The organism is Faecalibacterium tardum (assembly GCF_040096515.1).
GTDB lineage: Bacteria > Bacillota > Clostridia > Oscillospirales > Ruminococcaceae > Faecalibacterium > Faecalibacterium tardum.
The window spans coordinates 110,837-166,466 of record NZ_JBBMEO010000003.1 but is presented as its reverse complement, the minus strand read 5'-3'; the positions used below and the strand labels follow the sequence as shown (position 1 = coordinate 166,466).

Here is a 55,630-nt window from a genome sequence, read left to right as displayed (position 1 = left end):
ACTCGCGTTCCAATCAAATCACCCCTCTTTCTGCCAGAATGTTTCTTCCGCCCATGTTAGAATCGATTTTTGGTGCCAACTCGCCAACAGTCTTTCCGCTGTCAAGCACAAGTTTCATTTTACTGATCGATTCTGCCATTCGGTCCACGCGATTGCCCAGCTGGCTAATTGCGTTTACCACATCGCTATTGTCCGACTGAGACTTCGTAAGGACTCCATTTTGATTTCCACCAATTCTCTGTGCAAGTTCATTACTGCGATACACACGTTCCGCTGTTTCAGCAGAAGGCGTATATGCCTGTGTAGCTGCCCAGCTAGTCGGAGATGCATAGTCAGAAAGATTCAGCACCGGCGTAAAAATCGGTTCAGCAGTCTCCTGTCCGGTTGCAACATCATAGAGCATCTGGGCCGCATTCGTGGCAATGTCAAGTGCAGAGCTGGTCATATCGTCCATGGAACGATTCACACCATCCTCAGTACTGGTGATGCCGTTTGCAAAGCCTTGCCCCATGTAAGCACCCAGCTCAGCCATGACAGTCGAGGGAGAATGGATACCGAAAATGCTCTTAAAGCCATTCACGATCCAACTGCCCAAGCCTTTGATACCATTCCAGATGCCGGAAGCTACACTGGTCACGCCGTTCCAAAGACCCTGACCGATGTTCTTGCCGACTTCCCAGATTTTCTTGAATACGTTACCAATGCCTTCCACCAAGTTGGACACAAAGTTTCCGATGCCCTCAGCAATATTCTGGAACAGATTCGAGATCCATTCGCCAAAATTGGCAAACCACTCTTTTACCTTATCCCAGTTTTTGATAAGCGCAAAACCAGCCACACCAATAGCAGCAATCGCCAACATAATTAGTCCGAGTTCTGGTACCGTTATACCAATAGCAGCTGCAATGGTTGTCAGAACACCCATAACGGCTTCTCCAACGCCTGCCAATGCACCGCCTTCTCCAAACAGCCCCATAACAACCTTACCGATACCTGCCAGCAAACCGCCATCCTCAAAGAGTTTACCAATGAAGGATGCAATTTTCGGCATGTATGTCGTAAAACCGTTCTTAACTGTATCCATCAGAGTCTTTCCAAAGTCAGACCCGAGGAAATTCAGTAATGCACTGATGGTCGAACTGATGGCTGTACCATAATCGCCATTCATGGCTGCTACAACAGCAGACATCGAAGCGGTAATGGTCTCCGCGGCACCGTCGCGCATATACAAACCAATGAAATTTGAGAGCTTCTGCGCAATTGCCGGATACGACTCCTGCACTTTGCCCCATGCTTTATTGAATCCGTTCGAGATGGACTTCCAGTTATCAGCAATGGCAATGCCAAGCTGCATGGTAACCTTCTTTGCATCATCGCTCATATTAAGCGCATCAGCAAAAGCTTCCGCATACCCAATAAAGCTATAACGCTCGTCCTGCAGTTCATGGAGAGCTGCCAGTCCATCATCCGTATTCTGCGTTCCGGCCTGTACATACTCGTTATACTTATCGTAAGCATTCGTGGTGCGCTTCAGCTGGTAGGACATATTTCGCAGCGCAGCACCCATGTTGATGGTAGAGGTCACAACACCGTAATCACCATCTTCAAACAGCTTCAGAAGAATGCTCTGCTGGTTGGAATACGTCTTCATCTCCAAAGCATAGCGCTCATTTTGTTTATCGAACCTGTCAAGCTCAGCATTGTTAAGGCTGTTCACCAACTGCTGATACTCGATTTGCTCTTTCAAATACCGCGCATATGCCTCTTGGGTCTTACGGCTCTTCTCACCGAACGCATCCTTGGTTTTCGTGTATTCTTCTTCTGCCGTAGTCAGTGCTTTAGCCTGAATCCCGATTTTCTTGTTGATGAGTTCGATTTGTTTGTTCGACTTTTCTGCAGCAGTTGCTGTCTTTTCGTACTTGCTGCTCCAGAAGCTGTACTCGTTTTCAGCAGCGCTACTTTCATCATCGTACCGGTCAAACAAATCGGAATATGTATCTTCGTATTGGGTTTTCTTCAGATTTTCCAGCGTAGCCTGCTCGTCCATCAGGGTGTTGTAGGCTTCGCGTGTCTTGTCGTTATTCTTGCCCACTCGTTTGAGAAGCGCGTCATATTGCTCCTGCGCAATTTTTACACGGCTGGTTTGCCGAGTGATCTTTGTGCCAATATATTCGCTTCTTTTCTGGGTAATTTGCTCATTGGTTACAATATCACCCTCGCGGGCTTCCCACAGAGAGTATTCCTTATCGGCTGCTTCCAACAAATATTTGTTGGCTTTCAGCTTCTTGGAATAGTTCTCGGCAATCTGCTCCGCCAGAGTTTTTCCGGTTTTCTTCGTCGAGCTGGTGTGGCCCGTCGTAGTGGGCTTTGTAGTCGTAGAACCAGAGCCGCCCAACGTCTTCAGAATATCCTCGGCTGTTGTAGTCGTTCCACCAAACACGCCGCTCAGGGCACCAACAATATTGGTAGCTTTATTCGTAACATCAGCCTTGGTTGTATCCATGCCACTAAGAAGGGTCGAACGGATGCCGCCATTCAATGCCAAGAGACTGTTCTGCAACCCATCTGTCTGGCTAAAACCAATGCACATGCCTGCCAGAATATTGCTGGCGTCTCCCTGTGAAACGGTACTCGGGCTATGGATACCCCAATAGTCTCTGAACTGGCTATTGATGGTGGAAGAAATATTGCCGCACGCTGCCGTAATAGCAGCCATACCAGCAGAACCTTCCATCCCCTGTGCCAGACCCATATCCAGCCAGTAACCGTTTTCCTCCATCATGGTGCTAGGGGAATTGATGCCAGCTGTTTCTCTGGTAGCATCCTCTACCGTTTTGGCCAGATTAACGCTACTTTCCCTAACATCCTTCTGGCTGTTATTCATGCCTTCTGCCAGTTTATCACCAACAGATTTGCCATACTCGGTAGCATCACGTTCGTCTGCTGCTTTGTTGGCTGCTCCGAATAGCCCATCTAGCAAGCTGCCTTCCTTGAACCAATTTGCAGGGTTAAATTTCTCGCCAATAAAGCTCGTAATATTCGCCCACAAACTGCTTAGAGCACCCTTAATGCCGCCTCCTTCGCCGCCACCGCCATCCCAGGCCCATGCAATCAAGTCGATGATGGTCTGAATCGCCACAGTACCCAGCGTGAACAAAGCCTGCCCAATGGGCTCACTGCACTGCACGATAACGTTGCAAACAGCCACGATAAGCTGAGCCAGCGCATTACCAATACTTGGTGTTGCCTGCGCAATACCATCGCAAACTGCCGTAATAATAGCCGCAATAGAAGTTGCAATGGTCCCAGCAATCGTAGCCAGTCCTTTAAAAATGCCAGCTACAAATTCAACCAGCAGCCATGCCACAGCCTTGATTCCATTCAGAAATACTTGGAAGTTCAGACTATTCAAAAGGCTCAAACTTGACGCCAGATTTCCAAAGAACTGAGACACAGACGCCAACGCCATAAGTGCACCAAGACTAATAGCCAGTGCACTCATAGCAAGAGATAGTGCCATAATGACTGGTGTCAACGGGGCTAGAATGAACGCAGCAGCTCCAACCACACCGAATGCACCAGCAATTGCCAGCAGTCCCGTTCCGATTTGTGCAAGACTCAGATTGCCAAGTCCTGTCAGAGCTGGAACCAGAAGATTGATTGCCACGGTCATGGTAGTCAGCGAAGCCGCTGAACCGAGGGTACCCTTGGTCAAATTCAAAGCAAGGACAAATTCTGCAAGAGCGCCACCAATTGCAATGAGACTCTTTTTTATGTCCTCTCCGTCCAAACCGGAAATGGATTTCATAGCTCTACTGAGAACGACCATGCTACTGGAAAGAATGAGCACGGAAGCCGAGCTGGCAAGCATTTTCTTTGAAAATCCTGCAACAATTCCAAATGCCGCAAACTCAGCCAGCGCAGCGCCGACTGCAATCAATCCATTTTGAATCTCGTTCAAATTCATGCTGCCAAACTTTGCAACTGCAGACTGAAGAATATTCAGAGCCGATGCCAGCAGAATAAGCCCGGTCCCCTTCAAAACGCCGAGCTTATCAAACTTGGATACTGCCAGAAAAGCGCCCAGTTCAATGCAAAGAACGCCGATTCCCGTAAGACCAACCTTCATCTGGTCCCAGCTCAGTCCGCTCATGGCGTTTACAGCGCTCGCCATGATCCGAATAGCTGTCGCAAAGGCAATCATGCCGGTAGCACCCTTCATGAACTTACCGCCATTTTTGGAGAGCACGACCGAAACCGCAGTAAGCCCACCCATGATAGAGCCAAGAGCAACGATGCTCGAAACCAACTTTTCACTGTCGATAGATGCCAGTTTTGCAGCAGCTCCTGCCAGAATGAGGGTACTCGATGCCATAGCAACCATTGCCACTGACATTGCACCAAGCTTAGCGCTTTTCATTTTTCCGCCAAATTTATCGAGCAGCAAAAATGCACCGACAAGTTCGCCAATTGTTGCAGTAAGTGCGCCAATCCCGCCAGCTAGTCGCTCCGGCTTGATTATGGATAGCACTGTCAAAGATGCCGCCATAATGGCAACAGCCTTTGCAATCGTCATCATTGTTTCGGCTTTCTTGGACTGCTTCCATGCATCAATTGCCTCACCAAGGGAGTTGAGCACATCTTTAATGCTTCCAATAGCATCACCTGCACTGGAAGCCAGCTCTTTGGCACTATTCAGAAATCCCTTGACACCTGCAAAAATGCCAGCAACTAAGCCGCTGTTGATGACATTTGCAAGTTCCTCAGTGTCAAGACTGTTAAAGGCTTCTTTTGCGCTTGCACCAAATCCCTTAAAGATTTTGTCCGCCGAAGAGCCAAATGCATAAAGCCCTGGTGCAATAAAGTTGATGAAGGAAGTGAACCACTCGCCAAGGGTCTTTAACGGGTCGAACACGACAGAGACGTTATTCGACACATTGGTCAATACCCCTGCAAAGGCCTGCATTCCTTCGGACACTTTCCCAATAATCCAGTGGATACCATCGAGAACGGTCTTAAATACGGTAGAATTGTTGACTGCATTGGCCATCTCGACCAAGCAATCGCCTAGTGCTGCTGTAATGCTTAAAAAGCCGCCAGCAAGTGGAGATATAGCATTGAATACTTCTCCCAGAACCTTGCCAACGGCTAAAAGTACATTTCTTCCAACATTCAGCACTGCGAAAACGCCACTGAATGTCCGCTCGATTTTATCTGCAGTTTCATCGCTGATGCTGAGCTTTGCAGTAAAGCTATCAATTGCTTCGGCAATGCTGTAAATCTGTTCGGCGTTGACAGGAGAAAACATCTTCTGCCATGCCTTCATCACAGGTTGAACAACTTTTTCGATGGCCTCAAAAATGTTCCAAATAGACTGGATCAAATGCTCTCGGCCAGAGAGTTCACCAATCTTTTTTGAATACGTATCCAGATTCAAACTGCCGTCAGCGATTTTCTGATTAACCTCTTCAAAACTCTTTGCAACGGTGTACAAAGGGAACATAATAAAAAACTTAATAATGGACTGCCAATCTTACACAAAGTACCGCCCAAACGAGACTACGGGCGGTATTTTTGTATCATGGCGGAGAAAGGAGGAACTTCCCACGGGGGCTTGACTGAAAAGTTGAGCCCCTTTTTTCATGCCAAAAAACAGGAGGTAAATGCTTATGGCAGATGATAAAACCACAAAAACGCCGGAACAGCCGGTAACGGATACCGGACCGGGCAAGGAAACGCCGCCCACTCCCCCAAAAGAGCCAGAGAAGGTTTCCGTTTCCCCGGAGCCGGAAAAAAAGACGGAACCGGAGGTAAAGAACCCACAGGTTTCTGTCTATAACTTCGCTGAAATTATGAAGGAAAAGAAGGTCGAGGAACGGGCGGCAGCTCCCAGCGGGGAAAAGCCTGCCCCGGCAAAAACGGAAAAACCGGAAAAGCAGCCGGAGGCTCCGAAGAAAGCGGAGGAAAAACCCAAAGAGCCGGAACAGCCAAAGCGCCGGGGCCGTCCCCCGAAAGCAGATAAGGACAAGGCCGCAGCCCCGAAGCCCAAAGCTCCTGCACAGAAACCGGAAAATGCGGTCAAAAAGGAACCGGAGAAAAAAACGGCTCCAACGGTACAGGCCGCTCCCGCTCCGAAGGAACCCGAGAAGCCGAAGGATGCACCACGCCGGGGCAAGGAGCAGATCGTCTATATCAAGCTGAACGAGCTTCACGCCTTCAAGAACCATCCCTTTGAGGTTCGGGATGATGAAGAAATGCGGGCTATGGTGTCCAGCGTCAAGGACAAGGGCGTGACCCAGCCCGCTATCGTCCGTCCCCGTGAGGATGGCGGCTATGAGATCGTGTCCGGCCACCGCCGCCAGAAGGCCAGCGAGCTTGCCGGATATGCGGATATGCCCTGTATTGTTCGCAATCTGACGGACGATGAAGCCATCACGCAGATGGTCGAGGACAATCTCAACCAGCGTGAAGAAATCCTCCCCAGTGAGCGGGCCAAAGCCTTGAAAATGCAGCTTGAGGCCATCAAGCACCAGGGCTCCCGCACTTCGGGCCAGATTGACCCGAAGGACGCAGGAAAACGCTCCAACGAAATTGTAGCCGAGCGCAATAAGATGGCGGTCAAGCAGGTGCAGCGGTATATCCGGCTCAATGAGCTGGTTCCCGACCTGATGAAGCTGATGGATGAAAAAAAGCTGGGCTTTACTACGGCGGTGGAGCTTTCCTATATCGGCAAGAAGAACCAGAACTATATCGCCGTCGCCATTGACAGCCAGCAGTCCTCGCCTTCACAGGCGCAGGCAAAGCGTATGCGTGAGCTGGACGAAAAGAAGCTGCTCAACGGGGATGTGATCGACGGCATTATGATGGAGGACAAAAAGGAGGTAGACAAAGTGATTTTGACAGGTGCGGAACTGAGCAAGTATTTCGGCAAGGAAACTACGCCGAGGGAAATGAAGGACCAGATCGTCAAGCTGCTGGACGACTGGAAGGGTCAGCAGAAGGAACATGAAAAGCCGGAGAAGAAAACCGAACAGGAAAAGTAAGCCCAAACTTCGGGTCAGCATGGCCCGAGGATTGCGGGGCTCTGCCCCGCGCCTCGAAGCTCTGGAGATATAAATTATTCCCCGTCGCCAGTTATTCCGTAGCATAGCCGGGAAAATCAGTCAAGGGCAGCGCCGCCGCAGGCGGTGCCAGAGGCACCCTTGACGGATTTCTCCCGGTTATGCTTTTTCCCGGTCAAGCGACGGGGATATAAATTCTCCAGAGCCGTTCCCCTTCCCGGGGGAAGGGGCGGAGGGGTTGGGCGAACTCTTGCTTTTCCCTAAACCAAAACAGAAATGGAGGCTCAACCAATGAAACGACCTTTAGCATACCTGACCGCCGCATGGAGCGGCGAGCCGGATGTTGATATGGAGCTGGCGGCCCACTACTGCCGTCTTGCTTATGAGGCGGGCTTTTCCCCGATCTGCCCGCTCTTGTATCTGCCGCTGTTTTTGAATGACAGCGTTCCCGAGGAACACAAGGCCGGGATTGATATGCGCCGGGATATGCTGCGGCGCTCCCACACCCTGATTGTCTGCGGCAGCGCTGTGGACGAGGATGTAAAAAATGATATTGCGGTTGCCGGGCGGCTGGGCATTGCGGCGACCACACTGGAAGGGGTGCTTGCCGTGAAGGGACACGGCACCCCGGGCCATGCCGGACATTAAGCTGGGAAGCCTTTTCGACGGGATTGGCGTGTTCCCTCTGGCTGCTTCTCGGTGCGGTATCCGTCCGGTATGGGCCAGTGAGATTGAAAAAGCGCCCATCTCCATAACCAAAAGGCACTTTCCCGACATGGTGCATTTGGGGGATATTACGAAGGTGGACGGCGGGAAAATCCCGCCGGTTCATGTAATTACCTTCGGTTCCCCCTGTCAGAACCTTTCTCTGATCGGCAACCGCTCCGGCCTTGCCGGGGCAAAATCAAGCCTGTTCTATCAGGCGTTTCGTATCATACAGGAAATGAGGGATGCTACTGATAACCTATATCCAGCTATCGCTGTTTGGGAAAACGTCATGGGAGCGTTTTCTACAAATGACCGGATGGACTTTAGAGCCGTCTTATCCGCCTTCTCGGACACCGAAGTTCCAATGCCTCCTTCGGGAAGATGGGGAAACGCCGGAATGGTGCGAGGGGGAACGCCTGATGTGTGCTGGCGACTCATGGACGCCCAGTATTGGGCAGGCTCCCGAAGGCTGGCACGAAGGCAGCGGATTTTCGTCGTGGCGGATTTTGGAGGCAGACGTGCCGCAGACATACTATTTAAGCCCCGTCCAATGCTCCCACTTCCTCCGCCTTGCGGAGAGGGCGGGTGGGCCGCCGCCGAAGGAGATCGAACAGCTTCTTTTGAAACAGGGCGGCAGATACCAGTCATCCACCCCTTTCAGTGCTTCCGTATGCGGGGAGCGGCAAAAAGGCAGGAAGAAACGGCCTTCCGAAACAGCTTCGGATTACCAACTGACCCTTTTCCCACTCTTTTAGCCAGTGATGTAACGCCCTTTGCCTTCTGGTATGAGGGCGACCCGGAGGGCGGCTGTATCCGTTTTCTGACGGAAACGGAAAGCGAACGGCTGATGGGGCTGCCAGAGGGCTGGACAAAGTACGGGGCGGACGGCGTGGAGATCCGGCCTCTGCAACGCTACAAGGCACTGGGAAACGCGATTGCCCTCCCTTGCGCCGATTACATTATGGCCGGGATTTATGAGGTGCTGGCTGACCGGGCCGGAAAGGAGGAATGAGCCCATGTTTGAAGCCTATATAACCAATACAGCCCTATACCCCTTAATGGGGATTGAGGTAGGGACAACGGTACATTTCCCCATGACGACACAGGAGTTGCAGGCCGCCCTTGCCAAAATCGGGATAGACGGGAAACGGTACAGCGAAGTGTTCTTTACCAGCTTTGACAGTGATGTGCTGGGGCTCTACGATTATCTCTACGAATGTGAGAACATCGACGAGCTGAACGAGCTGGGCCACGCCCTGCTGGAAGTACGGGATAAGGGCGGACTGGAAACCTTTGAAGCCGCTCTTGTCTTGGGAAACCACACAAGGAGCGTGAAGGATTTGATAAACCTGACGCAGAACCTTGACCTTTACCGCTTTTACCCGGATATTTCCGATGATGAAGGGCTGGGCCGTCTTTACGCCGACGAGCTTGGGACTATCGACATACCGGAGCACATTCAGAACTACTTCGATTATGAGGCATACGGGCGGGATGTGCGTATCAACGAGGGCGGCGTATTCGCTCCCGGTGGGTATGTGTCGGCAGTCCCGGAGGGCTTCAAGGAGTATTACCACGGGCCGCAGGACATTCCGCCGGAACACCGGATATTTGCCTATCCTGAAAAGGCCGAGCCTGTCCACTCCATTCTCGCTACACTCAAACGGTTTCAAGAAGCCCCACCCGCTCCGAAAAAGGACAAGGCGGGGCCTTCCCATGAAGAACGGTAAGACTTCGGGCCAGCATGGCCCGAAGCATAAAGGAGGTGCATACCATCAACTATTACCCTATCAATGAAGGAGCCGCCCGCCGGGCAAAAGAAATGAACAGCTTTTCCGACTACAAGGAAGGGAGCGCAACGGCGGAATACCGGGCAATGGTGGACAAGGCCGCCGCCATAGCGGAAAAGCAGAAATCCCGGGTGGACCCCATGTACCATGAGAAGATCGACCATCTGTTAGACACCTACGCCCGCAAGCTGGCCGAAAACATGAACCAAGGCTTTGCCATTGACGCGAGGGTTCCCTCTGTGCTGATCGCCGGGCCTTCCAATTTCCCGGTGGGAAAGAAGGAAAAACAGAACCGGGCGCGGGACAGCAACATGGAGGAATGGCGGCATATTCAAGGGCTGCTGGATAAGATACGCAGCACCGGCATGGGCGGGATCAGCGCCGATGACCCGGCAGCGATTGAAAAGCTCCAGAAGAAGCTGGACGGGCTGGAACGCTCCCAGCTCATTATGAAGGAGGTCAACGCCTATTACCGCAAGCATGGCAAGCTGGACGGCTGTGCGCTGCTGTCGCCGGACCAGATCGAAAAGCTGAAAGCAAGCATGGCGTCAAGTTGGCGAAGCGACCCGAGGCCCTTTGAAAGTTACCAGCTAACCAACAACAATGCGGAGATCCGCCGGGTAAAGGCCCGTATCGAACAGCTTTCCAAACAGGCACAGCAGGAATTTTCCGGCTGGGAGTTCGATGGGGGTCGTGTGGAAATGAACCGGGAGGACAACCGCTTGCAGGTGTTCTTTGACGGAAAGCCTGACGCGGACACCCGGGCCGAGCTGAAAAGCAGCGGCTTTCGTTGGGCTCCCAGCGTGGGCGCATGGCAGAGGCAGCTCACGGACAACGCCATCCGGGCGGCTGACCGTCTGGAATGTATCAAGCCGCTGTCCGGCGAAAAGCCCTCCCAACTTCAAAAGAAGCCCTCTATCTTGCAGACCATGCGGGAACAGGACGAAAAAGTCCAGACGGAGCCGGAAAAGAAAGCTCCGTCCGGCAGAGATGCCGAGCGGTAAGCCTCGGGCCACATTGGCCCGAGGTTTTCTGTTCCCCGAGATTGTACGGGGGCCTCCCGGATAGCGGGAACCCCGACGGAAAGGAGGTTTTATGCAGGAAGAAGTAAACCAAAAAACGGTTGCCCTTTCGATCAGGACAACGAAGCTCACAGGAAAAGTGCTGGCTGCCGCTCTTGGCAAGGTGGTTCGGGCGCTGCAAAAGCACCACCAGAAGGCGCTGACCCCGCAGGGACGCCAGAGCGTAAAAAAGCTGATGAACCACTATGGCGGCAAAAGTGCCATGCCCTATGTGGGAGCTCCAAAGGATTTTGACCGGATCGCGAAGGAGTTCCATGTGGACTACGCTTTCCATAAAGTGAGCCCCGGTCATTACCTGCTGTTTTTCAAAGCCAATCAGGCGGACGCTATCACGGCGGCCTTCCAGAAGTACAGCGCAAAGGTGCTGAACAAAGAGCAGGACAAGGCTTCCATCCTCGGTCAGCTTCGGAAATTCACGGAGCAAATCAGGACGCAGGCAAAGGAAAAGCAGCGGACCAGAGAGGCGGTGAAGGACGGACGTTGAGTGACAAGATCAGAAAATATGTGCTCCCAAACCTGCCGTACCTCTTTGTGTTCTGGTTTTTCTCCAAAATCGGGACGGCCTACCGGATCGCCCCCGGCACAGACTTCGGGACAAAGCTCATGGGGATGCTTGATACCTTCCCCAAAGCCTTTGAAACCTACTGGCCGGGGCTGGGAGGTATTGACCTGCTGGTGGGCCTTGCCGGTGCGGCTGGGATGTATCTGCTGATACAGTCAAAGATCAGGCAGGCGAAAAAATTCCGGCGGGATGCGGAGTACGGCACCGCCCGCTTTGGAACAAAGGAAGATATAAAGCCATTTGTTGACCCTAAATTTCAGAACAATGTCATTCTGACCGGGACGGAGTTCCTTACCATGAACACCCGTCCGAAGATACCCGCCAATGCCCGGAACCTAAACGCCTGTGTCATCGGATCGTCCGGCTCGGGAAAGACAAGGTTCTGGTTGACCCCGCAGCTCCTTCAAGCCCATTCCTCGTATGTGGTGGTAGACCCGAAGGGCGGCACTCTCGACCAGTGCGGGCAGTTTCTGCAACGGGAGAAATACAGGGTGCGGGTGTTCAACAGTATCGACTTTTCAAAATCCATGCACTACAATCCGCTGGCCTATATCAAGACAGAAAGCGATGTTTTGAAATTTGTTACCGCCCTGATTGCCAACACCAAAGGCGACGGCAAGGAGGGCGACGAGTTCTGGACAAAAGCAGAAACCCTCTTGTACTGCGCCCTTGTGTCCTACATCGTCTTTGAGGGGCCGGAGGAAGAACGCAACATGAATACGCTGGTGGAAATGATAAACAGCATGGAAGTCCGGGAGGATGACGAAACCTTCAAAAACGCGGTGGACTATATGTTTGACGGGCTGGAACGCCGCAGCCCCCAGCACTTCGCCGTGAGGCAGTATAAGAAATACAAGCTCGCCAGCGGCAAGACAGCCAAAAGCATTTTGATTTCCTGCGGTGCAAGACTGGCTCCCTTTGATATTCCCCAACTTCGGGAGATCATGTCTTATGACGAACTGGAGCTGGATAAGCTGGGGGATGAAAAATCAGCGCTGTTCTTTCTTATCAGCGACACGGACACCACCTACAACTTTTTGGTTGCCCTCGCTTTTTCGCAGATGTTCAACCTTCTGTGTGAACGGGCTGATAACACCTATGGCGGGCGTCTGCCCTACCATGTGCGGGTGCTGTGGGACGAGGCAGCCAACACCGGACAGGTGCCGGGGCTGGAAAAGATCGTGGCCGTCATCCGCTCCCGTGAGATCAGCCTGACGCTTTTTTATCAGGCAATGAGCCAGTGCAAGGCATTGTACAAAGACCATTCCGAAACCATCATGGGCAACATGGACAGTATCGTATTCCTCGGAGGCCGGGAGGCTTCCACCCTAAAGGATATTTCGGAAAACTGGCTGGGCAAGGCCACCATCTCTATGCAGACCGAGGGCCGAAGCCGTGGGCAGTCTGAAAGTTACAGCCAGAATATGCAGCGGCTTGGCCGGGAGCTGATGACCACCAGCGAGATCACCACCATGCCCGGGGATAAATGTATCTTGCAGCTTCGGGGGCTCCCGCCCTTCCTGTCTCCGAAGTATGACTTGAAAAAGCACCCGAATTACAAGTACACAGCCGAATTTGATAAAAAGAAAAACGCCTTCCGCTTGGAAAGCCTGTTCCGCCACCGGCCATTGAGACTAAAGCCGGAGGACGAATACACGGTGTACGAAGTGGACGGCTCCGACACGGACGAAGAAGCTGACCTGTTGAATTTCGATGATCTGGACAGCGACGAGTTTGTGTAACTTCGGGCCATGTTGACCCGAAGCGCCGCCGATGTGGGCGGCTTTTTTTGTACCCAAAATCATCAAACAAACAAAATGGAGGAACGTATATGGAATTTTTCAATCAGGCAATCGACATTCTCAAAATTCTGGTCATGGCTCTTGGCGCCGGTCTGGCGGTATGGGGCGTCATCAACCTTCTGGAAGGTTACGGGTCGGACAACCCTGCGGCAAAAAGCCAGGGCATTAAGCAGCTGATGGCGGGCGGCGGTGTCGTTCTGATCGGTCTTCAGCTTATCCCTCTGCTGTCCGGGCTGTTCAGCTAAATGTCACCCGTTGTCCCTTTTTCCAGAAAAGGAGCTGATGTATGGACTTTATCATCGACGCAATCGTTGAATGGCTGAAAGGTCTGCTCGTCGATGGTATCATGGGAAATCTGGACGGCCTTTTCGATAACGTCAATCAGAGCGTTGGCGAAATCGCCACACAGGTAGGCACGACCCCGGCGGACTGGAACGCCGGGGTCTTTTCCATGATACGACAGATCTCTGAAACTGCCATCCTGCCAATCGCCGGGGTCATCCTCACTTTTGTAATGACTTATGAGCTGATACAGATGCTCATAGAACGCAACAACCTCCATGAAGTTGACACATGGATGTTTTTTAAGTGGGTGTTCAAAACCTTTGTGGCTGTGATGATCCTGACGAACACCTTCAATATCGTGCTGGCGGTCTTTGATGTGAGCCAGCATGTGATACAGCAGTCAGCGGGCATTATCCAGAACGGGACAGAGATCACGCCGGATGTGCTGGACAGTTTGCGGACAGAGCTTGAGGCGATGGAGTTAGGTCCTCTGTTCGGACTCTGGCTACAATCCTTCCTGATCCAGCTTACCATGATTGCCTTAAACATCGTGATCTTCGTCATCGTATATGGCCGTATGATTGAAATTTATTTGCTCACAAGTTTAGCGCCTATCCCGTTTGCCACAGTCCCCAACAGGGAAACCGGACACATGGGGCAGAACTATTTCCGCTCCCTCTTTGCAGTAGGCTTTCAAGGCCTATTGATTTTAGTCTGTGTCGCCATCTATGCGGTGCTGATCCAGAGTATCGCCACCGACGGCGACCCCATCGGGGCAATCTGGGGCTGTGTGGGATATACGGTGCTGCTGTGTTTTACCTTATTCAAAACAGGCAGTCTTGCAAAATCCATCTTCGGCTGCCATTAAGAGACTTCGGGCCATGCTGACCCGAAGCGGAAAGGAGGCGGTATGCCCCGGCGTTACAAACAGGGTGCGGACGGACAGCCGCACCCGGCTTTCTACGGAAAGCTCCCCGAAGAATTTTCTAAAGCAGACACCATGCGCTTTATGGTGGAAACCGATCTGAAACTGTCCGGGTGCGTATCGGCGGACACGCTGGCGGCACTCCGGGCGGAAGGCTATGACTACAAGGACGGGAACCTTGTTCCCGCCGGAAAGGAGGAAACCATGCAGGAAAAGGTTGCAAACACCACCCCGGCCGCACCGTTGAAGCTGGATGTAAGCGTGCGGGTCATCGAACCTGTGAAAAATCTGATGGGCTTTGCCAGCGTGAAATTCAATGACTGCTTTGTGGTGGAAAATCTGAAAATCGTACAGGGCAGCAAGGGCCTTTTCGTGGGGATGCCCAGCCAGCCGGACGGCAAAGGCGGCTACCGGGATATGGCCTACCCTGTCACAAAGGAGTTCCGGGAACAGCTCAACACCGCTGTTCTGCAAGCCTATGAGGCAAAGCTGGAACAGATGGCGGAGCGCGGCTCTGTGGGGCGTGCGTCCATCAGCGACCAGCTCAAAGCCGGGAAAGCGGCTGCCGAACGGGCAAAGGCGGAACGGCCTCCGAAGGAAAAGCCCAGCCGTGGGGCAGAGCGTTGACCTCGGGCCATAATGGCCCGAAGCAGAAAGGAGGCGGGAATCATGCCACGCAAACGGACGGGCTATGACGCGGCCTGCTATTACGACGGAAAACTGCTGGGGCGCTGTACCAAAGCGGACAGCGACGCCTATACCCTGTTGATGAACGCCTGCGGCGGGGAGGCCGCCCGTGTCCTTCGGGAATATGCCTATTTTTCCCCGGAACTGAAAGCCATCTTGGAAAAGGCGGCGCTCATGCAGGCAGACCGGAGCCGGACGGGCGGAATGTTCCATGGGCCGAAAAGCTCCCCGTGGGGCGAGGTGCAGAGCTGTGAAACCCTCTGTCCGGGGGTGTTTTTGGTATCTACCGCCAGCCACGGCGGAACGATGGTGGCAAACGAGGTAGCCGCCGTTCTCTCCCCGGCGGCCAAAAAATGCGGCTTCAAGGACAAGGGCTATATTTGCTATGAGGAGGACGCACAGGAAAGCGTAGTGCTCCGGGAGCTGCTGGACAAAAAGCTGTGGAAAATCCCTGACCGCATTAAGGACAAAGGACAGTTTGAAGAAAAACTCAATCAGTCCATCCGGCAGTATCACCCCGAATACTGGCGGGCAAGGCAGAGCGGACGAGAGGCCGCCGAAGCTGCCCGCAGCACAGCCCCGGCCAAAGAGGCCGCAAGATAACCTCGGGCCATGCTGGCCCGAAGCAATAAAGGAGGTGTACCAAAATGGCCTATGTGCCAGTACCAAAAGACCTTTCCAAAATCAAGACAAAGCTGGCCTTCAACCTAACGAAGCGCCAGCTTGTTTGTTTTTCCAGCGCGGCGGCGGTGGGCCTCCCGGCTTACCTGTTTTCCCGTGGCAGTATCGGGAACAGTGCCGCCATGTTCCTGATGATCGGCCTCATGCTCCCGTTCTTCTTTCTGGCTATGTATGAACGAGACGGCCTGCCGCTGGAAAAAGTGCTGAAAAATATCATCCGCACCCGGTTCCTCTATCCCCGTGTGCGGCCTTACAAAACCGAAAACTTCTATGCGCTGCTTAGCGCCAGAAAGGAGGCGCAGCCGATTGCGAAACAGCAGAAGGGCCGGAAAGCCCGCAGGCAGAAAGCCTGAAAAGCAGGGCCTTACCGGCCTGTTTACAAAAGGAAAGAACATTCCCACCACCGCCCAGCAGACCCTCCCTTACCGGGAAATGTACCGGGACGGGGTGTGCCGGGTAGCGGACCGCTATTACACCAAGACCATTGAATACGAGGACATCAACTACCAGCTCGCACAGTCCGAAGATCAGGCAGCCATCTTTGATGGGTGGAGCGCCTGCCTCAACTACTTTGACAGCAGCCTTCCGTTCCAGCTTTCCTTCCTCAACCACCGAAGCCGCCCGGGCAGCCGGTACAGCGTGAACATCCCCATGCAGGATGACGATTACAACAGCGTCCGGTGTGAGTATGTGGAAATGCTGGAAAACCAGATCGCCAAAAGCAACAACGGCATTGTTCGCACAAAGCTCCTGACCTTCGGCGTGAACGTGGACGACCTTTCCACCGCCAGGGCAAGGCTGGAACGTGTAGAGGCGGACATTTGCGGGAACTTCAAAAAGCTGGGCGTCAAGTGCCGCTCCCTTTCGGGGCTGGAACGGCTGGAGCTTCTTCACGGGCAGCTTCACCCCGGCAGCGGCTCCCCCTTCCGGTTTTCATGGGATATGATCCCCAAAACCGGGCTTTCCACCAAAGACTTTATCGCCCCGGACAGTTTCGATTTTCGTTTCAGCCGTCTGTTCCGGGTGGGGACGACTTGGGGCGCTGCCTCCTACTTGCAGATTTTGGCCTCGGAGCTCTCGGACAAGCTGCTGGCGGAGCTTTTGGAAATGGACGCGGAAATGACCATCACTCTCCATATCCAAACCGTCGATCAGGCCGCCGCCGTAAAATCTATCAAGGCCAAAGTCTCCGACATTGACAAGATGAAGGTGGAGGAACAAAAGAAGGCAGCTCGGTCAGGGTACGACATGGACATACTTCCGCCCGACCTTGTAACGTACAGCAACGACGCAAAGACCCTTCTGGAAGATTTACAGAGCCGGAATGAAAGAATGTTCCTGCTGACCTTCCTTGTGGTAAACATGGCCCCGACCCGCCGGGAGCTGGACAATGACCTGTTCACGGTGTCGGGTATCGTCCAGAAATACAACTGCACCTTGAAGCGGCTGGACTTCCAGCAGGAGGACGGTTTTCTTTCCAGCCTTCCGCTGGGTCATAACGGCATTGAGATCAAGCGTGGCATGACGACCAGCTCCACGGCCATTTTCGTTCCCTTTATGACGCAGGAGCTCCGCATGGATGGCGAAGCCGTCTATTACGGGCTCAACACACTTTCCCATAACGTCATCATGGCAAACCGGAAAAAGCTCAAAAACCCCAACGGCCTGTTCCTCGGCGTGCCGGGCTCCGGCAAATCCTTTGCCGCAAAGCGGGAGCTTGTGAACGTGTTCCTTGCCACCCGTGACCGGATCATTGTGGTGGACCCGATGGGCGAATACTCGCCCCTTATCAAGCGGCTGGGCGGACAGGTCATCGAGATCGCCCCGGACAGCCCCCACCACATCAACCCGATGGACATTGACCTGAGCTTTGACGAGGAAAACCCGATGGCGCTGAAAGCCGACTTTATCCTGTCGCTGATGGAGCTGATCGTCGGCGGCAAGGATGGCTTGCAGCCGGTGGAGCGGACCGTCATTGACCGCTGTGTACGCCAGATGTACCGGGAACACTTGCAGGACCCGGAAACAAGCAAAATGCCGACCCTCCAAACCCTGTATGACCTGCTCTGTTCCCAGCCGGAGGGCGAGGCGGTACGGCTGGCAACTGCCCTTGAAATTTATGTGTCGGGTTCCCTTAACGTATTCAACCATGAAACCAATGTGGACTTGAACCGCCGTCTGGTATGCCTTGACTTAAAAAAGCTGGGGGCCGGGCTTCGGACGATTGCCATGCTCATTATGCAGGACTTGGTAAACTCGCAGGTGTCCATGAATTTCCTGCGTGGTATCGCTACATGGTGCTACTTCGACGAGTTCCATGTGCTGCTCCGCGACCGGCTGACGGCAAGCTATTGTGTGGCGATCTGGAAAATGCTGCGAAAAAAAGGGTGCGTTCCGAGTGCTTTAACGCAGAACGTAAAGGATTTTCTGGCAAGCCCGGAGATTGAGAACATCTTTGAAAACTCGGACTTCCTTGTGCTGCTCTCGCAGGCACAGGGGGACCGGCAGATTTTAGCCAAACAGCTTGGGATCAGCCCCCACCAGCTTTCCTATGTGACCCATACCAATTCCGGCGAAGGGCTGCTGTTCTTCGGGAATACCACCATCCCGTTTGTTGACCGCTTCCCGCAGAATACCGAGCTGTACGCCATTATGACCACCCGCCCGGAGGACAAAAAACAGGAAATGAACCGGGCATAACACACTTCGGGCCATGTTGGCCCGAGGTTTGGAAAGGAGGGATACGTCATCGGAAAGAAACCGGACAAACGGAATTTTCAGAGGCCGGGGCCGACGGAGGATACCGGGGGCAATCGCCCCGGACCGGCTGAACGGGAAGGGCCTTCCCCCGCACCATCCCGACGCCTGCGGTTTGAGGACGAGGATACCGGACAGGACAGCCCTTCGGGCCATGATGGCCCGAAGTCCAAAAGCGGCAAGTTTCAAGAGGACAGCCGGAAAAGCCGTCCCTCTGACCGCATGAGGAAGGAGGATGAAGCGGGCGGGCCGCAGGATACCGGCAAGGCACAGGAGCCGGAGGGCTCTGCCGAGAAGGCCGGGAGCAAAAAGGATAAGTACCAGAAAGCACAGGCAAAAGCGGAACACGCCGGGGAAAAGCTGGGAAAGGCTCGGGAGAAACTGGACAAGACCGAGGCAAAACGGGCAGCGAAGAAACCGCCGGGGCTTGCGAAGAAAGCTGTCCGGGGAGCCCGCACCGAAGCGTGGTTTTATCTCCACAACAAAATTCACGAAGTTGAGCATGAAAATGTGGGTGTGGAAGGAGCCCATAAGTCGGAACTTGTGGCCGAGGCCGGAGCCCGGAAACTGACCCGGTATGCCAAACGCCGCTGGCAGGAGCACCCGGCCCGGAAGGTGGCAAAATGGGAACGGAAGGACATAAAAGCCCGGGCCAATGTGGATTTTCAAAAGATGGCCTCCGAGCACCCGGAGCTTACCAGCAATCCGCTTTCCCGTGTGCAGCAGAAATGGAAACTGAAACGCCGGTATTCCAAAGAAGCAAAGGCGGCTGCAAAACAGGGCGCAAAGGCCGCAAAGAAAACCGCTGCCGCTTCGGGAACTGCGACCCGTCGGGCGGCGCAGTTTGTGACCCGTCATCCCGTGGCGGTGCTGGTCCTGCTCCTGCTGTTGCTGCTCTGTTTTCTTGTGTCGGCAGTAAGCTCTATCTTTCCCACGCTTGGCAGCGGCCTTGCCAATGCGTTATCCGGCACCTCCTACGCCTCGGAGGATACGGACCTGCTGGGCGTGGACGAGGACTACACGGCACTGGAAAACGAGCTGGCGCAGACGGTAGCGAACATCGAAAGCACCCATCCCGGCTATGACGAGTACCGCTATTCCGTGGACGAGATCGGCCATAACCCCTATGAGCTGGCGTCCTATTTCTCGGCAAAGTACCATGTGTATTTCCGGGAACAGGTGCAGGACGAACTGCGGGAGATCTTCGAGGCACAGTATGAGCTGACCTTGACGGAGAAAGTCGAGATACGCTACCGCACCGAAACCAGCACCGACCCGGAGACCGGGGAAACCACCACCGAGGAAGTCCCCTATGAGTATTACATTCTCAATGTGACCCTCACAAACAAGACGCTGCCCGCCGTGATCCTGCCGAGGCTTAACGAACAGCAGCGGGAAATCTACACCGTTATGCAGCAGCTCAAAGGCAACAAACCCTATCTGTGGGAAGGGATTTACAACAGCGGCGAAGATACCGGCCCCAGCTATGAGATACCCGGCGAGGCGCTGGATGACCCGGCTTTTGCGGCGCTCATGGAAGAAGCCACAAAGTACATCGGCTGGCCCTATGTGTGGGGCGGCTCCAGCCCGTCCACCTCCTTTGACTGTTCGGGCTTTGTCTGCTGGGTGTACACGGCCAGCGGCGTCCACAACCTGCCCCGTACCACGGCGCAGGGCATTTACAACCAGTGTGCTATCATTTCCCCCTCCGAGGCAAAGCCCGGCGATATTATCTTTTTCACGGGAACCTATGACAGCCCCGGCCCTGTGTCCCATGTGGGGATTTATGTGGGCGACGGGATGATGCTTCATTGTGGTTCGCCCATCCAATACGCAAACATCAATTCAAGCTACTGGCAGACACATTTCTATGCCTTCGGGCGTTTGTGAGCCAGAGGAAAGGAGTCCTTGCATGAACAAGATCGACAAGCTCGATAAGGAACTGGAAAAAGCCCGGGAGAAGGCTGCCGAGTGGCAGGCCAAAATCCGGGAGCTGGAAAAGCAGAAACAGGAGGAAGAAAACAGCCAGATCGTGCAGGCGGTGCGCTCCCTCAAACTGACGCCCGCCCAGCTTATGGCTTTTCTGAACGACCCCAAAAACAGCCTTACCGCTTCGGGCCATACTGACCCGAAGCCGGAGGCACCCGAAAAGGAGGACACAGCCCATGAAGAAAACTAAATACCGCAGGCTGGCGGCGATGGCTGCCAGCCTTTTGTGTTGCCTGATCTTTACGGTCCCGGCCTACGCCCAGAGCAGCGAGCCGCAGCCGGAGACAGCTCCCTCCCCGGCAGAAACCGAAGCAGAGCCGGAAACCCAGAACCCCTTTACCCCGGACGGGACGGGAACCGTGGTGGACAACGCCACCGACGAGGACGGTAAAGAGTTCTACACCATCACCACAGCAGACGAGAGCGTGTTTTATCTGGTGATCGACAAACAGAAAACCAGCGAGAACGTCTATTTCCTCAATACCGTTACCACAGACGACCTTCTGCCTCTTGCTGAACAGGGTAAGGAACCGCCCAAAGAAGTGACCCCTGAGCCAGAGCCAAAGCTCACCGAACCGGTGGAGGAAGTACCGGAACCCGAGCCGGAGAAAAAGGACAGCCCCCTTCTCTCTCTGCTCCTGATCGGTGCGGTGGTGCTGGCCGGCGGTGGGATTGGTTACTATTTCAAGATTTACAAGCCGAAGCATGAGGCCCCGGATTTGGAAGATGATTACTGCGAATATGAGGACGGGGAGCTGGAGGAGATCGCAGAGGAACCCGAGGACGAAGATACCCCGCCGTGGGAGGAAGATACGGAGGAATGAGAATGAATTTTACAAGCAGCCCTTTTGAACGAATGATGAAGGAAGTACCGCACCCCGGCTGGGACAATGACGATCCTTGTAAGGGATGCCGTTACTACAAGGAGTGCAAAGAAAAGAAAAAACAGTGCCGGAAGAAGTTCCGGGCGCTGATCGTGGAGCCCCGCCCTTCGGGCCATCGTGGCCCGAAGTCATAAATGAACGCCCGGGAGCTGACCCGTGACGAGAAGAAGAAAATCCGCACTCTGGTCACGGGGATGTGCGCCAACTATGACCGGGAAAGCGGCCTATGCCTTCCTCTTGACTGTGCCTGCTATATGCTGCACAAGTGCTGGACAGGGGCGTACTGCCGTTACTTCCGTGAGGCTGTCCTGCCCCTTAACCTGGAGCTTCAAGCGTCGCTGACAACGGAAGGCATCTCCCCGAAGCTGCGGGCCTGTGCGGTCTGCGGAAAGGCGTTTTTGCCCGAGGGGCGTCAAGCCTACTGTTCCGACGCCTGCAAGGCCGAAGGGAACCGCCGAAAAAGCCGGGAACGCATGAGGAAAATGCGGGAGAAAAGGCCGGGCGGCTGTTACGATTTGCCGCCTCCAAAGGCTTGACATTCTGGGCTTTTTTGAGGGTGTTTCCGGGGTGGGAATATCTTATTACATTTCTCCCCGGTCTGCCCTCTTATTTCGTAACATCCAGCACTTCGGGTCATGTTAGCCCGAGGCACAGAAAGGAGGTATCTCTTGGAGACAGTACAAGGATATGTGATTTTGAAAGCTGCCACCTTTGAAACCGGACACGGCTTTGCGCTGGGGCATAATCCGGGAGCGCCGAGCCCCTTTGTGACCTGGCAGTTTACCGAGGGGGAAAACGGCCATCGGGATTACTACTGGGGCCGCTATGGAACCAGTCAGGCGTGGGCGCAGAGGGACTTTGACCGCCGGGTGGACGACTATCAGCAGTTTTACCATGCGGCGGTCAAGCATACCGAGCTGGGACCGGAGGGCGTTTACCGCTATTATTCCACCCAGCGGCCCGTGGACATAGGAACTTACCCGAAGCCGCCGGATAACCAGCCTCTTTCCATCGTCAACTACGATGATGACAGGCGGCGTCCTGTGGCAGACGGCAGGCTGATGGCATGGGGCGAACTGACCTACGCAAAGCCGCTGACCGAAAAGCAGATGGAGGATTATGAGCTGAAACCAGCACCGGGCAATCCTGACCGGGTGCGCCCATCCATTACTGCCCGGCTCAAAGATGAAACCAGAGGGCAGGAACCCCCGAAGGAACCCGGCCAGAAGCGAAACCATAAAAACCATGAGGAACGATAAAGGAGGATCGCCATGCACGAAAAAGACAACTATCTGAAAACCGCCGAGCTCTCCACAGAGCAGAACTGCAACATGATCGACGGCGTACCCAACAACACGCCCATCCCGCCCACGCCCCCGGAGCTGGACGCAAAACCGCTGGATAAGGTAAAGGAGCCCAAAGAACGCCGGAAAGGCCGGGAGCTGGAACGCTGATGGAGAACCGCAAGCGGAATGTCCATCTGCACGTCATGGTAACGCCGGACGAGCTGGCGGCCATCCATGAGCGGATGGCCGAGGCGGGCATTTCCAACGCCGGGGCTTATGTACGGAAAATGGCTCTGAATGGGTATATCCTGCACATCGACCTTGCGCCCGTAAAAGAGCTGATCTCTCTGCAACGGCGCTGTTCTAACAATCTCAATCAGGTTGCCATACACGCACATACCTATGGCGTGTACCCGGAGGAAATCGACGGATTGAAGCGGGACTATGAAAAGCTGTGGGGCGAGGTGTCAAAGGTGTTGCGGGAGCTCTCCGAGCTGGTGGCAAAGTAAGACGAGGGCGGCAGGCTTCCGTTACGGGGCTTGCCGCCCTGCTCTTTTTTTACCACTTCGGGCCAGTATGACCCGAAGGTTTGGGACAGGATTTACTAATCTTTCGCAACATTTATGTCCCCGGGCAGGCATGATAAAATAGAGGTAGGAAGGATAGATAAAGGAGGTTTTGAAGATGAAGATACTGCTGAAAATATTGGTTGCTCCCTTTGCTTTAGCGTTGTGCCTTCTGGCGGCTCTGCTGGTGTTCCTGTTTGATATTTGTGCCGTCCTGCTGACGATTGCCTCTGTGATCCTGGCGGTGCTGGGTGTCGCTCTCTTTTTCACGCCGACGCCCATAGGCGGGATTGTATTTCTGTTTCTTGCCTTCCTTCTTTCGCCGTATGGACTGCAAGCGGCGGCGGGCTCCCTTCTTTGGGCGCTGGACGGAGGCAAATCCGCTCTGTACCGGTTTCTGGCAAGTTAAGCAGCCTCGGGCCATACTGGCCCGAAGTCGGGGCGGTCTGAATGGGCCGCCCCTTTCTCATGGAAAGGAGGAATGATTTTTGGCTACCACAACTTTGTTACAGCGCCATGCGGGCGAAGGCGAAACGATTGCTGAGGCTATCCGGGATTGTCTGGACTATGGCAAGGACCCGGAGAAAACAGAAAGCGGAAAGTATATCTCCGCTTATGAATGTGATCCGGCCACCGTGGCGGACGAGTTCCTTTTGGCAAAGGCCAGCTATGCCGCTATGACGGGCCGGGAACAGAAGAAAGAAAATAATGTGCTGTGCTATCAGATACGACAATCCTTCTATCCGGGCGAGATCACCCCGAAGGAGGCGAACCGTATCGGCTATGAGCTGGCTATGCGCTGGACAAAGGGGCGGCACGCTTTTATCGTTACCACGCACACCGATAAGCAGCACATCCATTGTCACATTTATTACAACTCCACCACCCTTGACTGCAGCCGGAAATTCCGAAATTTTTGGGGCTCCAGCTTCGCCCTTCGGCGGCTCTCTGACAGGCTGTGCCTTGAAAACGGGCTGTCCATCGTGGAGAACCCGAAGCCCCGGAGCAAGAGCAAGTATCGGAACTATGGGGAGTGGCAGAAAGACCGGAAAGGACCGCTTTCCTATCAGGACCGACTGCGCCTTGCTATTGATACTGCGCTGGCGGAACGCCCCGCTGATCTGGACGAATTTCTCAATTTGATGAAGCAGGCCGAGTATGAGGTCAAGACGGTTCGGGGCGGCGGTATCAGCTTCCGGCTGACCGGGCAGGGACAGGAACGCTTCACCCGTCTGCGTGCCTCCACGCTGGGGGACGGCTACGACTTGCAAGATGTTCTGTCCGCCATTGAGGGCAAAGAAAAACGCCCCGGGCGCTCGGAGCGGAAAATCAGTCTGGCGGTGGATATTCAAGCAAAGCTGGCTGCCGGTAAGGGGCCGGGATATGAACGCTGGGCGAAGGTATTTAACATTAAGCAGATGGCTGCTGCCCTTGCTTATATACAGGACAATGGCCTGACCGATTATGAGCAGTTGGCACAGAAAGCCACCGAGGCAGCAGACCGTTTTCATGCCATTTCCGAGCAGATCAAGCAGACGGAACAGGCCATGAAAACCAATGCCGGGCTAAAGGCCGCAACGGTTCAGTATGCCAAAACCCGTCCAGTCTTTGAGCAGTATAAGGCGACGAAGTACAGCCGGAAATTCCTCGCGGAGCATGAGGCCGACCTTGAACTGTACCGGGCTGCACAAACGGAAATGCGCTCTCTGCTGGGTGGGGCGAAGCTCCCCAAAATGGATGTGCTGAAGGAAGAAGGCCGTAAGCTCACAGCAAAGAAAAAACAGCTCTATGGAGAATATCAAAAGGCACGACGGGATATGCAGGAGATCGTCACGATCAAAGCGAACATTGACACTCTGATGGGCTACACCGAACCGGGAAGAAAGCAGGAAAAGGAGCGTTAAGGTTATGAAAACAAGGAGCAAAGCGACGCTGACACTTCGGGCCATGTTGGCCCGAAGATACGGGTTTGGGGCGAGCCCCAACAAGCCGCCTTTGTGCCACTTGTGGCCACAGAGGCATTGCTTGCCACTTAGCGGCATCCCCTAAAATGGCGCAAAAAAACAGAGGCCCTTATTCTGGAACCTCCGTTTCTCTGGCTTTCTTAATGCCCTCGGCTGTGGCTTCTATCACGACAAGCTCTTTTTCGTTCATGGAGTTTAGAAGAACATCAATGTGCTTTCTGCAAGAACTTGACCTTGCCCCTCCGTCCGCATGAATAAACTGGTCAACTGAAACGTCAAACATAGTAATGAGTTTAACAAAAAGGTCGAAGCTGGGATACTGACCTTTGTTCTCAATATTCATAATGGTACGGGAGTCACGGTCTACTAATTCCGCAACATAGGCTTGTGTCCAGCCCTTTTCTTCTCTGGCTCGTTTGAGAGCTGCCCCGAGGCCGTGAAAGTCAAATCTTCTTTCATCTTGGTTCATTCTCATATCACCCTATATCATTCTACATTTCGGGTTGAATTATGAGAATGTAATGAGATTTTACATTAAGTAGTATTTTGTTTCGCATCAATGTAGGCTCCAACTTGTATTATTCGAGATAAAGAACTATAATGTATTCTGTGGAGGTGCGAAATGGACTACATGGCATTAAAAGAGGCCGCCGAGAAATGGGGCGTGACACCTCGTAGGGTAAATTATTATTGCGCCGGAGGGCGTATCCCCGGCGCTGTAAAGATGGCTGGTGTTTGGCTGATCCTAAAGAACGCAGAAAAGCCGATTGACGGAAGGACAAAACAAGGGAAGGGGTTGCGCCATGAATAAAATCCTGATTATAGATGATGACAGAGAACTGTGCGCTTTGATTAAACGTAGCGTACAAGCAGAAAACATAGAAGCTGATTTTTGTAATACCGGAAAAGAGGGCTTACAAAAATTAAGAGAGCAGGAGTATCAGCTTGTGGTGCTGGATGTGATGATGCCTGGTATGGATGGCTTTGAAACGCTGGAAGAAATCCGCAAAGAGAACAGTCTGCCGATTTTGATGTTCACATCTAAAAATGACAGCATTTCTAAAGTACGGGGCTTACGGGCCGGCGCGGACGATTATCTGACAAAACCGTTTGATATGGATGAACTGATTGCCCGCATTGCGTCCCTCATTCGCCGCTACACCCGTTTTAATCATCAAGCCGGAGCTGTGCAAAAACTGGATTTTGATGGATTGCAGATTGACCTTGAAAATCGTTCTGTTACTACATCAAACGGCACTTTTGAACTGCCCCCAAAGGAATTTGATTTGCTCCTGTACTGTGCAAAACATCAAGGGAAAATTTTGACCAAACAGCAGATTTATGAGGAAGTATGGGGCGAAGAATATTTCTATGATGACAGTAATATTATGGCGATTATCAGCCGACTTCGTAAAAAATTAGAAGTCAATCCTTCAAGCCCAAAGTATATACAAACGGTCAAAGGGATTGGCTACCGGTTTAATAAGGAGGTGTAGTCAGTATGGAAATCATTGTATTCTTGTCCATTGTGATTGCTGTTGGGGCTGTATTGACTTCCATCGTTCTCGTTCGGCGTGTAAAAAAACAAATAGCAGAAATGACCGATGTGCTGGTTGATGTGAAAAACGGAAATGGCAACCGGCGTATTCTGTCTGCAACAAATGAACTGACAGCACCTCTTGCCTATGAAATCAATGAGATCGTTGTGGCCTATGAAAGCAGACTTTCAACTGTACGGCAGACAGAAGAAACCAACCGCCAACTTATGACGAGCCTTTCCCATGACGTGCGAACGCCCCTTACTACTCTGCTTGGGTATCTTGACGCTGCACACAAAGGACTGGTCACAGGAAAAGACCGGGATGATTATATTGAAACCGCCCGTCGGAAAGCCCATGATCTGAAAGAATACATTGATGTACTCTTTGACTGGTTCAAGTTAAATTCAAACGAGTTTGCTTTGGAGATCCAGAGCGTTGAGGTTGCAGAGCTGACAAGAAATATTCTGATCGACTGGATACCGATTTTTGAGGATAAACAGGTTGATTATGACATTGATATTCCTGAACAGCCTGTCCGGGTAAGATTGGATATGGATAGCTATATGAGGATCATCAATAACCTTATTCAAAATGTAATCGCTCACAGCCATGCGGACAAAATCAAAATTTCCCTATCGAAGAAGGAAAATAACATGGAGCTGCTGCTGGCGGATAATGGAGTGGGAATTGAGAAAGAAGATTTGAAACACATATTTGAACGGCTTTATAAGTGTGATAAAGGACGCTCTGAAAAAGGCAGCGGACTTGGTCTTTCTATTGTCCATCAGCTTGTAGAAAAGATGGGTGGAAGTATAACAGTTGAAAGTTTGCCGGGAAAAGGAACTGAATTTATGTTGCTTTTTCCTTTGGAGAGTTAAGCGGGTTCCCGTCTTTATGGCGGGAGCCTTTGTCATTTTACTGGATTTCAAATTGCAAGGTTAATGCAAGGTTGCGGCAAGGTTAATGCAAGGTTGGCATGATAGAATACCTTACAGAACAGGAGGTTTTGAATATGGATACAAATTATATCATTGAAACAAAAAATCTGACAAAGCAATACGGCTCACAAAAGAGTGTGGCTGACTTAAATATCCATGTCAAGCGTGGGAGAATTTATGGTCTGTTGGGTAGAAACGGAGCCGGAAAAACCACAACTATGAAAATGCTGTTGGGTTTAACGAAGCCTACTTCCGGTGAGGTCAAAATCTGGGGAAAGTCTTTGCAAGGAAATGAAAAGAAGTTGCTGCCCCGTATCGGAAGCCTGATTGAGTCCCCCGGTTTTTATCCCAATCTGACCGGCACAGAGAACCTGCGTATCTTTGCTACTCTGCGGGGCGTACCAAACAATCATGCCATCAAAGATGCTCTGGATCTGGTAGGACTGCCCTACAAAGATAAAAAGCTCTTTTCGCAGTATTCTCTTGGTATGAAGCAGCGGCTTGCCATCGCCCTTGCCGTTATGCACGATCCGGAGCTTTTGATTTTGGATGAGCCGATCAACGGCCTCGATCCCATCGGTATTGCAGAAGTACGCTCCTTTATTCGGGAGCTTTGCGACGCAAGAGGAAAAACTATTTTGATTTCCAGTCACATTCTTTCGGAGATTTCCTTGCTGGCTGACGATATTGGAATTATCGACCACGGCGCATTGCTGGAAGAAGAAAGCCTTGCTGAGCTGGAGCAAAAAAGCAGTAAACATATCCGATTTACGCTCTCTGATACTGCACAGGCGGCAAGAATTTTGGAACGCAATTTCCATGAAAACCATTTCTCCATACAGGACGACCACAATCTGCGCCTGCACAACCTTGATCTGCCTGTGGGGAAAATTGTAACTGCCTTTGTAGAAAACGGATTGGAGGTATCGGAGGCGCATACTTGTGAAGAAAGTCTTGAAGATTACTTCAAGCGTGTGACAGGGGGAGAAGGAATTGCTTAAACTAATCAAATGCGAATTTTTGAAATTGAAACGGAAGAAATTTATTCCGCTTATTATTCTGGCTGCTTTCCTGTTTCCAATCCCGCTGACTTATCTGATGACAACGCCCTCTATGATGGAGCGATATACAGATCGGGCAGATGCTTTTGACGGACTATTTAACATGGTGTTGGGATATGGTATCCAGTTTTTACTGCCCTGCATTATTGGAGTGATTGCCGCTATCCTGTTCTTTATGGAACGCGACAACGATACATTCAAAAATCTGCGTACAATTCCCGTAACCAGCACACAAATGGTGCTTGCAAAGATTATTGTCCTCTTTCTTTTTGGAATTGTTTTTTGCGTGGCTTCTACCATTGCAACAATTCTTTGCGGAATTGGAACATTAGAAGTTTATGGAATTGGTTATAAGCTGTTTTTGGCGGTTGAAACGGGGATCTTCATTACGGCAGGAACACTCCCGTTGATTGTCCTTGTTGTCTTTTTCAGTAAGACCTATGTTTTTTCCATTTTGTTGTGTGTCTTTTACAGCGTTCTGAACATGAGTGCTACGGCATTGTTTGACACACTGCCTAAAACTATGTTATGGCTTCTGCCCACGCCACTGACTACATTTTGGAGTGCGGGAGATATGGCGACTCATGGAATAAAAATGGACTTGGAGCAAATGACAGGGCTAATTCCCTCAACATTTCAAGTTGTATTCATTCTTGGGATCATGGCATTGGTTTCGTTCTTACTGATTGACAGATTATATAAGCAGAGGGGGGAATAAACATGGTTCGCATTGTAAAAACAGAATTTTATAAATTGAAAAGGTATCATATCCTTTGGGCGGGCGTTGCACTCATGCTCCTATCCGTCCTGCTGACCTTGTTTACCTCTATGGCGAATGATGGTTCCGTTTGGGATTTTGCCTATCTTACAGAACAGGTCATCAAAAACAATATGTCCATGATTTTTCCGATGTGTATCAGCCTAATTGCTGGATATATGATTTCTCGTGAGCAGACGGATGATACATTGAAAAATATTCTGACTGTGCCGATCTCTTTTAAGAAACTGTTGACCGGAAAATTGATTGTGTGCGGCGTATTGTCTATTATTTTCGGGCTGATATGCAGTCTGTTTACAATCATAGCAGAAATGATTGTGGGATTTCCCGGCTTTGAGATTTCCTTAGCTCTAAAAGCAGCTTTGCAGATTACTGCGGTTAATTTCTTTTTATATCTTGCGGTTCTGCCGATTATCGCTCTTACTTGTCGGAGGGCAGGCAGCTTTTTAGTCGGTGTAATCATTGCTTTTGTCTATGGATATGGAGGGATGTTTGCCGCAGGAAATATGACATTAGCAAACCTTTATCCGATTACCGCAAGTCTTGGAATGGTAGGCTACCGCAGCTATGATACCGCAGTCAACTGGAATATCGGAACCTGTTCTTGCAGTCTTGCGCTTGCTGTCGTTATTTCTGCCATCTTGATTTTGTGCATGAAAGAACGAGAAGCAACCCAAACAAAGAAAAAGGCCAAAAAGGTAGCTCCAAAGAAAGGCTGGTGATGATTTTATGAAGAAAATAGTTTTAGCTTTAACATTCGTCCTTGTGGGAAGTTTTATGCTTGCTGGCTGTTCAAAAGATGAAATTCTCAATCATTACAATAACATTGTTCAATCTGCGGGCTCCATAGAACTGACAGGGAAATCGTCACTGCAAGGGGAAAAAGAAAAAGGAATTGATGATTATACAGGGACTTATACGGCTGATTATGCGAACTTTTCAGGTACAGAGTATTTGTTCGGAGGAACTTCCATAAAGAGAGAAGCTGGTAAGGAGCTGTCCATTGATTGCACCTTGGAGATTACGGAAGGTACTGCAAAAGTATTTTGGATTTCTGGATCTGATGAAGCAGTCACGTTGATTGAAGCAACCGGGACTTATAGTGACACAATCACACTTCCTGATGGTGGAAATTATATTGGCATTGAATGTGAGAATTTCACTGGAAACATTGAATTAAATATTGAATAATACTCTGCCGGACGACGGCAAAAGAAAAAAAGCCGTCGTAGAGCAGACAATTTGACACGCCCATTTGAAACGGCGACTTTGATTTTCAGAGCCGCCGTTTCTTTGCGTTTACACAAACCTATGAGACGACTTGCAGGGACACGGTAGCCGATTGGAGGTTGATTTACCGTGTCCTTCTTTTTATTTCGCAGTATCCATGATCTGCACCAGTTAAAAAAAGCGTAGCTCCCCCTCCGGGACAGTCTGGTTATGAATGTGAAATTAGACAACACATAAATGAATATGTAACTTCATGCGTTCGTGTGGCTTCATGCCGCCCGGGCGCTTTTGTGTTCTTATGGGGCTGCTTCGGGTCATGTTGGCCCGAAGTCATTCCCCGGTGCCGCTCCCCGCCGCCTTCGTTTCGGTCACTCGTCAACCAACAACCGAAACGGAGGTCAATATGGCTATTATCAATTTGCGGGACTATTACCCATTCTATACATCGGATTGCTTCATGGAAGTATCGGAAGAAGTTGCAGAAATGTTCAAAGAGTTTGATCGTAAAGAGGCTGCCTACCGGCTGCGTACATACCGCCACAAAGCCTACTATTCCCTTGATCGGGATGACGGGCTGGAGCATGAAGCTGTCTTTGTTGCCTTATCTCCCCATGAACTGTATGAGCGGAAAGTGACCATGCAGGAACTTCACGCAGCGATTGCCAATCTGCCGGACAAACAGGCAAAACGGATTTATGCTCATTTCATTCTCGGCATGACCAAACAGGACATTGCCCAGGCAGAGGGCGTCCATGAAAAAGTGGTTCGTGTCGCAATCGAGCGAGGTCTGCGGCGCTTAGAAAAAATTTTGAAAAATTCTTTGTAAGGCGTACCGATTTAGACCGGAAAATGAAATGGTTTATGAGAGGCAAAACACTTCGGGTCACAATGACCCGAGGTTCAGACAAGCCTCATGCAGATTGAAAATTGAATAAAAAGACACCCGGATACGAAGGGGAACGCGCTGTGTGACAGACCCGCCATGACCTCGGATTTCAGAGAATACAGTCTTTGTAAAACTGAGCGAGCGAACAGGTCCATGCCATAGGTGGGGCAAGGCTGGCTCCACCGGAACAGGCGCAGGCCCCGGATACTTGCGTTTAGTCACAGTCCGAGCGTTGAAGCGGCCTTGCAAGCCGTGAGCCGTCGCAGGCAATGAGAACGCCTTGCCATCAGAATGGGGAGAGTTGAAATACTATGGGGCATAAAGCCTATGTCCGTCCGATGTGTCTGAAATGAAGTGAAAACCTATGGGGAGCCCCCGGTAATGCTGTCTGATGATAGGCCAACCGATCCGGCGTGGCTCCCCATCTTTTCAAAAAAGGAGCACTTTATGGGAAATGCGTTTGGAATGATCCCCGGCTTGGAACCGGACGAATGGAGCAATGACGCCTGCCGTGGTTATGTCATTATGGCAATGGAGGACTGCGGATTTTCAAAGAAGGATATACGGCGTGTTGTGGGGCAGCTTTATGAAGTATTCGACCTCAACAGCGTGGAGGACGCCAAAGAAAAGTACCTTTCCAGTCCTTACTGACCTCGGGCCACATTGACCCGAAGTGGAGAAAGCTCAAAGGGCGGCACCTGCTGGGTGCCGTCTTTTGACATTTCCCCACGGGACAAGTGGGAAAGGCTGGCATATACACGCACTTTCGCAAAGGAGGTTTTCAATGACGCAAGCTGTCACTTATGAACGAGAAACAAAGTCTGTCGCATTTCAAGGGAAGATCATTGTGCTGGAAAGCCTCACGCCGGTACTTCCCCCGAAGGAGAAAGAACAGCGCAAAAAAGAAATTGAGCGTTGTCTTTACGAGGTGTTCAGCAAATATGGGGACAGATTTCCCTAATCATTCGCAACATTGTTGTCCGGGGCTGCTGATGGTATAATATAGTTGTAAGGTTGGTAGCTCCATTCCAACAAGGAAAGGAGCCCAATATGGAATTTATCAGAGAAGATTGTATTTACGCAAGACAATCAGTAGACCGCAAGGACAGTATCAGCATTGAAAGTCAGGTCGACTTTTGCAAGTATGAATTGAAAGGTGGGAGCTGCCGGGTATTCAAGGACAAAGGCTATTCCGGTAAGAATACGGACAGGCCGGAGTTTCAAAAGCTGCTGGGCGAGATCCGCAAGGGAAAGGTCCGGCGGGTCATCGTGTACAAGCTGGACCGTATAAGCCGCTCTATTCTGGACTTTGCAACGATGATGGAGCTGTTTCAAGAGTATGATGTGGAGTTTGTATCATCCACAGAAAAGTTTGATACTTCGACCCCGATGGGCCGGGCCATGCTGAATATCTGCATTGTATTCGCCCAGCTTGAACGTGAGACAATTCAGAAGCGTGTCACAGACGCCTACTATTCCCGGTGTCTGAAAGGCTTCCACATGAGCGGACAGGCACCATACGGTTATCAGTTAGAGCCTACTGTGGTAGAGGGTATCCGCACAAAGAAAATGGTTGCCGACCCCATAGCCGCCGACCATGTACGGCTGATGTTTGAAATGTACGCTGAACCGGAAACCTCCTTCGGAGATATTACCCGATACTTCGAGGAACATGACATAAAAATTTATGGAAAATCCATGTTCCGTACATTTCTTTCCCAGCTTTTAAGAAACCCCGTTTACGCACAGGCCGATTTGGAGCTGTACGAATTTTTCAAGAGTCAGGGCGCAGCGATTGTCAATGACGCTTCCGACTTTGCCGGAACAAACGGCTGCTATCTCTATCAGGGGCGGGATGTGAAGGAGGACAAGGACAGGTGCTTAAAAGACCAGATACTTGTTATCGCTCCCCACGAAGCACTCATTTCCTCTGACACATGGCTTAAATGCCGGAAAAAACTTATGGCAAATACCACATTCCAGCAGGGACGGAAACCGAAAAATACTTGGCTGGCCGGAAAAGTCAAATGCGGGCATTGTGGGTATGCTCTGAAAGCCACCCATGTACCAAACAGCACCGGATATTTCCGCTGTACCAAACGGACGGAAAACAAAGGCTGTCCGGGCTGCGGGAAAATCCGCAAAGAAGAATTTGAGCAATTCATTTTCTCGGCCATGCAGGAGAAGTTCAAAGACTTTCAGATACTCCACGGCAGGAAGGAAAAAGTCAATCCGAAGCTGACCGCCTATCAAGTGGAGCTGGCACAGGTGGAGGCAGAAATTGAAAAGCTGCTGGATATGCTGACCGGAGCCAATGCGACCTTGCTTGCCTACGCCAACAAAAAAATTGAAGAACTGGACACCCGACGCCAGACCATTTCAAAGGCAATCGCCGAATTGAGCGTTGAAACCATATCTCCCCAGCAGATAAAGAAGTTATCCTATTATCTCGACAACTGGGACAGCATAGATTTTGACGACAAAAGAAAAGCCGCCGATGGTTTGATCTCTACGATCAAGGCCACCAGCGACCGTGTTCAGATAGAGTGGAAAATCTGACATTTCCGCTCTATCGCCCCTCATTTCTATTTTATCTTGTTTGTCCCCCTTGTACACCGATGTTTGCCAGAGTTTTGACCTGCGTCGGGTCAAGCCCCTTTGCCATGAGTTCCTTGTCGCTCAGTTTACTCAGTGCCTGCAACTGCTGGGTCGATTCATCCAATCCATTTTGAAGCTGCTCCGCAGAAACACCGCCCTGCTGCAAAGCCTTGGCAAAACTACCGGCATCATCGATCTGTTTTTGGCTGATAGAACCATTTGCAAGCATGACCTTTTCCAGCATCTGACTATAAAAGTCAGCACTGTCGCCCAGTGCGGTGCTCAACTGCTGCCAGCCACTGTTCAGACCGCCCTCCAGCACCGTATTACGGGCTTCGGACGACTTGTTGATCAGGTCTGAAAACACATCACTGAACTTTGTAAAAAGCTCCTTTGCCTCTTCAAAGTCACCGATAACAGTCTGCCAAGTCTGGGTCCAGCCGGACTGCAATGCCTCTGCCAAGGTATCTTTCAGCTGACTGAAAGTTTTAACCTTCGTTGCAGCATCGTTTGCAGTCTTGCCCATCTCCATGATTTTCTTGATTTGCTCATCGGTATAGCCGATGGATTTCAAGGTTTCCTCATTGAGATCGCCGGTGAATTTCTGAAGCGTCTCGGTCAGAATAGAAGAGGTCAGCCATCCCTTGGACAAGGTTTCGCGGAAGGAGCCTTCTTTTGCAATCATGCTGTCAATAGCAACACCATGCACACGAGCCGTTTCTTTCAGCGCGTCTTGGAATACCTGACCACCCATGCCTGCGTTGACCACAGAGTTCCAGTCCTGCAACTTCACAGTACCAGAAGCCAGTGCCTGAGAAAGCTGGTACATGGCCGTACTGGCCTGCTGACTTGTCGAACCGGATACAGCTGCAAGGTTTGCAATACCCTTGATAGCTGCAACTGATGTGTCCAGATCAACGCCTGCTGCTGTAAATGTACCAATATTACGGGTCATTTCCGTAAAATTGTAGATCGTCAAGTCAGCGTAGTGGTTCAGTTCGTCCAACGCAGCATTGACCTGGTCCAACGTAGTACCTTTACTCGACGTGTTCGCCAGAATCGTCTGAACTGCATTGATCTGGGTTTCATATTCCTGAAAGCCACTAATAATGGGGTCAAGTGACAGAGCCTTTACGAGTCGTTCTCCGGTCGCGATGGCTTTGTTGGTAATGTTGGTCAGTGCCGTAACGGCAATTACATTAACGGCCGAAAACTTGCTCTCGATAGATTCCAGCGCTTTGGTCATTTCCGAAAAATCGACCTTTTGGGAGGCAGAGCTAATGCGCTCAAACCCTTTTTCTACGCCTTTGAACTGAAGTGACTGCTTCAGCTTTTCTAAGGTGCCCATGGTCTGTCGGGTGCCTCTCTCGAATTGCGCATTGTCAAATTGCATTTGAACAACACGCTCATCGACTTCCCTGCTCATTCTCTCTTTACCTCCTCCCATGCTCGCTGAGCGATTTTATCGAAAATCGGCTTCATCGCCGGATTGATATAGTCTGTTCCCTGCACATACCCGCCGTTTCGGGTGCCATGTCCGTATTGCAGAATTACCGCAATGGGCACACCGTCCACAATGTTTGAGTTCGACCATGTTATGGTGATAGAGCCTGTCCCCTTATGAACGGCGTAACTCCAGCTGTTTGCAGTTGTTCCGGTGTCCTTCGGCGTTGCCGCACGCAATGCTTCCACACCTTCCTGACCATACTGATTCAGGATTACATCCAAATTCAGTCTGTTGGCTCGTTTCAAAAAATCGCTCGTTCGCCTGAAATCACCTTTTTGTCGAAACATCACCACTTTTGGCATCATTTATCCCCTCGTACCAAATTCCTTCAGGCGTTTTTCATTCAATGCACGCTGTCTGCTAAGAGCCTCGCTTTTGCTCATCTTCTTAGGCGGCTTCCGTTCCTCGTTGCAAACTCGAATCAACGTGAATAGTCGGTTAAGATGCCACTTTTCGCATTCCAAGGGAATGTGGGCGGCAAACATACGCGCATAAATTGCCTCGCTTGTTAAGGCTTTTACTTTCACCTTAATCTTAGGGCGAGGCTTACTCTTCTGCGGTATTCTGGGCTCGCACGGTTTTGGCTCACCCGGAAACCAGGTTGCCGTCATCGGTTCGTCCATATATTTGTAAATGGCTGCCATGTTCGATTCTGTCAGTCGAAGATACACGCTCGGCTCAACACCTTGCGTAACCGTCATGCACCGAACATAATCGACCATCTGTTCCCTTGTCAGTGAATCGTTACCGAAAAAAGGAACATGCCACTTCATTTCCCATTTAGACAGGGAGACAAGCGAATGCTCTAACCGGAGCGTTACAGCGTTCAGCTGCACAAATTCCTGCGTTCGTGCATCCCAATATTCCTGTTTAGGAATTGTGATTTTCAGCATTCTGCCTGCCTCCCTGTGCTGTTAAATGTTAGCCGTTAGGCAGTGCGATAGGCGCATTGCCTGCAATCTGAGGTGCGGGTTCAGCCTTCGTAGGCTTGGTATCGCACAGACCATTGATAAAGGCAATTGCCTTCTCCGTATTGGTGACAAGCGACATATAGAAATCGCTATAGGCCTGAGTAGCCTCGAAATCTGCAAAGATCTCCGGGCTCTTCTCAAAGCGACGGCCGTCCTCGCTCTTCTTGCCGTAGGAAATGCGCAGAACATCCTGGAACAGCTTAACCAACTCCAGCTGGCTCTTGGCGTTCACGATCTTCTTGATGTACGCCTCCATGCCGCCCTCCTTGGAAAGCGACAGGTTCAGCACTTCTGCCTCAGTCAGATTGAAATAGAAGTCTTCGGTACGCTCGGTACCGCCAAAGTCCACATAGGTCAGAGTTTCGGTAATCATTTTTCTTTCTCCTTTGCAAAGTCGATTCCATTTTGAATGGATCAGGTGGTCATCAGCTTGATAACCTCATCCGGCAGCGGCAGATACGGGGTGGTGTTGGCAGTGCCGTACAGAATGTTCAGCAGCTTCTCCATCTTGGCCTGAGGCACCTTGGTGCTATCCAGCTCCATATGGGCGGTGGGCTTATAGCCAGTCACCTTGACAGGAGTGGTATCGCAGTCCCAGCTGAAGATTTCAGCGTCCGGGCTGTCATTGTAGGACTCATGGCTGCGTTCAGAAGGAGATGCAGTTGCGCCCCACACCAGATGCAGGGTAAAGCCCAGCTCATCATCTTCATCGCTGCCAATGAGGGTCTGCCAGGTCAGACCAAAGGGTTTACGCTTCTGCTGGCTGATGGTCACGCCAGGAGCCACCTCCGCGCTGCCGTCGCACTCGCCGAACTCAGGCGGATAGAAGTAGGCCTCCGGGGTGAAGTTATACTTCTCGCCTGCACGGATGCTGCCGTACTTGATGTTATCGGCCCACAGGTCGGTAGCATCAGCGCCATCCGGGCTCTCCTTGATTGTGGTAATGCCGTTCCACGCCACACCCTTGGGGTAAGCGCCCTTGTCCTGCTTATACAGAGCAACATTGCTAACACCCAGCTGGTACTTGCGCTCGCCGGTCTTATCCCATTCGATTTTTGCCATTCGAGTTTCCTCCTTTTTAGAAATAGATCGTTATAACGTCGTGGTACAGATTATCAGCCTTGTACGGCCGGTCATAGTGGCACTTAGCCATTTGCATAAGTGCTTTCGTTATTTTGGAATCCGGTCGTGAATCGATGACTGTCAGCTGATAAAAAATCCGCTGCAAATAAACTCTGTTATCGGCAGCGGCATTCTGTATTTTGGATTGTTCATAGCAGATACATGGGTAACTCATTCGCAGATTTGCCGGGGGTTGGTAGTACACATTCTCTTTACCGCACGCATCTTTTACGATTTGGCGCAAAATAGCGTCAAGTTTCTGCCGGGGTTCCGCCATTGTACAGTCCTCCCAGGGTAAGTGTCAGCCGCGGATAGTCGATCTGCACTTCTGTCACTTTCCATCTAGCACCCATAATCTCTGCATATTTGATGGAGTCAAAGTGCTTGTACAACGTCGGGTCGGCCAAAATGCTCAAAGTATTTGCGATGGTTAGGTCGTCATTTACTTTGTCGGCAGTCTGGACACGCCGGGTATTCTTTAAAAGCTCGCCATAGCAATCATGCTCGGTCACTTTTTCTTCAAAGATGCTCGGCTCCGTTTCAACTGTCTGCACCAGACCGATTTTTCCAAACCACTTGCTCATAGCATTTCACTCCATTTTGAAGTTAGATTATACTAACTTGATTTGCAAAAGAAATCAGGCCGTTGCGGAAGCTGCCCATGCCTGGGTCTTCACAGTCTCGCCTGCGGTCACGGTCACAACGCCGGTGGTACCAAAGGCAACGGGCAGCAGGTAGTTTGCGCCCTCGACGATGATCAGGCGGCCCTTCTGGAACGCATCCTTGATCTCAGCCTCGGTCACGGTCTTCTTGAACGCTGCATCAGCGTACAGCTTGTGGTCTGCAGTCTTGCCGTAGGCCATGTAGTTTGCAACATGCAGGTCATTGCCCTGCTCATAGAGCTTGTTCAGCATATCGTTTTGCCTCCTTATCAGACCTTGGAAGAGTTGGCGGCATCCATCTCGATGGCCATTGCGCCATACGGAGCGGTCATTGCGCCAGAGCAGCGGGTCTCGATCAGGTAGATCAGCTGGTTGTAGTCGACGTTGAAGTCATCGAACATGTTGACCTCGCCGCCCTTATCGGCACCCACAGTATAGTCGGCCAGATTGACCACGATGCCCAGCAGGTCGCCGCCCTTGGCACCCTTGCGGCCTTCCATGCGAGGAACAGTAACGATCTCCTTCACGCGCAGCTTCCGGGCCAGAGCAGCCTCGTCAGCGTACAGCTGATGGCCGATGCCGTCCTCCAGCAGCAGCATATCAGTCAGCACATCATCGGTGGTGTAGAAGGTCGGAGAGCCGGAGCCTTTATACTCCTTACGGGCCTTGATGATGGACTTGATGGTTGCCTTGGCCTTGGCATCCTCGTTTGCATTGGTACCGGGCTGAACGACGACCTTGATGGTGTAGAAATCATCATCGTTGAAGATGGGACGGATGTTCAGCTCGTTGATCTTATCATCGCTGGCATCGTCGCGGCCGTCACCGATCAGGAAAGCCATGCCAAGCTCCTCGTTCAGCTTGCCGCGCTGCTCCTTCTTGACAAAGCCGACCACATCCATGGTGGACATATCAACAATGTCGTCACGGTCGAAGCGCTGCTTCTTGTAAACGGTGGTCGGAGTGGTGGAACGCTTCAGCAGCTTGAACACCTGCTCCTTCTTGTAGTTACCCTTGATGTAGCCCTTGGCGCGAGCCTCATCCTCGGTCAGGTCAGCAAACATGACCTTGACGCGGGCAAACGGCACATGATGGACGCTGTTCATAACCTTGTCAACCCAGGTCTGGTCACGGTCCACAATGCGGGGTACCGTATCCAGATTGTGGTCATCCGGGAACAGGTAGTCCATGTTCTCGATGCTGTGGGCCAGCTCATCGCCGGTAATGCCTGCATCCAGGAAAGCATCGCGCAGAGTGCCGTGCTTGCTGGCAGTTGCGATAATGCCGTTGATGTCATCCAGACTGTGCTTCAGCACAGTGCCGCCGTTGTCGTTCTCAAAGCAGTGGTGCATAGTATTGTCCTCCTCACCATCACCCTTGTTGTCGCTCTCACCGCCCTTGCCTTCATCCAGGGCAGAGCCGATAATAGCGTAAACCACGTTCTTCTGTTCCTCCGTCAGGGTATCAAATACCTCCTTGACGGTCTTCTCGTTGGCATCAGCCATTTTGCTTTCTCCTTTCTTATCCTTGTCGGTTTCGCTGGAATCATCCGAATGCTCCAACGTTTCGTCCTCCAGCGGGTTATCATCCGGGTCCAGCCCATGCTTCAGGCTCAGACCAGAATCGGTATAAATATAGGCCTCGGAACTGTCTGTTTCGGAGCCATCTGCAGTGTGCTTTACGACTTCATCGATCAGGGCACCGGGGTTGCATCCGGCAATTACCAAGCTCAGTTCCTTGATCATACCGTGCATCACGGTTCGGCCTGTTTTCTGAATGCCGTTTGCGTAGATGGACATTGCGTCAATGTCACCGTTATCCACGCAGGCCTTGGCAGTCTGACCGCTGGATGTGTCGTTCAGCTTGACGTATGCGTACACGCCTTCCTTGCGGTTCTGCAGCAGTGCATGGCCCAGAACACTTTCGGGTGCGCTATGGTCATGGTTCCATACCACCGGAACCACCTTACCATCGCAGTCCTTGAACGCATTCGGCGCAATGGTCAGGCCATCAAAGCACTTCACATTGGCTTTGGTCGCCCAACCGGAAAAGTCATAATCGAAATTGATTGCCATTTTGAATTTTTCACACTCCTTCCTGCTGATCTGCATAGTCGTAACCCTGCTCGTCAGCATAAGTTTCTTCGCCCTACATGGGCATCTTCTTGTCAGCCGAGGCAATATTACGGTTTGCAAGCTGGTCGGACTTCGGGTCCTTCGAGGGCTTCATGCCAATCACCTGCCGGAACTCGTTCGGGGTCATGATCTCGTTGCGGGTGAACTTATCTGCCATCTCTGCAATCATGCTCACCGGTGCCAGACGGAACGGATCACGGAAGAACATGATGCTCTGACCCTGCGTCCGGGCAGTCTTTGTCAGGAACTTCCGCTTGAACTCATCTGCAATTGCCGATATGACTGGCTCAATGATGCGATTCATGTAGTTGTTCATCGTTTTCTCGTCCGCAGTACCATTCAGGATCTCCTGTGTCACACCCAATTGACTGTATACCATGTTCGTCAGGTATTCGATGGATTTCAGAATGTTGTTTTCGAGACTGCGATTCAACTGCACGATTCGCTCTGTGCCGTCCGTATAGGCAATGCCGTACTTGGAGCCGGAAAGTTGCTTTTCGATTTCAGCCCTGCGCTGTTCGGCCTGATCTCGGCGCGCCTGGCTCTTGATGACATAGGGCAGCTGAATGATCATGTCCAGCTTTCCGCTGCCAGCCTGTTCGTCCACCACATCCAGCAAAGCCAGTTTTCGCACCAGCTGCTGCATAGTGGAGTTCGGAGCATTCATGACTGCGTAAAACGGATTTTCAATCAGAGCCACCATCTTCTTCGGGAAGGTGATTTCTTCCTTCTGTCCAGTCAGCTCGTTGAACATCCGCACACGCACATGGTTCGGGTACCACTCCACAGGCACACCAACGCGCATGGAGTAGATTTCGTAGCTGTTGCTGTAGCGCGGGTCAAAGTTCGTTTTCTCTGGCACAACCGCTGCAACACCCTCTTCCAGAAAGGTCATCACGATGTCCTGAATCAGCCCTCGGCCGGTCTGGTCGGCATTAGCTTCAGTATTCAGGCAATAATTAAGGCCTGAATCAATAATCGAATCAAACCGATTATTTTCATCGAGCTTTACGTGGTTGATCGTAATGGATGCTGCATCCAGCGCGATGCGGTTATAGATGGCATTGATGATGGTGCGCTCACTCCCACGGGAAAAGCGCATCCGATCAGGGCGATAACTGTAGCCACCCCCATAATACCTGCTTCCGGGAGGGTCCCGGTTGAGAAAGGCATTCCAGGCGTGTTTCAGCCTGGAGCCAATGTTCATCTCCATTTTGAATTTTTCCTCCTTAACTCAAATAATCGCTCATCTTGCGTTCCATGTAAGCGGAGCACTCCGAAACCGTCTTGTTGCCCAGCTTGGAAACGTAGCCGATTGTGTTTGCTCCAACTTCTTTTGCAATTCGCTCGGCATTGTAGCGCATATACAGCTTGTCCACGACCTTCGGATTGGTCTCTGTCACCGATTGCAGGCGGACAGAATCTGTATCAAACACGATCATCGGGCGCTTTGCATGATAGCTGGAATAATCCTTGTCGTTATAATCCAGCAACGCATTGTAGCCTTTCTTACTCAGCTCCGCATAGAAACGGCTCTGTGCTGCCACTTCCTGTGCGTTATGGTTTGTCAGAGAAAGGTTTAGAGCTTTATAGATAGCCACTTTTTCAGAAGCCGTCAGCGTAGTGGGGTCTTTCTTCAACGCATTCTCAGCTTGCTTAAAAAGCACCTGCTGGGTGGGTCTGCGCATCTTCTCTTTGGAATCCGCTATGGATGCTTCAAGATTCTGCTTGAACTCTTTCTCTTTCAGCAGTCTAGCCGTAATATCACTTGCGTTCTCATCAGAAGGCACCTTCAGCTTCTTGACTGTTTCCAGTTTCAGCTGATAGACCTTCATGCTGTTGGCTTTATCGCGTAAAGCGGTGGCCGTTACTAAGTCAGCTTCGCTGCCGGAAGCGTTCGCCTGCTTTTCTGCCTGTTTGGCATCGTAATTGGCTCGTGTCATCAGATTCTTTCCGAAGAGCCCCATGTACTTATCACTGTCAGCCTTCTTATAGGTGGCGTAGAACGCGAAATTCTCGAAGTCCTTGGAAGTCTGAATCCGAGAGAAAGTTGTGCCCTTCTTCAGGTATCCGTCAACATACTGCCGACCCGTCACCTGTGTGCGAGCAGTATTCACACAGTCTTTTACTCGCATCTCCATTGTGGATGCCATGCGCTCCATTCGGCTTGCGTTCTGACTTACACCATAACGCTTCCGTCCTGCCGGGGTATACGTGCCGTCAGCATACTGGTAACGCCTTACGCCCCACTTCTGGCCTTTGATGCCGTGGTGATACAATTCCATTTTGAATTACTCACCCCTCTCGCAACTTCTGAATTGCAAGAGCAATGCTTAACGCAGAACTGGTAATGGCGAGAACGCTTCCCGCAACCTCCAAAGTATCACTAACGGCTTCCCGGCCGGAATAGACCTTCTTCGGATTGAACATGTCATCGTACTGTTTCTCCAGCATGGCCCGATTGATTCGTTCCCGCATCTCCTGGTCGGTCATCTTGCTTAAATCCATCTTTTCTGTCCTGCGAGACTGAATCTTCATGGACTTGTCGCTCAGTGTTTTCAGGTTACCTGCCATTTGGCTGCCAGCATCTGCGACAGATTTTGCCCGTTCACGATCTTCACGAACCCAGCGATTCGGATCTTGCAAAGCATCCGCAGGCAGCTTATTATCTTTTTTCTTTTTGTCATTGGTCGTTACATCCCTGTCGTACCGTTTCTTGCCTGCATCCGTCAGGCTACCATTGGCATTCTGGTAACGCCGAACGCCCCATTTCATACCTTTGACGCCCCAGTGCCAAATCTGATTATTATAATACAAGCTTCATCCTCCTTCTTTATAAGTATTGCAAACATACCCCCCCCCCGTGTTATACTGGGCTATCCGCTTGTTTTTATGTGTGGAGGAGGTCTGAAACTATGTCTGATTCTCAACTGCGTCCCGCAGATTTCAATTGCGAGATTGCGCCTTGTGAAACCCATCCCGATTTCGATGACTCAACCCGTTTTAAAAAGGTCGAGTTTCCAGAGCAGGCAGGGCTTGCTGCCAATTCGTTATTGCAACTGATTCCTGCGCAAGCTGCGGCTGACGCTGTTTCCAGCACGTATGTTCTCCGTTTTCCAAAAGGCATCCATGGCACATTGTTGAACTTAAATCAGGGCGGTCAGTCCACAACTATGGTAGATGCCACCGGACATTTTGCAGGCACTGCTTCTCTGTATAAGGTCGATCCTGCAGCAGTTGCCGCTTTTCAGATGTTCAGTGTTGCTTCTTTTGCCACCGGACAGTATTTCCTCGCAGACATCAGTTCCAAGTTAACAGAAGTCAATCGAAAGCTGGATGACCTTCTGGTATTTCTTCAGGCTTCCAAACGCACGGAATTGCTGTCTGAACTTACATTTGTTAAGTATGCACTTGCAAACTTCTCGACCATCATGCTCAGTGAGCCGCAGCGCATGGCTACCATCGGCAACCTGCAACGTGCAAAAATCAAGGCTGTGGCTGACATGGAGTTCTACACGGAGCAGTTGGAAGATTCTGTTGGTGCAAAAACCAACGAAAATCAGGCCAGAACCGTATTGCAAAACAAACAGGGCATTGACCTTGCTTCCCAGCTGTATGCCATCAGTACCATTATGGAAGCTTACTATGCGCAAAATTGGAACAAGTCTTACCTTGCGAATATCAAAGCCGATGCGAAACCTTTGTTTGCTCTCAGTCAGAACCGCATGATTGGTGCGCTGAAAACCTTCTCTGATAAAATAAACAAGGAAATCGAAAGCAAAAAGAAAGGTCTGCTCAAAGGCGATGTGTCTGCAAGCGAGCACAAAATTCTGGAACTATCTGATGTATTGAATGCGCAGCCAGAGTCTCCGCTTCTTGTCTTGGTCAAGGATGCACTGGACAAGCCTTCTGCTCCTACGGAACTGTACCTTCGTCCGAACGGCGAAGTCTACCAAAAGGTCGTTTGATTTACTCAAACGCTTCTCGATTCATCTTCCATGCAATGTAGGCATCCATCATGGCAGCAACTGCATCAATCTTCTGGTCAGAACGACGCTTCAGCAGCTTGCGGTTACCGTTCGTGTCTTCCAGAGCAATGCAGTTGCCCATGGCAAATTGCATAAGAGCTTCATCAAAGAGTAGTTTCCGCTGTTCGCTCAGCTTCTTCAGTTCACCCAACGGTACACTCTCGGTCTTTGCGCCCTGAATGACCTTCTCTACACCAAACGGCGCATTCTCTGTACACCAGCGTTCTACAAAGTCCTTAGCATTATAAGGGTCATATCCAAAGCACCGGACATCATAGTCGTTCTGCTGAATGAAGTTATCGAGGTCATCATAGACCTGCATCATATCAAGCACCGTGCCATCAAACACCTGTAGTGTTCCTTCCTGCATGAACTGGTCGTACTTCTGGCGCATGGCCTGTGGGAGCTTCGACAGTGTATAAGAGGTAATGTAATCTCTGGTTTTCACGCCAAAGAAGCCGTTCGCCATTGGGAACAGAAATGTAAACGCACAGAAGTCATCACCCTGCGACAAGTCTGCGCCGAGAGCACAAGGCATCTGCCAGTAATCTCGGTGGCGATGTGGCAGGGTTTCTTCATACGGAAAGAAGTAGGTATACCCCTCCATAGGAATGTTAAAGCGCTTGGCCAGAATGTCGTTTCTGGAGCCAGGCGCTTTTTCTGCGCGTTCTACATCCAGCTGATACGTTTCGTAGCTGACAGTCTGTCCCAGATTTGGGTTTGCCTTCAGCCACATATCGGGGTTTGTAACTTCATCGATGGAATCCAACTTGTAGTACCAGATGGACACATGGGGGTTGATGTACTCCCCTTTCAGGATGTCCATTAACTCCATTTTGATTGTATCACCACAACCATTACGGACGGTGCCTTCTGAACTGGTAGCTACAATCAGGTAGTCCTCGTTCTTCGATGCACCCTGTTCAAGTGCACTGATGGGGTCTTCCCGAATGTCGCAGCTCAACCATTCGTCAACGGTAGCCACACGATCCCTTCGCCCCTGCAGCTTATCAATGGTCATCGGGCGTACTTCCAGCAGACTGTTTGTCAGGAAGTTCTCGATGCCCTTCTTGGTCGATGCCAGTTTCACTCGGTCTGCTTTTGCGCCAGTCGTGTTCTGTAAACTGCCCTCCGTCATGAACTTCAAAAGAGGTCCCTTCGACCGAGCCAGTGCTGTACGGATCGGTGAAAGGACCTCTTCTGCTTGTTTCATGGTGGGCGCGGTAGTGCATTGCTGGGTAGTTGATACATCCACCGTCAAAAAGTAGCTCTGAATGAATGCGTCGTACATGGTCTTGGCGGCACCGCGAGGAATGATAAGATACTGCTTCGTGATAAGCCGTTTCTTGATACGCTTTCGCTCATAGTGACCGCCATGTCCTCCGGGATTGGGCACATAGATACTGCGGTCCACAAAGTAGTACCAGCCAAATATCTCTTCTGCCCAAAGCTTGAAGGAATCCAGCAGTTTCAGGTCTCCGCCGTCAGTAAGGGTCAGTTCATTCTCGCAGAACTTGACAAAACCTTCCACTGCTTTGTCATCATAGTAGATGCCTGGGTTTGCAATCAGGTCATCAATCCGGTTCATCTCCATGGAGACTTCTCGGCATACCGGAATTTCACCCCGAATCACGGCCTCTCGAAACCGGCCATAATAAATCGGCGTGGCCGTGTTTGAAAGTGCCATCTTCTGGCCTCCTCAATTATCTTTGAACCAGATGTTTATCAAGATAACGTTTATACTCTGCATCGTATTCCTTTTTCGGATTACGAAGAAGGAGAAAGCTATCCTTAGTGTCAAGATTCAAGTCAAGAGTGGCATTAAACCGCTCTGCCTCTTTTTTAACTTTTTCCGCTGCTCTTTTTCCTTCTGATACAACCTGTTTGTCAATTGGGGAAAACCCACGTTTTCCAATTCGGCTCATCAGAGCATCCACTTTGGTACGTGCCTGCTTTTCATAGTATTTATTGTTATAAGAGTCCAGCGCAGAAATTCCCGTTGAATTAACTGTTTTAGACTGTTCGGCCAACTTTTGAGTATTTTTAATATTGTTATAGCTTTTTCGATATTTGCGCACTCCCTCTGGTGTCAGACTGCCATCAGCATTCCGGTAGCGCCGAACGCCCCATTTCATACCTTTGACGCCCCAGTGCCAAATTTCACAACTATTCATAATCATCACCCTTTATCATGCTCCACATTCAGCCGCCACTCCATTTCGGATGCGGTATTCTGCAGAGCCTCTTTGGTCACGCTGCTTTGTGGTACATCGAAGCCCAGCAGCCGCACCTTGACTGCCACATAGGCTTTCACGGCTTCCACCTTCACCGGGTCAGCAATGAACTGGTTCCAAGTAGCGCTTTTGTCGGAGATAAAAAAGCCCTCTTTCGGTCCTACCCCCATCTGGGAAAGGATCATTAGCACAGTGTTGATGTACATGATGATATCCGGGTCGAATGCCTCATAGTCTGCAGGCAGACCCAACAGCTTTTTTACAGAAGTGAGAATGCTGTCCATAGTTGCTCCTTAGTCCGGGATACACTTGTTGTCCCACTTCTTGTAGGCATCCAGATAAGTCTCGCCCTTATCACCATTGTGGGTGAGCTCATAGTACATGCCGTCGGATACGGTGGTGCTCACAAGCGCCTTCCAGTTCTGCAGAGTTTTGCTGAACCACACGATGAACACATCCTCCATCGTCAGCTTCTTGCCGTCAGTCACGTCCACATGGGCGTTAAAGTAGTCCACCACCAGTTGCTTTGCGCGGTTCATCATAGCTTCGTTGTTCATGTCATTTCCTCCATGGGCAGGTATCGCCCGGTCTTCGTTCTGTGAATACTGGCTCCAGAATGCTGTCATCCCCATAATGGATTGCCTTATGTGTTTGGTCGGATACACAAATCACATTATCAGGGTCAAGTAAGCACTCTCGATGCTCCAGTACATCTTCTTTTGTAATAGGGGTTATGTGGTGAATGATGATGCGTGGTCGAATAAGCCTTCCACCTCGGACAACCCAGTCAGTAATCTCGTGATCAGGAACACCAAGGTCACATCCCATGTCCCGAACAATAATTTTGTCACGGAACATCCTCCATTCTCTGGACTGGTAAAAATCTTGGTTCAGGTACCTGTCAAATCCAAATGTATCATGCCCAACAGCACCATGCAGTTGCAAATAATGGAACCGGTCTTCAAAGGTCGAATACTGACAAAGCTCAGAATATGTTCTCTGGTTCATCGTTATCTTCCACTCCGCCATATTCCCGCATTGCCTTGATTGCCTCCTTGTAAAGAAGGGCGTTATCTTTGGCTGCTTGAATAGCATCTGCTTTTGCATGAAGAAGTGTATTCTCTGCTTCCAGCTTTTTCTTCTCCAGTTCTGATTTGACCGTAGCCAGTTTCAGAAAATGAGTCGTTTCGGCTGAAGATGCCGTTCCTTCTCGCAATCGCTTCTCCACCAGATCCATTGCTAGGGAAATCATCTGGTTTTCTCGTACTTCTGGGGACAATGTTGGCCGCATGGGAGCCACGTCTTCAGAAGCAGCTTTCTTTGTCCTCATTTTTGTCATCCTTCTATTCTGTTTTGATTTGGTTTGCACTAGAATCTTGCCTGTTTCCCACACTTTTCAATGGCTTTTGTAAGAGTTTATGGGAGCCGGTTGTGGTGTCTTTCTAATCATTTGAAAGGAGAAGAAAAATGAACAAACGACAAATGGAGGTTGTTTGAAGAGAGCACCCTCCCATAAGCTCTTACAAAAACCACCGAGGCACAGTCTACACCCTGAAACCTCGGCAGTAGTTAAAACCCAATTCTCAATTTTCCCTCCGGGGAAAAATCAAAGACCGGCGCGATTTGGGGAGGGGGTGTATTTTTCAAGCACCCCCCCTATACCCCTTTTACGCTGTTTGCTCTCCAGGAGCATCATCTTTGATATCGAGTTTGAGCTTTTTGTAGATATTGAGCGGATCATTGGCCACGATTTGGTCGATAGCCTGCTCAATTTCATACGCATTTTCTGCGTCCGTGAGCTGGTCAGAGGTGTAAGCCATCCGCATCAGCAGCCCAGACGAGTTATAACCCTTGTCGGTGTCGAACCGATACCAGTCCTCAAACTGTTCATAAGGACTGTATGGGTTGTCAACAGTGGTTAAAAAGCATCGAATCATAGTTCAAAGCCTTTCTTACTTGTTAAGATTATCATAAATCGTTGATTCAGGGACGCCGCAAGCCTTTGCAATCTCTGCATAGCTATAGCCGTTTGCCAACATTGCTTGTGCTTTGCCTAACTTAGCAGAAGACAACGTTGTACTTGCTTTTGGCATTGCTCGTTTGATGATTTCATCCGACTTTGACGAGTTCAGAATCTTCATCAGCTTGGAATCAGAGATTGCACCAGCTTGAACTGCTTCCCATTCACGATCTGTGAACGTAATCTTTGTCTTGCTGCCGCTTGCACCAACAGAATCGCGTGCGCGCTGCATCTCAACAGCGGCAATCTTCTTGATTTCTTTCTTGTCCTTCTTATAGTCCAAACCTTGAGCCTGTACTTTAGCCTTAATATTCTCGTTTGCAATAATGGTAGCACGCCGTTCTTTCGGCTTATTACCAATAACCGCATTGAGCTTAGCGTTAATAGACTCAACTTCGGCTCTATATTTTTCGGCAGCATCAGGGCTTTTCTGGATGCCCTTCATATTTACAGCCTCTTTCCGCGCCTGATTAGCCAAAGCCTTCAGTTCATTTGAAAAATCGGCATAGTAATTTTCTTGAATGGTGCCGGAGGATAGGTCTCGTGCGTTAGGGTGCATGGAAATAAGACTTACTTCCGTCATAGCTTGTACTCTCTTGCCCGTTTTGGGGTCAATAAAAGTACGCCCAGACTCCTTATATATTTTTTCGCCCGTCTCTTTATCGATTCGAGCACTTCCTTTGCGCTCAGGCACTCGAACGGTCTGTTTTCTTCTGGATAAGAGCGTGGATGCACCGCCATATTTTTCAGTACCGTCCTCTTGCACTCTGATTTGCCATTTTTGCTTCAGCTCCTGGATACCATTTTCACGTTCAGAACGTTTATAGTCCAGCTTATGCTTTTCCGCATCAATAACGACCATGGAATGCTTGACGGCACGAGCAATATCGCCTTCAGGTGCGCCGCGAAGAGTCATGTCAGTAATAAGATTGGAAATAATTCCCATCTCTTTCTGCTTTTCCTCTTTCTTCATGAGGCGCACGCCATTGGGATTTCCTTCAGGCACAGCATATGCAATCTTGGGGTCGAAGTCTTTCAAATCCTTCAGAGCGGGGGTGGATTTAATATCGACTTTGCTCGACTTTGGAATCGCTACAACCGTATCGCCATCAAAATCAGCACCAGACAAACGTTCTGCAACCTTTGCGTTGATGCCAATTGCATCCTGCACATTGCCGAGATTTCTACGCCCGGACAAATTCTTGTTATTGACCGTTACAATAGGAATCTCAAAGGTTCCTGCATGAGGAAAACGAACCAATGCAAGCTGAGTGCCATCAGGATATGTAGGGCAATAGCATTCTCTCTCTCCGATTTTGGACAGTGGTAAAATAACCTTTGTCGCCTGACCCGGGAAAGAAGATGCTTTCAGGGTCATCGAGTTGCCCTCGCAAGTATCTGCGAAGTCAAGCAGCAGCTTTTTCCGAATCGTCGGATTGTCATACTGCATAATCTCGTCATATTCTGCCTTGCGGTCGGCAACAGTAAGATCCAATTGCTGTTTCAGAAGTTTGACCGGCTGTTTGGACAGAAACTGCGAAGAAAGGTTCTTTGCCATGGTGTCCCAATCGCCTTCTTCTTTCAGCTTATTGATGGGCGACAGATGTTCTTTTCCGTCCTCACCAATATAGGTGCTCTGACCATTTGCCTTGATAGATGCGCCGAAAGGATTATCGGGGTCATCTTTGATAGGCTTTAAGACCTTCATTTTCGGAGTGCCGGATTTCTTGTTGGTGTTAAACGCCACATCATAACCTTCAGGAATATCGTCAGAATATACAGCCATGCCTTTCAGGTAATGACTGTCATCCACCATGATACGAACCTGCGCATAATGCGATTTTCCGAGGTTCAGGTCAGCAACACCTCTCCGAATCTCGATAACGCCATCCTTGTCCAGACCACCTTCATCACCATAGCGAATATAAACACGGTCAGAACTCATGCTGCTGGGGCGCTGAAGCTTCTTGAACGTTTCGCCACCATCTTCAGAATGATACTCGCCAAGAGACTGGATCTCATTCTGATGCTGATATGCATATTTCTGGTCATATTCCGGCTTTGCCAGAACAGTGATGTTGGTCTGCTGGTTAATATTTGTTGGCTGACGGATGCCAACGCCATAACGCTGATATCCGTGCTCTGCCTCTAAAACAAATATAGCATCGTCCAAATCACCTTCTGAAACGCCCAGAACCAGATTTGTGCCTTCGGAAACATCGATCATGCCCTTCTTATCGACTTCCTTACGCAGGGTCTCGGCAATTTCTTTGGTTCTGGTATATTTATCAGGCTTGTCGTTCTTTAACATCGAACGAACCGTAGATTCAGATAAGCCCATCTCACGACCGATTTCTGTGGGGCCGAGCCCATCCTGCGATAAGGCACGTGCACGGTCGTATTTGAGCTGTTGGCGTTCGTGAATGGCTCTACGTTGTGCCATACGGAACTCGGTAGCACCCATCTTATATTCTTCGGGTAAAGAATCGTTAATGGTCTGGAGAATATCCTTCTCCTTCATACCGCTCTTCTTCAGCTCCTCAACACGTGACAGAAAATCGCCTGAACGCTGATACGGATTCTCGCCAGAACCCCACGGATATCTGCCCGAGTGGCGCTTGGTGCCATAATGCTCCAGGATACTGTCTTCCGGTGCGATACCGAAATATCCTCGAATATCTCTCTCTACCGGATTCATGCTGTCGCTCCTAACTTCAGTTCAGTAATGATTTTGTTGAACTCGATAATTTTGCTAATGATAGGATCGATGTCCTCACAAGTCGGATTCACAATCCAAATATCATCGTTCTGGTAGATACGGTTTTCGATTTGAATATCGCGAGGCTTAACACCATACTCCAAGCAGAAAAGTGCATCATAGATGAAGAGCTGTTCCATGTGTGCCGGTACCAGACCAGTCTTCAAATCATGGATGCGCAGGAAGTTGTTTGCAAAATGAATCGTATCGGCTGTGCCATAGCAGTTCTCTGAATAATAAAGAACCACTTCCGGGGTCATACAAAAGCCAATTGCATCGTTGACATAGGAGTTGAGCGTCTTCTTACTCCGAGGAAGCTTCTGTCCTAACGCAATGCTTTCTGCAGCATATGCATGAAGCCGTGTTCCTCTCTCCTTCGCCTGATAGTTTACAAAGGACTCTGCAATCCGGGCAGCATCGTAATTGATCCAATGATACTTACTCGCCCCCAGAAAAGCGTGCTGGCCTTGCAGTCGTGAATGATCGTTCCAGTTCATCCAGTATCTCCTCCTTGTTCTCAGGATAAATAAAAGAGGCATAACTCATCTCGTTCATCTTGGCTACGTAGTAGTCTTGATTTGGACGATGCGATGCCTTGCCTGTCTTCTTTCCTTCGAGTGCTGCCCACCTGTCTCGATATAAAACCAAGAGATCCGGAATCCCTTGAATTTCATTCGGGTCGAGATGAACGACCATGCAGCCAGGAAAGCGTTTCTTCAGGTCTTTCACCAATCCTGTTTTGAATTTGTTCTCTAGCATACAAACCTCCAAAAATAAAAGAGGAACAGCATGTTTTACGCACACTGTTCCTCCCATAAAAGAGCAAGAAATTTACGCGGGGATATTTGGTAATATTTGTCAATCTTTTAGAAGGATAAAAATATAAGGACTGCCACAATCGTGACAATCCTCAAACTTTCACCTTACAGATACCAAGTAAAGGGAGCTTCCTCGTACATTTCAGGAGGACCTGCCCGCTTCTCTGCATTCGGATACATATATTCGCCATAATCGTTCTTCAGACCAGTCTCATCATCCCAATAGGGCATGGGCCAATCAATGTCGGAAATATCATAGACCTTACCACAGATAGGACAACGCCACTTTTCCTGATTTCGTACCTTTCTCATCCTGACGCCATTGCATTCGCACCAGGGCTCTTTCACATGAAGTTCTGTATCGCCATTATAATAGCAGCGCACCAAATTATTTGCGCTGTCCAACGTAGTCCACTCGTGATAGCCAAACTCATTCTCATACTGGGCCATAAACGGAATTTCACGCTTTTTCATAACTTTGCACCTCGTAACTCAATTATATAGTTTTTGTTATTCTTTTACAAGGTGAAAGTGGTGGCCCTCTTGGCCAATTCGAGCAGAAAACTTGCTGTGGCCAAAAACCCATTTTTATTTTCAACTACTATATATAAAATTTTTAATTTTTTTATTAAATTAAGAAAAAAAGTGGGTTTTTGGCCAAACTGCATATTTTTAACGTATCTACGTCAAAAGTTGTGGCCATTTTTGCAAAAATTTTTGGCCACAAAGTGGGTTTTTGGCCATAAAATCGCCATTTTTTCACACATTGACAATTATTGACATAAATTCCAAGAGAAAAAATGGCCAAAAATTCACACCGTGACAATCTTTGACAAATATTGACATCAAAAAGAAAAGGCCCTGAAATTGCTCCAGAGCCTCCCTTTTTCAGCGGATGATGCCTAAATTTTCAAACATTGCCATGACGGAAACGTATGTCATGAGTGCTGCAAAGATGAGCAGCATAATGAACAGGTAGTGCCTTCTCTCAGCTTCCTCTTCTTGCCGTTTCTTCTCTTTTAGTGCCATGCGCATCATGATAATTTCCTTCAAGTCCTTAGAAAATCCCATCCAGAGCACACCCTTTCTGTCCTAAGAATATCAGTCCTTAATCATGATGTCAAGGTTGGTGATGTTTACCATCCGCTTGCAATGCTCATCCTTGTACCGGAAGACCACCGCTGCCATCGTTTCCTCATACGAGATCTCAGCGACAGGCTTCTGAATGGTCGGATTGGTGCCACGAATGCGCACCCAAACCTTACCATCATCGATACTCTTTTGGTCAATGCCACAAATATCATGCATCACTTATTACACCTCCTCCCGTATCAAATATCGCGCAGAGATATACAAGAACTGTTTCAAAGGCATTGCCTGCCGAGGAGTATCGCCCAACACCTCGTAATAAAGCGGTCCATGCGTCTGCTTCCGAATCACTGCATAGTCTACCGCCCGACGAAGAAGTCTGTCCATCGCAATGGTGCTCGTGTGATACTTCACGCACAGCTTTCGGTTAATGTCCACAATGGTTGGCGATTCGTTGTTCTGCAGAGCGTTTTTGAGAATATCAATAGCGTCAATGAGAGCATCGAAGCCGCTCATCCAAACAGGTACACCCATGCTATCTACAAATTCATATGTAGTCATTTAGCTTTCATCATCTTCTTTCGGTATTTTTCGCCAAGAGCTACTATGTGAATATAAGTCATGGGCGTAAAATGCATACCCATCTTCTTATTGATTTCACAAATGGCGCTCCTGATTGAGCTTTCGACCTTCTGCGGCGGAATTTCATGCTTCCGAGCAATCATAACGTAAATATCCGTCAGGCTTGCAGGCGTGAGTAAGCCAGACACCATCTGAACACCGATTTCCACAGCCTCGTCAAGGTAGGTCACGACCTTACCTCCACATCCGGCAGAATATCCGTGTGGAAATAGAGCTTATAGTGGTATGGATCGGTATGAGTGCCGGTGATATCCTCAACAACATACATGGTGTACTCGTTCAGGTAAATATAATTCTTCTTATACTCGTTCGGACCGGTCTTCACCGTACACACAAGTTCGTTGTTTTCATTGTTCGAGATGGACATAGCACCTTCCATTTCAAGGATAACGTTGTCCGTACGTGCGTTATAGACCGTGATCCGGCGCTCAGCTTCAAAGTAGTTGGCCTGCTTAGAAATGTTCCGATTCACCTTATCCGCTTCGGAGCAGCTGCACAGAACCACACAGCCGACGAGCATCATCAGACATGTAAAGACACAAATAATACGATTTTTCATAGTTTCACTCCACTTCCTTACTGATTTTCACGAGTTTAATGGCGAGCTGCAGAAGAAGCATCTGGATTTCCTGGGCGTTCTTGAGCATTGCCGAAATATCCTGCGTTGACGAATGACTTTTTACTGTCAAGGACACCCAGGTATTCGGGTCAAACGTTTCTGCATAGCTCACCAGCATATCCACAAAGTCCTCGCCATTAAGATTGATCATAAATGTTCCTGTTGAGGTAGTATGGTAAATATTTACACCGGCTTTAGTTCGGAACATTCCAAAACCGAACTCATCAAGTGCGGCAATATACCTTTCATCAATTTCTTTCATAGTTACTCCTCCACACTTTCCTTTCCCGTCTGCTCATCCTTCGGCCAGTACGTGTAAATATCATCGAACACCACCGGAATCTTGCTCTGTAGTTCCTTCAGCAGCGGGCACATCAGCTCTCTCATCTGAGGATGGGCCGCCACAGGAGTACGCAGCTTGAAGATGTTGCGCCACTCACGGTAGTTGGCCGTCACCACGATCTCGGTCTTCAAGCACAACGGCAGCACACAACGGGCCTGTTCGGGACGATAACCGTTCATAAGCATCAAAAAATAAGTTTTTTCTGCCAATTCGCAGGATTCTACCCATTTACGATAGAACAGGCGATTCTGCTCTTTATCGATATAAAACGGCTCCACAACGGTAATGCTGCCCTCAAACTTCTCCTTCGAGTAGTTGCAGTACCGGGTGCTCTCCTGCGCAAAAGAAGCAATGCGATGCCGCACCAGCTCGTTAGCCACGCCACGGTCACAGGTAAACAGCACGGACAGCTGAGAATGCTCCAGCATAGCCTCATGCCCCTGCTTCACCAGAAAGCCCACCAGCTTCTTTGCCGACTCACCGTCCGGCGTGATCTTGTCCTCGCTCTTGTAGCAGACCCGGGCCACCCGCTCGATCTGCTGGAGTTCCTTAATGCCTCCCTCAGAAATATCAGTGAGGATTTCGTACTTAGGTTCAACGATTTTCATAATTAAATCTCCT

General features: G+C 50.3%; 67 protein-coding genes (1 of these 67 only partly in view). 35 read left to right on the top strand and 32 right to left on the bottom strand.

Translation table 11 applies throughout. The annotated features are described in order from the left end of the window. Together WMO44_RS04405 and WMO44_RS04400 are read right to left on the bottom strand one after the other, a co-directional pair. On the bottom strand, nt 1-13 hold the 5' portion of the coding sequence (locus WMO44_RS04405) for a hypothetical protein (RefSeq protein ID WP_349151872.1). 686 nt of this gene lie to the left of the window's left edge; 13 of the gene's 699 nt are visible here — the first part of the coding sequence; the start codon lies at nt 11-13; the stop codon falls past the left edge of the window. Next, nucleotides 14-5,503 carry a hypothetical protein gene (locus WMO44_RS04400; protein WP_349151871.1) on the bottom strand — a complete coding sequence of 1,830 codons (5,490 nt, stop codon included), beginning with the start codon at nt 5,501-5,503 and terminating at the stop codon, nt 14-16. A gap of 160 nt (nt 5,504-5,663) precedes the next feature. On the opposite strand from WMO44_RS04400, the gene WMO44_RS04395 reads away from it, so the two are divergent. From WMO44_RS04395 to WMO44_RS04285, 23 genes are all read left to right on the top strand, one after another. Beyond that, the gene (locus tag WMO44_RS04395; protein ID WP_071442683.1) at nt 5,664-7,043 is read left to right on the top strand and encodes a ParB/RepB/Spo0J family partition protein; all 1,380 of its coding nucleotides are present in this window, start codon (nt 5,664-5,666) and stop codon (nt 7,041-7,043) included. A 309-nt stretch (nt 7,044-7,352) separates the two neighbouring features. Next, complete coding sequence (locus WMO44_RS04390) at nt 7,353-7,709, top strand: DUF7768 domain-containing protein (RefSeq protein WP_003500157.1); 357 nt, start codon at nt 7,353-7,355, stop codon at nt 7,707-7,709. Then, a complete protein-coding gene (locus tag WMO44_RS04385) occupies nt 7,696-8,781 on the top strand; it encodes a DNA cytosine methyltransferase (RefSeq protein ID WP_071442684.1) in 1,086 nt (361 codons plus the stop codon). Before WMO44_RS04390 ends, WMO44_RS04385 begins: the two co-directional genes overlap by 14 nt. Continuing rightward, complete coding sequence (locus tag WMO44_RS04380; RefSeq protein WP_242990410.1) at nt 8,744-9,499, top strand: antirestriction protein ArdA; 756 nt, start codon at nt 8,744-8,746, stop codon at nt 9,497-9,499. The genes WMO44_RS04385 and WMO44_RS04380 overlap by 38 nt, the downstream gene beginning before the upstream one ends. A 14-nt stretch (nt 9,500-9,513) precedes the next feature. Next, nucleotides 9,514-10,563 (top strand): DUF8626 domain-containing protein, encoded by a 1,050-nt coding sequence (locus tag WMO44_RS04375; protein WP_050005642.1) that lies wholly within the window; start codon nt 9,514-9,516, stop codon nt 10,561-10,563. 91 nt (nt 10,564-10,654) lie between these two features. After that, complete coding sequence (locus tag WMO44_RS04370; protein ID WP_025543433.1) at nt 10,655-11,125, top strand: PcfB family protein; 471 nt, start codon at nt 10,655-10,657, stop codon at nt 11,123-11,125. Then, entirely contained in the window at nt 11,122-12,945 is a 1,824-nt protein-coding gene (locus WMO44_RS04365) for a VirD4-like conjugal transfer protein, CD1115 family (RefSeq protein WP_071442685.1), read from the top strand. Before WMO44_RS04370 ends, WMO44_RS04365 begins: the two co-directional genes overlap by 4 nt. Before the next feature lie 89 nt (nt 12,946-13,034). After that, nucleotides 13,035-13,250 carry a Maff2 family mobile element protein gene (locus WMO44_RS04360; RefSeq protein WP_016306504.1) on the top strand — a complete coding sequence of 72 codons (216 nt, stop codon included), beginning with the start codon at nt 13,035-13,037 and terminating at the stop codon, nt 13,248-13,250. Between the two features lie 41 nt (nt 13,251-13,291). Beyond that, complete coding sequence (locus WMO44_RS04355; RefSeq protein ID WP_005927637.1) at nt 13,292-14,158, top strand: VirB6/TrbL-like conjugal transfer protein, CD1112 family; 867 nt, start codon at nt 13,292-13,294, stop codon at nt 14,156-14,158. 42 nt (nt 14,159-14,200) lie between these two features. Beyond that, on the top strand, nt 14,201-14,842 hold the full coding sequence (locus WMO44_RS04350; RefSeq protein ID WP_071442686.1) for a septation protein SpoVG family protein: 642 nt from the start codon (nt 14,201-14,203) through the stop codon (nt 14,840-14,842). A gap of 42 nt (nt 14,843-14,884) precedes the next feature. Continuing rightward, complete coding sequence (locus WMO44_RS04345) at nt 14,885-15,505, top strand: DUF7007 domain-containing protein (RefSeq protein WP_235858768.1); 621 nt, start codon at nt 14,885-14,887, stop codon at nt 15,503-15,505. A gap of 44 nt (nt 15,506-15,549) precedes the next feature. After that, nucleotides 15,550-15,936 carry a PrgI family protein gene (locus tag WMO44_RS04340; protein WP_003500106.1) on the top strand — a complete coding sequence of 129 codons (387 nt, stop codon included), beginning with the start codon at nt 15,550-15,552 and terminating at the stop codon, nt 15,934-15,936. Further along, nucleotides 15,854-18,283, top strand: a complete 2,430-nt coding sequence (locus WMO44_RS04335) for a VirB4-like conjugal transfer ATPase, CD1110 family (protein ID WP_408033457.1) — start codon at nt 15,854-15,856, stop codon at nt 18,281-18,283. The genes WMO44_RS04340 and WMO44_RS04335 overlap by 83 nt, the downstream gene beginning before the upstream one ends. Nucleotides 18,284-18,562: 279 nt before the next feature. Next, nucleotides 18,563-20,230: a C40 family peptidase gene (locus WMO44_RS04330; protein ID WP_071442692.1), complete on the top strand. Its 1,668-nt coding sequence runs from the start codon at nt 18,563-18,565 to the stop codon at nt 20,228-20,230. Nucleotides 20,231-20,252: 22 nt separating this feature from the next. Next, complete coding sequence (locus tag WMO44_RS04325; RefSeq protein ID WP_005927622.1) at nt 20,253-20,519, top strand: DUF4315 family protein; 267 nt, start codon at nt 20,253-20,255, stop codon at nt 20,517-20,519. Continuing rightward, nucleotides 20,506-21,153, top strand: coding sequence for a DUF4366 domain-containing protein (locus WMO44_RS04320; protein WP_349151870.1), 648 nt, complete (start codon nt 20,506-20,508; stop codon nt 21,151-21,153). The genes WMO44_RS04325 and WMO44_RS04320 overlap by 14 nt, the downstream gene beginning before the upstream one ends. Before the next feature lie 2 nt (nt 21,154-21,155). Beyond that, complete coding sequence (locus tag WMO44_RS04315; RefSeq protein ID WP_431835163.1) at nt 21,156-21,347, top strand: hypothetical protein; 192 nt, start codon at nt 21,156-21,158, stop codon at nt 21,345-21,347. After that, complete coding sequence (locus tag WMO44_RS04310) at nt 21,348-21,749, top strand: cysteine-rich VLP protein (protein WP_074022024.1); 402 nt, start codon at nt 21,348-21,350, stop codon at nt 21,747-21,749. A gap of 132 nt (nt 21,750-21,881) precedes the next feature. Beyond that, nucleotides 21,882-22,472 (top strand): defense against restriction DarA-related protein, encoded by a 591-nt coding sequence (locus tag WMO44_RS04305; RefSeq protein ID WP_202615304.1) that lies wholly within the window; start codon nt 21,882-21,884, stop codon nt 22,470-22,472. 12 nt (nt 22,473-22,484) lie between these two features. After that, nucleotides 22,485-22,667 (top strand): DUF4316 domain-containing protein, encoded by a 183-nt coding sequence (locus WMO44_RS04300; protein ID WP_003500078.1) that lies wholly within the window; start codon nt 22,485-22,487, stop codon nt 22,665-22,667. Beyond that, nucleotides 22,667-23,008: a plasmid mobilization protein gene (locus tag WMO44_RS04295; RefSeq protein ID WP_012741672.1), complete on the top strand. Its 342-nt coding sequence runs from the start codon at nt 22,667-22,669 to the stop codon at nt 23,006-23,008. The genes WMO44_RS04300 and WMO44_RS04295 overlap by 1 nt, the downstream gene beginning before the upstream one ends. Nucleotides 23,009-23,183: 175 nt before the next feature. Then, nucleotides 23,184-23,474: a CD1845 family protein gene (locus WMO44_RS04290; protein ID WP_071442695.1), complete on the top strand. Its 291-nt coding sequence runs from the start codon at nt 23,184-23,186 to the stop codon at nt 23,472-23,474. A 79-nt stretch (nt 23,475-23,553) separates the two neighbouring features. After that, nucleotides 23,554-24,969: a relaxase/mobilization nuclease domain-containing protein gene (locus WMO44_RS04285; RefSeq protein WP_071442696.1), complete on the top strand. Its 1,416-nt coding sequence runs from the start codon at nt 23,554-23,556 to the stop codon at nt 24,967-24,969. Between the two features lie 169 nt (nt 24,970-25,138). Here the strand turns inward: WMO44_RS04285 and WMO44_RS04280 are convergent, their stop codons facing one another. Beyond that, nucleotides 25,139-25,504 (bottom strand): helix-turn-helix transcriptional regulator, encoded by a 366-nt coding sequence (locus tag WMO44_RS04280; protein ID WP_004064252.1) that lies wholly within the window; start codon nt 25,502-25,504, stop codon nt 25,139-25,141. 147 nt (nt 25,505-25,651) lie between these two features. On the opposite strand from WMO44_RS04280, the gene WMO44_RS04275 reads away from it, so the two are divergent. The 11 genes from WMO44_RS04275 to WMO44_RS04225 all read left to right on the top strand — a co-directional run bounded on the left by WMO44_RS04275 (nt 25,652) and on the right by WMO44_RS04225 (nt 34,022). Next, nucleotides 25,652-25,840, top strand: a complete 189-nt coding sequence (locus WMO44_RS04275; protein WP_349151868.1) for a helix-turn-helix domain-containing protein — start codon at nt 25,652-25,654, stop codon at nt 25,838-25,840. Continuing rightward, nucleotides 25,833-26,525 (top strand): response regulator transcription factor, encoded by a 693-nt coding sequence (locus tag WMO44_RS04270; protein WP_015524604.1) that lies wholly within the window; start codon nt 25,833-25,835, stop codon nt 26,523-26,525. The genes WMO44_RS04275 and WMO44_RS04270 overlap by 8 nt, the downstream gene beginning before the upstream one ends. Nucleotides 26,526-26,530: 5 nt before the next feature. Next, nucleotides 26,531-27,448, top strand: a complete 918-nt coding sequence (locus WMO44_RS04265) for a sensor histidine kinase (protein WP_071442698.1) — start codon at nt 26,531-26,533, stop codon at nt 27,446-27,448. Between the two features lie 134 nt (nt 27,449-27,582). Next, a complete protein-coding gene (locus tag WMO44_RS04260; RefSeq protein WP_007860248.1) occupies nt 27,583-28,509 on the top strand; it encodes an ABC transporter ATP-binding protein in 927 nt (308 codons plus the stop codon). Continuing rightward, a complete protein-coding gene (locus tag WMO44_RS04255; protein ID WP_071442699.1) occupies nt 28,502-29,287 on the top strand; it encodes an ABC transporter permease in 786 nt (261 codons plus the stop codon). The genes WMO44_RS04260 and WMO44_RS04255 overlap by 8 nt, the downstream gene beginning before the upstream one ends. Nucleotides 29,288-29,289: 2 nt before the next feature. Then, nucleotides 29,290-30,069 (top strand): ABC transporter permease, encoded by a 780-nt coding sequence (locus tag WMO44_RS04250; protein ID WP_002594767.1) that lies wholly within the window; start codon nt 29,290-29,292, stop codon nt 30,067-30,069. A 7-nt stretch (nt 30,070-30,076) separates the two neighbouring features. Further along, nucleotides 30,077-30,538, top strand: coding sequence for a hypothetical protein (locus WMO44_RS04245; protein ID WP_029732360.1), 462 nt, complete (start codon nt 30,077-30,079; stop codon nt 30,536-30,538). A 442-nt stretch (nt 30,539-30,980) separates the two neighbouring features. Then, a complete protein-coding gene (locus WMO44_RS04240; protein ID WP_202615305.1) occupies nt 30,981-31,403 on the top strand; it encodes an RNA polymerase sigma factor in 423 nt (140 codons plus the stop codon). Between the two features lie 507 nt (nt 31,404-31,910). Continuing rightward, nucleotides 31,911-32,114 (top strand): hypothetical protein, encoded by a 204-nt coding sequence (locus WMO44_RS04235; RefSeq protein ID WP_117851693.1) that lies wholly within the window; start codon nt 31,911-31,913, stop codon nt 32,112-32,114. A 133-nt stretch (nt 32,115-32,247) separates the two neighbouring features. Beyond that, nucleotides 32,248-32,424 (top strand): hypothetical protein, encoded by a 177-nt coding sequence (locus tag WMO44_RS04230; protein ID WP_015553872.1) that lies wholly within the window; start codon nt 32,248-32,250, stop codon nt 32,422-32,424. Nucleotides 32,425-32,513: 89 nt separating this feature from the next. Next, on the top strand, nt 32,514-34,022 hold the full coding sequence (locus WMO44_RS04225) for a recombinase family protein (protein ID WP_071442700.1): 1,509 nt from the start codon (nt 32,514-32,516) through the stop codon (nt 34,020-34,022). A gap of 31 nt (nt 34,023-34,053) precedes the next feature. On the opposite strand, the gene WMO44_RS04220 is transcribed toward WMO44_RS04225, so the two are convergent. The 11 genes from WMO44_RS04220 to WMO44_RS04170 all read right to left on the bottom strand — a co-directional run bounded on the left by WMO44_RS04220 (nt 34,054) and on the right by WMO44_RS04170 (nt 43,275). Beyond that, nucleotides 34,054-35,487: a tape measure protein gene (locus tag WMO44_RS04220; RefSeq protein WP_349151867.1), complete on the bottom strand. Its 1,434-nt coding sequence runs from the start codon at nt 35,485-35,487 to the stop codon at nt 34,054-34,056. Next, nucleotides 35,484-35,873: an HK97 gp10 family phage protein gene (locus tag WMO44_RS04215; protein WP_349151866.1), complete on the bottom strand. Its 390-nt coding sequence runs from the start codon at nt 35,871-35,873 to the stop codon at nt 35,484-35,486. The genes WMO44_RS04220 and WMO44_RS04215 overlap by 4 nt, the downstream gene beginning before the upstream one ends. Continuing rightward, nucleotides 35,874-36,461, bottom strand: coding sequence for a hypothetical protein (locus tag WMO44_RS04210; protein WP_349151865.1), 588 nt, complete (start codon nt 36,459-36,461; stop codon nt 35,874-35,876). 28 nt (nt 36,462-36,489) lie between these two features. After that, complete coding sequence (locus tag WMO44_RS04205; RefSeq protein WP_349151864.1) at nt 36,490-36,912, bottom strand: hypothetical protein; 423 nt, start codon at nt 36,910-36,912, stop codon at nt 36,490-36,492. Between the two features lie 41 nt (nt 36,913-36,953). Next, entirely contained in the window at nt 36,954-37,601 is a 648-nt protein-coding gene (locus WMO44_RS04200) for a hypothetical protein (protein ID WP_349151863.1), read from the bottom strand. A gap of 311 nt (nt 37,602-37,912) precedes the next feature. Beyond that, nucleotides 37,913-38,245, bottom strand: a complete 333-nt coding sequence (locus tag WMO44_RS04195; RefSeq protein ID WP_349151862.1) for a DUF7253 family protein — start codon at nt 38,243-38,245, stop codon at nt 37,913-37,915. A 54-nt stretch (nt 38,246-38,299) separates the two neighbouring features. Further along, nucleotides 38,300-38,575, bottom strand: a complete 276-nt coding sequence (locus WMO44_RS04190; RefSeq protein ID WP_349151861.1) for a hypothetical protein — start codon at nt 38,573-38,575, stop codon at nt 38,300-38,302. A gap of 17 nt (nt 38,576-38,592) precedes the next feature. Next, complete coding sequence (locus tag WMO44_RS04185; protein WP_349151860.1) at nt 38,593-40,398, bottom strand: HK97 family phage prohead protease; 1,806 nt, start codon at nt 40,396-40,398, stop codon at nt 38,593-38,595. Nucleotides 40,399-40,471: 73 nt separating this feature from the next. Beyond that, on the bottom strand, nt 40,472-41,671 hold the full coding sequence (locus WMO44_RS04180; RefSeq protein WP_349151859.1) for a phage portal protein: 1,200 nt from the start codon (nt 41,669-41,671) through the stop codon (nt 40,472-40,474). Nucleotides 41,672-41,687: 16 nt separating this feature from the next. Beyond that, a complete protein-coding gene (locus WMO44_RS04175) occupies nt 41,688-42,743 on the bottom strand; it encodes a hypothetical protein (protein ID WP_349151858.1) in 1,056 nt (351 codons plus the stop codon). A gap of 10 nt (nt 42,744-42,753) precedes the next feature. Next, nucleotides 42,754-43,275: a DUF7211 domain-containing protein gene (locus tag WMO44_RS04170; RefSeq protein WP_349151857.1), complete on the bottom strand. Its 522-nt coding sequence runs from the start codon at nt 43,273-43,275 to the stop codon at nt 42,754-42,756. 98 nt (nt 43,276-43,373) lie between these two features. Here WMO44_RS04170 and WMO44_RS04165 point away from each other — a divergent pair, with 98 nt between their 5' ends. Continuing rightward, nucleotides 43,374-44,426, top strand: a complete 1,053-nt coding sequence (locus WMO44_RS04165; protein WP_349151856.1) for a hypothetical protein — start codon at nt 43,374-43,376, stop codon at nt 44,424-44,426. A gap of 1 nt (nt 44,427) precedes the next feature. On the opposite strand, the gene WMO44_RS04160 is transcribed toward WMO44_RS04165, so the two are convergent. The 18 genes from WMO44_RS04160 to thyX form a co-directional block, all read right to left on the bottom strand. Beyond that, a complete protein-coding gene (locus WMO44_RS04160; protein WP_349151855.1) occupies nt 44,428-46,173 on the bottom strand; it encodes a terminase TerL endonuclease subunit in 1,746 nt (581 codons plus the stop codon). Nucleotides 46,174-46,189: 16 nt separating this feature from the next. After that, a complete protein-coding gene (locus WMO44_RS04155; protein WP_435387726.1) occupies nt 46,190-46,666 on the bottom strand; it encodes a DUF7211 domain-containing protein in 477 nt (158 codons plus the stop codon). Continuing rightward, nucleotides 46,666-47,004: a phage head-tail connector protein gene (locus tag WMO44_RS04150; RefSeq protein ID WP_349151853.1), complete on the bottom strand. Its 339-nt coding sequence runs from the start codon at nt 47,002-47,004 to the stop codon at nt 46,666-46,668. Before WMO44_RS04150 ends, WMO44_RS04155 begins: the two co-directional genes overlap by 1 nt. Before the next feature lie 9 nt (nt 47,005-47,013). After that, complete coding sequence (locus tag WMO44_RS04145; protein ID WP_349151852.1) at nt 47,014-47,277, bottom strand: DUF6275 family protein; 264 nt, start codon at nt 47,275-47,277, stop codon at nt 47,014-47,016. A gap of 1 nt (nt 47,278) precedes the next feature. Continuing rightward, entirely contained in the window at nt 47,279-47,728 is a 450-nt protein-coding gene (locus WMO44_RS04140; RefSeq protein ID WP_349151851.1) for a hypothetical protein, read from the bottom strand. Further along, the gene (locus tag WMO44_RS04135) at nt 47,706-48,050 is read right to left on the bottom strand and encodes a DUF4588 domain-containing protein (protein ID WP_349151850.1); all 345 of its coding nucleotides are present in this window, start codon (nt 48,048-48,050) and stop codon (nt 47,706-47,708) included. The genes WMO44_RS04140 and WMO44_RS04135 overlap by 23 nt, the downstream gene beginning before the upstream one ends. Before the next feature lie 337 nt (nt 48,051-48,387). Continuing rightward, a complete protein-coding gene (locus WMO44_RS04130) occupies nt 48,388-48,657 on the bottom strand; it encodes a hypothetical protein (RefSeq protein ID WP_349151849.1) in 270 nt (89 codons plus the stop codon). 15 nt (nt 48,658-48,672) lie between these two features. Further along, nucleotides 48,673-51,438 carry a helix-turn-helix domain-containing protein gene (locus tag WMO44_RS04125; RefSeq protein ID WP_349151848.1) on the bottom strand — a complete coding sequence of 922 codons (2,766 nt, stop codon included), beginning with the start codon at nt 51,436-51,438 and terminating at the stop codon, nt 48,673-48,675. Beyond that, entirely contained in the window at nt 51,435-51,995 is a 561-nt protein-coding gene (locus WMO44_RS04120; protein WP_349151847.1) for a PD-(D/E)XK nuclease family protein, read from the bottom strand. Before WMO44_RS04120 ends, WMO44_RS04125 begins: the two co-directional genes overlap by 4 nt. Next, on the bottom strand, nt 51,937-52,257 hold the full coding sequence (locus tag WMO44_RS04115; RefSeq protein ID WP_349151846.1) for a hypothetical protein: 321 nt from the start codon (nt 52,255-52,257) through the stop codon (nt 51,937-51,939). The genes WMO44_RS04120 and WMO44_RS04115 overlap by 59 nt, the downstream gene beginning before the upstream one ends. 164 nt (nt 52,258-52,421) lie before the next feature. Next, nucleotides 52,422-52,790 (bottom strand): hypothetical protein, encoded by a 369-nt coding sequence (locus tag WMO44_RS04110; RefSeq protein ID WP_349151845.1) that lies wholly within the window; start codon nt 52,788-52,790, stop codon nt 52,422-52,424. A gap of 414 nt (nt 52,791-53,204) precedes the next feature. Continuing rightward, complete coding sequence (locus WMO44_RS04105; protein ID WP_349151844.1) at nt 53,205-53,354, bottom strand: hypothetical protein; 150 nt, start codon at nt 53,352-53,354, stop codon at nt 53,205-53,207. Nucleotides 53,355-53,417: 63 nt separating this feature from the next. Beyond that, nucleotides 53,418-53,627, bottom strand: a complete 210-nt coding sequence (locus WMO44_RS04100; protein ID WP_349151843.1) for a hypothetical protein — start codon at nt 53,625-53,627, stop codon at nt 53,418-53,420. Nucleotides 53,628-53,630: 3 nt separating this feature from the next. Next, nucleotides 53,631-53,966, bottom strand: a complete 336-nt coding sequence (locus WMO44_RS04095) for a hypothetical protein (protein ID WP_349151842.1) — start codon at nt 53,964-53,966, stop codon at nt 53,631-53,633. Beyond that, nucleotides 53,963-54,217: a sporulation initiation factor Spo0A C-terminal domain-containing protein gene (locus WMO44_RS04090; RefSeq protein WP_349151841.1), complete on the bottom strand. Its 255-nt coding sequence runs from the start codon at nt 54,215-54,217 to the stop codon at nt 53,963-53,965. The genes WMO44_RS04095 and WMO44_RS04090 overlap by 4 nt, the downstream gene beginning before the upstream one ends. After that, the gene (locus WMO44_RS04085; RefSeq protein WP_349151840.1) at nt 54,214-54,606 is read right to left on the bottom strand and encodes a beta-sandwich lipoprotein; all 393 of its coding nucleotides are present in this window, start codon (nt 54,604-54,606) and stop codon (nt 54,214-54,216) included. The genes WMO44_RS04090 and WMO44_RS04085 overlap by 4 nt, the downstream gene beginning before the upstream one ends. Nucleotides 54,607-54,610: 4 nt before the next feature. Then, nucleotides 54,611-54,928, bottom strand: a complete 318-nt coding sequence (locus WMO44_RS04080) for a hypothetical protein (RefSeq protein ID WP_349151839.1) — start codon at nt 54,926-54,928, stop codon at nt 54,611-54,613. Nucleotides 54,929-54,930: 2 nt separating this feature from the next. Then, entirely contained in the window at nt 54,931-55,617 is a 687-nt protein-coding gene (gene thyX / locus WMO44_RS04075) for an FAD-dependent thymidylate synthase (RefSeq protein WP_349151838.1), read from the bottom strand. Nucleotides 55,618-55,630 lie beyond the last annotated feature (13 nt).

Coding starts and splice junctions, on each gene's coding strand:
- WMO44_RS04400 (WP_349151871.1), bottom strand. CDS start 5,503: ATGTTCCCTTTGTACACCGTTGCAAAGAGTTTTGAAGAGGTTAATCAG.
- WMO44_RS04395 (WP_071442683.1), top strand. CDS start 5,664: ATGCTTATGGCAGATGATAAAACCACAAAAACGCCGGAACAGCCGGTA.
- WMO44_RS04390 (WP_003500157.1), top strand. CDS start 7,353: ATGAAACGACCTTTAGCATACCTGACCGCCGCATGGAGCGGCGAGCCG.
- WMO44_RS04385 (WP_071442684.1), top strand. CDS start 7,696: ATGCCGGACATTAAGCTGGGAAGCCTTTTCGACGGGATTGGCGTGTTC.
- WMO44_RS04380 (WP_242990410.1), top strand. CDS start 8,744: ATGAGGTGCTGGCTGACCGGGCCGGAAAGGAGGAATGAGCCCATGTTT.
- WMO44_RS04375 (WP_050005642.1), top strand. CDS start 9,514: ATGGCCCGAAGCATAAAGGAGGTGCATACCATCAACTATTACCCTATC.
- WMO44_RS04370 (WP_025543433.1), top strand. CDS start 10,655: ATGCAGGAAGAAGTAAACCAAAAAACGGTTGCCCTTTCGATCAGGACA.
- WMO44_RS04360 (WP_016306504.1), top strand. CDS start 13,035: ATGGAATTTTTCAATCAGGCAATCGACATTCTCAAAATTCTGGTCATG.
- WMO44_RS04355 (WP_005927637.1), top strand. CDS start 13,292: ATGGACTTTATCATCGACGCAATCGTTGAATGGCTGAAAGGTCTGCTC.
- WMO44_RS04350 (WP_071442686.1), top strand. CDS start 14,201: ATGCCCCGGCGTTACAAACAGGGTGCGGACGGACAGCCGCACCCGGCT.
- WMO44_RS04345 (WP_235858768.1), top strand. CDS start 14,885: ATGCCACGCAAACGGACGGGCTATGACGCGGCCTGCTATTACGACGGA.
- WMO44_RS04340 (WP_003500106.1), top strand. CDS start 15,550: ATGGCCTATGTGCCAGTACCAAAAGACCTTTCCAAAATCAAGACAAAG.
- WMO44_RS04335 (WP_408033457.1), top strand. CDS start 15,854: ATGCGCTGCTTAGCGCCAGAAAGGAGGCGCAGCCGATTGCGAAACAGC.
- WMO44_RS04330 (WP_071442692.1), top strand. CDS start 18,563: ATGAGGAAGGAGGATGAAGCGGGCGGGCCGCAGGATACCGGCAAGGCA.
- WMO44_RS04325 (WP_005927622.1), top strand. CDS start 20,253: ATGAACAAGATCGACAAGCTCGATAAGGAACTGGAAAAAGCCCGGGAG.
- WMO44_RS04320 (WP_349151870.1), top strand. CDS start 20,506: ATGAAGAAAACTAAATACCGCAGGCTGGCGGCGATGGCTGCCAGCCTT.
- WMO44_RS04315 (WP_431835163.1), top strand. CDS start 21,156: ATGAATTTTACAAGCAGCCCTTTTGAACGAATGATGAAGGAAGTACCG.
- WMO44_RS04310 (WP_074022024.1), top strand. CDS start 21,348: ATGAACGCCCGGGAGCTGACCCGTGACGAGAAGAAGAAAATCCGCACT.
- WMO44_RS04300 (WP_003500078.1), top strand. CDS start 22,485: ATGCACGAAAAAGACAACTATCTGAAAACCGCCGAGCTCTCCACAGAG.
- WMO44_RS04295 (WP_012741672.1), top strand. CDS start 22,667: ATGGAGAACCGCAAGCGGAATGTCCATCTGCACGTCATGGTAACGCCG.
- WMO44_RS04290 (WP_071442695.1), top strand. CDS start 23,184: ATGAAGATACTGCTGAAAATATTGGTTGCTCCCTTTGCTTTAGCGTTG.
- WMO44_RS04280 (WP_004064252.1), bottom strand. CDS start 25,504: ATGAGAATGAACCAAGATGAAAGAAGATTTGACTTTCACGGCCTCGGG.
- WMO44_RS04275 (WP_349151868.1), top strand. CDS start 25,652: ATGGACTACATGGCATTAAAAGAGGCCGCCGAGAAATGGGGCGTGACA.
- WMO44_RS04270 (WP_015524604.1), top strand. CDS start 25,833: ATGAATAAAATCCTGATTATAGATGATGACAGAGAACTGTGCGCTTTG.
- WMO44_RS04265 (WP_071442698.1), top strand. CDS start 26,531: ATGGAAATCATTGTATTCTTGTCCATTGTGATTGCTGTTGGGGCTGTA.
- WMO44_RS04260 (WP_007860248.1), top strand. CDS start 27,583: ATGGATACAAATTATATCATTGAAACAAAAAATCTGACAAAGCAATAC.
- WMO44_RS04250 (WP_002594767.1), top strand. CDS start 29,290: ATGGTTCGCATTGTAAAAACAGAATTTTATAAATTGAAAAGGTATCAT.
- WMO44_RS04245 (WP_029732360.1), top strand. CDS start 30,077: ATGAAGAAAATAGTTTTAGCTTTAACATTCGTCCTTGTGGGAAGTTTT.
- WMO44_RS04240 (WP_202615305.1), top strand. CDS start 30,981: ATGGCTATTATCAATTTGCGGGACTATTACCCATTCTATACATCGGAT.
- WMO44_RS04235 (WP_117851693.1), top strand. CDS start 31,911: ATGGGAAATGCGTTTGGAATGATCCCCGGCTTGGAACCGGACGAATGG.
- WMO44_RS04230 (WP_015553872.1), top strand. CDS start 32,248: ATGACGCAAGCTGTCACTTATGAACGAGAAACAAAGTCTGTCGCATTT.
- WMO44_RS04225 (WP_071442700.1), top strand. CDS start 32,514: ATGGAATTTATCAGAGAAGATTGTATTTACGCAAGACAATCAGTAGAC.
- WMO44_RS04220 (WP_349151867.1), bottom strand. CDS start 35,487: ATGAGCAGGGAAGTCGATGAGCGTGTTGTTCAAATGCAATTTGACAAT.
- WMO44_RS04215 (WP_349151866.1), bottom strand. CDS start 35,873: ATGATGCCAAAAGTGGTGATGTTTCGACAAAAAGGTGATTTCAGGCGA.
- WMO44_RS04210 (WP_349151865.1), bottom strand. CDS start 36,461: ATGCTGAAAATCACAATTCCTAAACAGGAATATTGGGATGCACGAACG.
- WMO44_RS04205 (WP_349151864.1), bottom strand. CDS start 36,912: ATGATTACCGAAACTCTGACCTATGTGGACTTTGGCGGTACCGAGCGT.
- WMO44_RS04200 (WP_349151863.1), bottom strand. CDS start 37,601: ATGGCAAAAATCGAATGGGATAAGACCGGCGAGCGCAAGTACCAGCTG.
- WMO44_RS04195 (WP_349151862.1), bottom strand. CDS start 38,245: ATGAGCAAGTGGTTTGGAAAAATCGGTCTGGTGCAGACAGTTGAAACG.
- WMO44_RS04190 (WP_349151861.1), bottom strand. CDS start 38,575: ATGCTGAACAAGCTCTATGAGCAGGGCAATGACCTGCATGTTGCAAAC.
- WMO44_RS04185 (WP_349151860.1), bottom strand. CDS start 40,398: ATGGCAATCAATTTCGATTATGACTTTTCCGGTTGGGCGACCAAAGCC.
- WMO44_RS04180 (WP_349151859.1), bottom strand. CDS start 41,671: ATGGAGATGAACATTGGCTCCAGGCTGAAACACGCCTGGAATGCCTTT.
- WMO44_RS04175 (WP_349151858.1), bottom strand. CDS start 42,743: ATGGAATTGTATCACCACGGCATCAAAGGCCAGAAGTGGGGCGTAAGG.
- WMO44_RS04165 (WP_349151856.1), top strand. CDS start 43,374: ATGTCTGATTCTCAACTGCGTCCCGCAGATTTCAATTGCGAGATTGCG.
- WMO44_RS04160 (WP_349151855.1), bottom strand. CDS start 46,173: ATGGCACTTTCAAACACGGCCACGCCGATTTATTATGGCCGGTTTCGA.
- WMO44_RS04155 (WP_435387726.1), bottom strand. CDS start 46,666: ATGATTATGAATAGTTGTGAAATTTGGCACTGGGGCGTCAAAGGTATG.
- WMO44_RS04150 (WP_349151853.1), bottom strand. CDS start 47,004: ATGGACAGCATTCTCACTTCTGTAAAAAAGCTGTTGGGTCTGCCTGCA.
- WMO44_RS04145 (WP_349151852.1), bottom strand. CDS start 47,277: ATGAACAACGAAGCTATGATGAACCGCGCAAAGCAACTGGTGGTGGAC.
- WMO44_RS04140 (WP_349151851.1), bottom strand. CDS start 47,728: ATGAACCAGAGAACATATTCTGAGCTTTGTCAGTATTCGACCTTTGAA.
- WMO44_RS04135 (WP_349151850.1), bottom strand. CDS start 48,050: ATGAGGACAAAGAAAGCTGCTTCTGAAGACGTGGCTCCCATGCGGCCA.
- WMO44_RS04130 (WP_349151849.1), bottom strand. CDS start 48,657: ATGATTCGATGCTTTTTAACCACTGTTGACAACCCATACAGTCCTTAT.
- WMO44_RS04125 (WP_349151848.1), bottom strand. CDS start 51,438: ATGAATCCGGTAGAGAGAGATATTCGAGGATATTTCGGTATCGCACCG.
- WMO44_RS04120 (WP_349151847.1), bottom strand. CDS start 51,995: ATGAACTGGAACGATCATTCACGACTGCAAGGCCAGCACGCTTTTCTG.
- WMO44_RS04115 (WP_349151846.1), bottom strand. CDS start 52,257: ATGCTAGAGAACAAATTCAAAACAGGATTGGTGAAAGACCTGAAGAAA.
- WMO44_RS04110 (WP_349151845.1), bottom strand. CDS start 52,790: ATGAAAAAGCGTGAAATTCCGTTTATGGCCCAGTATGAGAATGAGTTT.
- WMO44_RS04105 (WP_349151844.1), bottom strand. CDS start 53,354: ATGATGCGCATGGCACTAAAAGAGAAGAAACGGCAAGAAGAGGAAGCT.
- WMO44_RS04095 (WP_349151842.1), bottom strand. CDS start 53,966: ATGACTACATATGAATTTGTAGATAGCATGGGTGTACCTGTTTGGATG.
- WMO44_RS04085 (WP_349151840.1), bottom strand. CDS start 54,606: ATGAAAAATCGTATTATTTGTGTCTTTACATGTCTGATGATGCTCGTC.
- WMO44_RS04080 (WP_349151839.1), bottom strand. CDS start 54,928: ATGAAAGAAATTGATGAAAGGTATATTGCCGCACTTGATGAGTTCGGT.
- thyX (WP_349151838.1), bottom strand. CDS start 55,617: ATGAAAATCGTTGAACCTAAGTACGAAATCCTCACTGATATTTCTGAG.